The 57,671-nt window shown below is 40.1% G+C and carries 47 protein-coding genes, 8 tRNA genes and 1 pseudogene (2 of these 56 only partly in view); 19 read left to right on the top strand and 37 right to left on the bottom strand.

Annotated elements, in window-relative coordinates:
- Nucleotides 1–1,406 carry the 3' portion of a bifunctional tRNA (5-methylaminomethyl-2-thiouridine)(34)-methyltransferase MnmD/FAD-dependent 5-carboxymethylaminomethyl-2-thiouridine(34) oxidoreductase MnmC gene (mnmC, locus tag M1F26_RS07500; RefSeq protein WP_140172346.1) on the top strand. The gene continues 634 nt to the left of window position 1, outside the view, so only the last 1,406 of its 2,040 coding nucleotides appear in the window; the start codon falls outside the window, past its left edge; its stop codon occupies nucleotides 1,404–1,406.
- 18 nt (nucleotides 1,407–1,424) lie between these two features.
- On the opposite strand, the gene M1F26_RS07495 is transcribed toward mnmC, so the two are convergent.
- The 11 genes from M1F26_RS07495 to hutI all read right to left on the bottom strand — a co-directional run bounded on the left by M1F26_RS07495 (nucleotide 1,425) and on the right by hutI (nucleotide 13,482).
- Nucleotides 1,425–1,943 (bottom strand): GNAT family N-acetyltransferase, encoded by a 519-nt coding sequence (locus M1F26_RS07495; RefSeq protein WP_239354234.1) that lies wholly within the window; start codon nucleotides 1,941–1,943, stop codon nucleotides 1,425–1,427.
- 69 nt (nucleotides 1,944–2,012) lie between these two features.
- Nucleotides 2,013–2,285 carry a YfcL family protein gene (locus tag M1F26_RS07490; protein ID WP_004257217.1) on the bottom strand — a complete coding sequence of 91 codons (273 nt, stop codon included), beginning with the start codon at nucleotides 2,283–2,285 and terminating at the stop codon, nucleotides 2,013–2,015.
- 28 nt (nucleotides 2,286–2,313) lie between these two features.
- The gene (locus M1F26_RS07485; RefSeq protein WP_004257212.1) at nucleotides 2,314–2,862 is read right to left on the bottom strand and encodes an elongation factor P hydroxylase; all 549 of its coding nucleotides are present in this window, start codon (nucleotides 2,860–2,862) and stop codon (nucleotides 2,314–2,316) included.
- Nucleotides 2,863–2,879: 17 nt separating this feature from the next.
- Nucleotides 2,880–3,683, bottom strand: coding sequence for a TSUP family transporter (locus M1F26_RS07480; protein ID WP_004257209.1), 804 nt, complete (start codon nucleotides 3,681–3,683; stop codon nucleotides 2,880–2,882).
- A gap of 175 nt (nucleotides 3,684–3,858) precedes the next feature.
- Entirely contained in the window at nucleotides 3,859–4,947 is a 1,089-nt protein-coding gene (gene aroC / locus M1F26_RS07475) for a chorismate synthase (RefSeq protein ID WP_140172345.1), read from the bottom strand.
- Nucleotides 4,948–5,062: 115 nt separating this feature from the next.
- Nucleotides 5,063–5,995 carry a 50S ribosomal protein L3 N(5)-glutamine methyltransferase gene (gene prmB, locus M1F26_RS07470; RefSeq protein ID WP_004257202.1) on the bottom strand — a complete coding sequence of 311 codons (933 nt, stop codon included), beginning with the start codon at nucleotides 5,993–5,995 and terminating at the stop codon, nucleotides 5,063–5,065.
- A gap of 212 nt (nucleotides 5,996–6,207) precedes the next feature.
- Complete coding sequence (locus M1F26_RS07465; RefSeq protein ID WP_036957973.1) at nucleotides 6,208–7,599, bottom strand: amino acid permease; 1,392 nt, start codon at nucleotides 7,597–7,599, stop codon at nucleotides 6,208–6,210.
- A gap of 89 nt (nucleotides 7,600–7,688) precedes the next feature.
- Entirely contained in the window at nucleotides 7,689–9,221 is a 1,533-nt protein-coding gene (hutH, locus tag M1F26_RS07460; protein WP_140172344.1) for a histidine ammonia-lyase, read from the bottom strand.
- A gap of 12 nt (nucleotides 9,222–9,233) precedes the next feature.
- Nucleotides 9,234–10,913: a urocanate hydratase gene (gene hutU / locus M1F26_RS07455; RefSeq protein WP_140172343.1), complete on the bottom strand. Its 1,680-nt coding sequence runs from the start codon at nucleotides 10,911–10,913 to the stop codon at nucleotides 9,234–9,236.
- A 322-nt stretch (nucleotides 10,914–11,235) separates the two neighbouring features.
- Entirely contained in the window at nucleotides 11,236–11,973 is a 738-nt protein-coding gene (gene hutC, locus M1F26_RS07450) for a histidine utilization repressor (protein ID WP_036957971.1), read from the bottom strand.
- Nucleotides 11,974–12,243: 270 nt separating this feature from the next.
- Nucleotides 12,244–13,482: an imidazolonepropionase gene (gene hutI, locus M1F26_RS07445; RefSeq protein WP_140172342.1), complete on the bottom strand. Its 1,239-nt coding sequence runs from the start codon at nucleotides 13,480–13,482 to the stop codon at nucleotides 12,244–12,246.
- 239 nt (nucleotides 13,483–13,721) lie between these two features.
- On the opposite strand from hutI, the gene smrB reads away from it, so the two are divergent.
- Nucleotides 13,722–14,264 (top strand): endonuclease SmrB, encoded by a 543-nt coding sequence (smrB, locus tag M1F26_RS07440; protein ID WP_004257192.1) that lies wholly within the window; start codon nucleotides 13,722–13,724, stop codon nucleotides 14,262–14,264.
- Between the two features lie 19 nt (nucleotides 14,265–14,283).
- Here the strand turns inward: smrB and sixA are convergent, their stop codons facing one another.
- From sixA to M1F26_RS07420, 4 genes are all read right to left on the bottom strand, one after another.
- The gene (gene sixA / locus M1F26_RS07435) at nucleotides 14,284–14,766 is read right to left on the bottom strand and encodes a phosphohistidine phosphatase SixA (RefSeq protein ID WP_004257190.1); all 483 of its coding nucleotides are present in this window, start codon (nucleotides 14,764–14,766) and stop codon (nucleotides 14,284–14,286) included.
- Between the two features lie 344 nt (nucleotides 14,767–15,110).
- Nucleotides 15,111–17,333: a fatty acid oxidation complex subunit alpha FadJ gene (gene fadJ / locus M1F26_RS07430; protein WP_140172341.1), complete on the bottom strand. Its 2,223-nt coding sequence runs from the start codon at nucleotides 17,331–17,333 to the stop codon at nucleotides 15,111–15,113.
- On the bottom strand, nucleotides 17,333–18,652 hold the full coding sequence (gene fadI / locus M1F26_RS07425) for an acetyl-CoA C-acyltransferase FadI (RefSeq protein ID WP_140172340.1): 1,320 nt from the start codon (nucleotides 18,650–18,652) through the stop codon (nucleotides 17,333–17,335). Before fadI ends, fadJ begins: the two co-directional genes overlap by 1 nt.
- A 272-nt stretch (nucleotides 18,653–18,924) precedes the next feature.
- Nucleotides 18,925–19,221 (bottom strand): YfcZ/YiiS family protein, encoded by a 297-nt coding sequence (locus tag M1F26_RS07420; protein WP_004257173.1) that lies wholly within the window; start codon nucleotides 19,219–19,221, stop codon nucleotides 18,925–18,927.
- A 353-nt stretch (nucleotides 19,222–19,574) separates the two neighbouring features.
- Between M1F26_RS07420 and fadL the strand changes: the two genes are divergently transcribed.
- Nucleotides 19,575–20,879: a long-chain fatty acid transporter FadL gene (gene fadL, locus M1F26_RS07415; RefSeq protein ID WP_140172339.1), complete on the top strand. Its 1,305-nt coding sequence runs from the start codon at nucleotides 19,575–19,577 to the stop codon at nucleotides 20,877–20,879.
- Nucleotides 20,880–21,449: 570 nt separating this feature from the next.
- Here the strand turns inward: fadL and mlaA are convergent.
- The gene (gene mlaA / locus M1F26_RS07410; RefSeq protein WP_140172338.1) at nucleotides 21,450–22,202 is read right to left on the bottom strand and encodes a phospholipid-binding lipoprotein MlaA; all 753 of its coding nucleotides are present in this window, start codon (nucleotides 22,200–22,202) and stop codon (nucleotides 21,450–21,452) included.
- Nucleotides 22,203–22,557: 355 nt separating this feature from the next.
- On the opposite strand from mlaA, the gene M1F26_RS07405 reads away from it, so the two are divergent.
- Nucleotides 22,558–22,632: transfer RNA gene (locus M1F26_RS07405), tRNA-Arg, on the top strand.
- A gap of 729 nt (nucleotides 22,633–23,361) precedes the next feature.
- Here M1F26_RS07405 and M1F26_RS07400 read toward each other — a convergent pair.
- The 5 genes and pseudogenes from M1F26_RS07400 to M1F26_RS07380 all read right to left on the bottom strand — a co-directional run bounded on the left by M1F26_RS07400 (nucleotide 23,362) and on the right by M1F26_RS07380 (nucleotide 28,237).
- Nucleotides 23,362–23,868 carry an AAA family ATPase gene (locus tag M1F26_RS07400; protein WP_140172337.1) on the bottom strand — a complete coding sequence of 169 codons (507 nt, stop codon included), beginning with the start codon at nucleotides 23,866–23,868 and terminating at the stop codon, nucleotides 23,362–23,364.
- Nucleotides 23,869–23,963: 95 nt separating this feature from the next.
- Nucleotides 23,964–24,386 (bottom strand): annotated as a pseudogene (locus tag M1F26_RS07395) (GNAT family N-acetyltransferase).
- 97 nt (nucleotides 24,387–24,483) lie between these two features.
- Nucleotides 24,484–25,014 (bottom strand): MltR family transcriptional regulator, encoded by a 531-nt coding sequence (locus M1F26_RS07390; protein WP_227528924.1) that lies wholly within the window; start codon nucleotides 25,012–25,014, stop codon nucleotides 24,484–24,486.
- 101 nt (nucleotides 25,015–25,115) lie between these two features.
- A complete protein-coding gene (locus M1F26_RS07385; protein ID WP_140172335.1) occupies nucleotides 25,116–26,276 on the bottom strand; it encodes a mannitol-1-phosphate 5-dehydrogenase in 1,161 nt (386 codons plus the stop codon).
- Nucleotides 26,277–26,287: 11 nt separating this feature from the next.
- Nucleotides 26,288–28,237 (bottom strand): PTS mannitol transporter subunit IICBA, encoded by a 1,950-nt coding sequence (locus tag M1F26_RS07380; RefSeq protein WP_140172334.1) that lies wholly within the window; start codon nucleotides 28,235–28,237, stop codon nucleotides 26,288–26,290.
- A 546-nt stretch (nucleotides 28,238–28,783) separates the two neighbouring features.
- Between M1F26_RS07380 and M1F26_RS07375 the strand changes: the two genes are divergently transcribed.
- Entirely contained in the window at nucleotides 28,784–30,019 is a 1,236-nt protein-coding gene (locus M1F26_RS07375) for an SLC13 family permease (RefSeq protein WP_096864903.1), read from the top strand.
- 52 nt (nucleotides 30,020–30,071) lie between these two features.
- Here M1F26_RS07375 and M1F26_RS07370 read toward each other — a convergent pair whose 3' ends face one another.
- A complete protein-coding gene (locus M1F26_RS07370; protein WP_004264854.1) occupies nucleotides 30,072–30,809 on the bottom strand; it encodes a cyclase family protein in 738 nt (245 codons plus the stop codon).
- A 228-nt stretch (nucleotides 30,810–31,037) separates the two neighbouring features.
- A complete protein-coding gene (locus tag M1F26_RS07365; RefSeq protein ID WP_094963177.1) occupies nucleotides 31,038–31,880 on the bottom strand; it encodes a MetQ/NlpA family ABC transporter substrate-binding protein in 843 nt (280 codons plus the stop codon).
- 212 nt (nucleotides 31,881–32,092) lie between these two features.
- Here M1F26_RS07365 and M1F26_RS07360 point away from each other — a divergent pair, with 212 nt between their 5' ends.
- From M1F26_RS07360 to M1F26_RS07340, 5 genes are all read left to right on the top strand, one after another.
- Entirely contained in the window at nucleotides 32,093–33,217 is a 1,125-nt protein-coding gene (locus M1F26_RS07360; RefSeq protein WP_004264858.1) for a CMD domain-containing protein, read from the top strand.
- Between the two features lie 4 nt (nucleotides 33,218–33,221).
- Complete coding sequence (locus tag M1F26_RS07355; protein WP_004264859.1) at nucleotides 33,222–34,682, top strand: FAD/NAD(P)-binding protein; 1,461 nt, start codon at nucleotides 33,222–33,224, stop codon at nucleotides 34,680–34,682.
- A 3-nt stretch (nucleotides 34,683–34,685) separates the two neighbouring features.
- Nucleotides 34,686–35,699 (top strand): methionine ABC transporter ATP-binding protein, encoded by a 1,014-nt coding sequence (locus M1F26_RS07350; RefSeq protein ID WP_004264860.1) that lies wholly within the window; start codon nucleotides 34,686–34,688, stop codon nucleotides 35,697–35,699.
- A complete protein-coding gene (locus M1F26_RS07345; RefSeq protein ID WP_004264861.1) occupies nucleotides 35,696–36,364 on the top strand; it encodes a methionine ABC transporter permease in 669 nt (222 codons plus the stop codon). Before M1F26_RS07350 ends, M1F26_RS07345 begins: the two co-directional genes overlap by 4 nt.
- Nucleotides 36,365–36,725: 361 nt before the next feature.
- Complete coding sequence (locus M1F26_RS07340) at nucleotides 36,726–38,492, top strand: potassium/proton antiporter (protein ID WP_227528923.1); 1,767 nt, start codon at nucleotides 36,726–36,728, stop codon at nucleotides 38,490–38,492.
- Between the two features lie 247 nt (nucleotides 38,493–38,739).
- On the opposite strand, the gene M1F26_RS07335 is transcribed toward M1F26_RS07340, so the two are convergent.
- From M1F26_RS07335 to M1F26_RS07310, 6 genes are all read right to left on the bottom strand, one after another.
- Nucleotides 38,740–39,033 (bottom strand): helix-turn-helix domain-containing protein, encoded by a 294-nt coding sequence (locus tag M1F26_RS07335; RefSeq protein WP_140172333.1) that lies wholly within the window; start codon nucleotides 39,031–39,033, stop codon nucleotides 38,740–38,742.
- A 1,574-nt stretch (nucleotides 39,034–40,607) separates the two neighbouring features.
- Nucleotides 40,608–40,683, bottom strand: a tRNA-Lys gene (locus M1F26_RS07330).
- 32 nt (nucleotides 40,684–40,715) lie between these two features.
- A tRNA-Lys gene (locus M1F26_RS07325) sits at nucleotides 40,716–40,791 on the bottom strand.
- A gap of 36 nt (nucleotides 40,792–40,827) precedes the next feature.
- A tRNA-Val gene (locus M1F26_RS07320) sits at nucleotides 40,828–40,903 on the bottom strand.
- A 34-nt stretch (nucleotides 40,904–40,937) separates the two neighbouring features.
- Nucleotides 40,938–41,013, bottom strand: a tRNA-Val gene (locus M1F26_RS07315).
- Between the two features lie 26 nt (nucleotides 41,014–41,039).
- Nucleotides 41,040–41,115 (bottom strand) — tRNA-Val (locus M1F26_RS07310).
- Nucleotides 41,116–41,538: 423 nt separating this feature from the next.
- Here M1F26_RS07310 and gltX point away from each other — a divergent pair.
- The 3 genes from gltX to M1F26_RS07295 all read left to right on the top strand — a co-directional run bounded on the left by gltX (nucleotide 41,539) and on the right by M1F26_RS07295 (nucleotide 43,330).
- Complete coding sequence (gene gltX / locus M1F26_RS07305; protein ID WP_140172332.1) at nucleotides 41,539–42,960, top strand: glutamate--tRNA ligase; 1,422 nt, start codon at nucleotides 41,539–41,541, stop codon at nucleotides 42,958–42,960.
- Nucleotides 42,961–43,136: 176 nt separating this feature from the next.
- A tRNA-Ala gene (locus M1F26_RS07300) sits at nucleotides 43,137–43,212 on the top strand.
- Between the two features lie 42 nt (nucleotides 43,213–43,254).
- Nucleotides 43,255–43,330: transfer RNA gene (locus M1F26_RS07295), tRNA-Ala, on the top strand.
- Nucleotides 43,331–43,400: 70 nt separating this feature from the next.
- Here M1F26_RS07295 and M1F26_RS07290 read toward each other — a convergent pair.
- Complete coding sequence (locus M1F26_RS07290) at nucleotides 43,401–44,153, bottom strand: SDR family NAD(P)-dependent oxidoreductase (protein WP_136134211.1); 753 nt, start codon at nucleotides 44,151–44,153, stop codon at nucleotides 43,401–43,403.
- Between the two features lie 120 nt (nucleotides 44,154–44,273).
- Here M1F26_RS07290 and M1F26_RS07285 point away from each other — a divergent pair, with 120 nt between their 5' ends.
- Nucleotides 44,274–44,693 (top strand): MarR family winged helix-turn-helix transcriptional regulator, encoded by a 420-nt coding sequence (locus M1F26_RS07285; protein WP_227528922.1) that lies wholly within the window; start codon nucleotides 44,274–44,276, stop codon nucleotides 44,691–44,693.
- On the opposite strand, the gene M1F26_RS07280 is transcribed toward M1F26_RS07285, so the two are convergent.
- The 4 genes from M1F26_RS07280 to zipA all read right to left on the bottom strand — a co-directional run bounded on the left by M1F26_RS07280 (nucleotide 44,690) and on the right by zipA (nucleotide 49,505).
- Entirely contained in the window at nucleotides 44,690–44,905 is a 216-nt protein-coding gene (locus tag M1F26_RS07280) for a DUF3820 family protein (protein ID WP_004264868.1), read from the bottom strand. The genes M1F26_RS07285 and M1F26_RS07280 overlap by 4 nt on opposite strands.
- 80 nt (nucleotides 44,906–44,985) lie before the next feature.
- Nucleotides 44,986–46,170, bottom strand: coding sequence for a NupC/NupG family nucleoside CNT transporter (locus M1F26_RS07275; RefSeq protein ID WP_004264869.1), 1,185 nt, complete (start codon nucleotides 46,168–46,170; stop codon nucleotides 44,986–44,988).
- Between the two features lie 278 nt (nucleotides 46,171–46,448).
- Nucleotides 46,449–48,464: an NAD-dependent DNA ligase LigA gene (ligA, locus tag M1F26_RS07270; protein ID WP_318837666.1), complete on the bottom strand. Its 2,016-nt coding sequence runs from the start codon at nucleotides 48,462–48,464 to the stop codon at nucleotides 46,449–46,451.
- Between the two features lie 57 nt (nucleotides 48,465–48,521).
- Nucleotides 48,522–49,505, bottom strand: coding sequence for a cell division protein ZipA (gene zipA, locus M1F26_RS07265; RefSeq protein WP_140172330.1), 984 nt, complete (start codon nucleotides 49,503–49,505; stop codon nucleotides 48,522–48,524).
- A gap of 218 nt (nucleotides 49,506–49,723) precedes the next feature.
- On the opposite strand from zipA, the gene cysZ reads away from it, so the two are divergent.
- The 5 genes from cysZ (at nucleotide 49,724) to crr (ending at nucleotide 54,704) form a co-directional block, all read left to right on the top strand.
- Entirely contained in the window at nucleotides 49,724–50,488 is a 765-nt protein-coding gene (gene cysZ / locus M1F26_RS07260) for a sulfate transporter CysZ (protein WP_004264874.1), read from the top strand.
- 226 nt (nucleotides 50,489–50,714) lie between these two features.
- Complete coding sequence (gene cysK / locus M1F26_RS07255) at nucleotides 50,715–51,668, top strand: cysteine synthase A (RefSeq protein ID WP_200129237.1); 954 nt, start codon at nucleotides 50,715–50,717, stop codon at nucleotides 51,666–51,668.
- A gap of 352 nt (nucleotides 51,669–52,020) precedes the next feature.
- Nucleotides 52,021–52,278 carry a phosphocarrier protein Hpr gene (gene ptsH / locus M1F26_RS07250; RefSeq protein ID WP_004264876.1) on the top strand — a complete coding sequence of 86 codons (258 nt, stop codon included), beginning with the start codon at nucleotides 52,021–52,023 and terminating at the stop codon, nucleotides 52,276–52,278.
- Between the two features lie 140 nt (nucleotides 52,279–52,418).
- A complete protein-coding gene (gene ptsI, locus M1F26_RS07245; RefSeq protein ID WP_004264877.1) occupies nucleotides 52,419–54,146 on the top strand; it encodes a phosphoenolpyruvate-protein phosphotransferase PtsI in 1,728 nt (575 codons plus the stop codon).
- A gap of 48 nt (nucleotides 54,147–54,194) precedes the next feature.
- Entirely contained in the window at nucleotides 54,195–54,704 is a 510-nt protein-coding gene (crr, locus tag M1F26_RS07240; RefSeq protein ID WP_004264878.1) for a PTS glucose transporter subunit IIA, read from the top strand.
- Nucleotides 54,705–54,802: 98 nt separating this feature from the next.
- Here crr and cysM read toward each other — a convergent pair whose 3' ends face one another.
- The 3 genes from cysM to cysW form a co-directional block, all read right to left on the bottom strand.
- Nucleotides 54,803–55,687: a cysteine synthase CysM gene (cysM, locus tag M1F26_RS07235; RefSeq protein ID WP_140172328.1), complete on the bottom strand. Its 885-nt coding sequence runs from the start codon at nucleotides 55,685–55,687 to the stop codon at nucleotides 54,803–54,805.
- Between the two features lie 373 nt (nucleotides 55,688–56,060).
- Nucleotides 56,061–57,149 carry a sulfate/thiosulfate ABC transporter ATP-binding protein CysA gene (cysA, locus tag M1F26_RS07230; protein ID WP_094961726.1) on the bottom strand — a complete coding sequence of 363 codons (1,089 nt, stop codon included), beginning with the start codon at nucleotides 57,147–57,149 and terminating at the stop codon, nucleotides 56,061–56,063.
- A gap of 2 nt (nucleotides 57,150–57,151) precedes the next feature.
- A protein-coding gene (gene cysW / locus M1F26_RS07225; RefSeq protein ID WP_140172327.1) for a sulfate/thiosulfate ABC transporter permease CysW crosses the window boundary here: on the bottom strand, nucleotides 57,152–57,671 show its 3' portion. 341 nt of this gene lie beyond the right edge of the window; the window shows 520 of its 861 coding nt (coding positions 342–861); its start codon lies off the right edge, out of view — the gene reads right to left on this strand; the stop codon is at nucleotides 57,152–57,154.

Genomic DNA, 57,671 nt, shown 5'->3' with positions numbered 1-57,671 from the left:
TGGCAGGTTCCGTTAAACGAGGCCTTCAACAAGCTAGCTTTACCCTTAAAAAAGTCAAAGGCTTTGGTAACAAACGAGAAATGTTAACTGGGGTCTTAGCTGAAAAAGAAATTGATATCCCAACCCCTTGGTTTGCCAGAAAAAGCGCAGACAACCCAACTGATATCGCTATCATTGGTGGTGGGCTTGCCAGTTTAACAGCGGCCTACGCCCTTCATAACCGCGGTGCTAAAGTCACCTTATACTGCCAAGATACACAAGTTGCACAGAATGCTTCGGGCAATCGCCAAGGGGCTATTTACCCCTTACTCACCGGCAATAACGACCCACTCGAACGTTTTTTTGTCAGCGCTTTCCCTTTTGCTTCTCGTTTTTACCATCAATTAGCGAAGCAAGGACTCTCGTTTGAAGGGCAATGGTGTGGCGTGAGCCAATTAGCCTATAACGACAAAGTGGCTCGCAAGATAGCAGGAATGCTAGGAACCGAATGGCCAGCTGATTTTGCTATTGGTAAAAGTCGTCAGCAACTGAGTGGTATTTGCGGCGTTGATGTCAACCATGATGGCATTCATTATGCGTCTGGAGGATGGCTGTGCCCTGCCCAGCTTTGTGAGAGTTTACAACAATATTTACAACAGCTGGGTATTACCTTCTGTTTTGAACATAATGTCGTTGAATTAAAACAAACAGAACAAGATTGGCAGTTATTAATTGAAACCGCACAACACAAACAGCTAACACGTGTTCACTCAACTGTCATTATTGCTAATGGGCACAAGCTGCGCCAATTTGCTCAAACCGTTAATTTACCTATTTCGCCTGTGCGTGGGCAAGTCAGCCATATTCCAACCAATCACACCCTACAACAACTGAAAAATGTTCTGTGCTTTGAAGGCTATTTAACCCCTGCCGATGCCACGGGTACACAACATTGCTTAGGTGCTAGCTACCAACGTGAACGACTTGATTTCGATTATAGTGAAGAGGAACAGCAAGGGAACCGCCAAAAGCTGGTTGATAACCTACCCGATGTAACTTGGCCTAAGGATATCGATATTTCTCAGCAACGTTCACGCCAAGGTATTCGTTGTGTTATTCGCGACCATTTTCCGTTATTAGGCAATGTGCCTGATTTCGAACAACATGTGGCACTCTATCACAATTTGCCCACTCAAATTGCCAAAGAACAGCCTATTGCACTCGCTCCAGTGCACCCAAATTTATTTATTTTTGGTGCATTAGGGTCAAGAGGGTTATCAACCGCACCACTTTGCGCAGAATTGCTTGCGGCGCAAATTTTTGGGGAAGTACTCCCCCTAGACGATGAAACTCTTGCAGAACTCAACCCAAACCGTTTTTGGGTAAGGAAATTATTATTAGGTCGCCCTATTAAACTCCCTTATTAATACACTAATATTAATACACTAAGTTAATGAGATAGCCATTGCACAACGGTCTTTAGCATCAAACCCTGCATCGACCTCAGACTGTAAAATAGCCTGTAGTTCGGTGGTTAGCTCATTATCTTCAAGAATTTTAAAGCCCAAGCGTTGGTAATAAGGTGCATTCCAAGGCACATCGCGGCAAGTGGTCAATGTCACTACCGTGATATTCCGTGCCAAAGCAGCACCAAGTACCTGCTTAATCAGCTTTTTACCCAGCCCGCGTCCTTGCCATTGCTGGCAAACAGAAACCTCACAAATATGCAGGCTAGTATGATGATCTTCAGCATTGATAAAACCAATTGGTTCATCACAATCATTCACTGCTACCCACTCTAATTGCTCAGAAATAAAATCGAGGTGGTCTTGCTCCGTTTGCCCATCACCTTCAGCAAGCCATTTATATTTTTCAATACTCATAAATGCCTGTCCTGCGGAGGCTTCCACCGGAGGAAGATATTTGGCATCAAGGGGGGTTGCTAAACGAATATTCGCCATCATTTTTACTCGCAACAAAATTTAGCTAACAAAAAAGCGGGTTTCCCCGCTTTTCATACAGAACTCAACAAATTAAATGGCGTTATTTAATAAGTTTTTCCACATATCTAAAACCAGTACTTGGTCTGGTGGTGTCAATTCGCCAGCTTTGATGGCATTTTGAATACTGACTTCGACACGTTGATATAATGCTTCAGAACTGGTTTCGTTTTCTTCTTCCAGTTCAGCCACAGCAAGGGTTAAGTGACCACGCAAATAGCCGCCAGCGAAGAGTTCATCATCGCTCGCGTGTTCAACCATATCATCAATTTTCGTTAGTATGCGTGTTTCTAAATCCGCAAGCATGCTTAATCCTTACTTAAATGTGTGTTCATTAGGCAAAAATATCTTCCGGATAAGGAAAAGCTTCTGCACAAAGAGGTGGCGTATTGTAAAACAATTGTAACGCATTAATAAAGCGTAATGGCCGTTCAGGGATGCCATTTTCTAAATAAAGCATGACTTGTGCATGAACTTTGCGCATAAACGCAATACGATCAGGCTCAAAATCCCCCTCTAAGTTGTCACAACTGACATTAAATGGAATGCCAACGGCAACACAAAACAGCCAGTCCAACGCTTGGGGCTTGATTTCCACCACTTCAAACTCACACTGTGTTTTTTCATCTCGCCCATCTGGGCAATACCAATAACCGTAATCGACTTGCTGACGTCTTGCCTCCCCAGCAATACACCAATGTGAGATTTCATGCAGCGCACTGGTGAAAAAGCCGTGTGCAAAGACGATACGGTGATAAGGCACAGCCTCATCTGCGGGTAAATAAATGGGTTCATCATCCCCTTTTACCAGCTTCGTGTTATATGTCACACCAAAACATTCATCAAAGATATTGATTAGATCCTGATAATTATGTGTACTCATGAATAATTTAAATCATCTTAAAATAATGAGAGAAACCAAGCTTTAATCACGTCACCATGGCTATCATGGAGTAATTTAATACTCATCAGTAACGAAATCACCACGATCATCGGCCTGATCAGTTTTTGTCCTTTGGTTAAGACCAAACGCGCACCTAAACGAGCGCCAACCATTTGGCCGATTAGCATAACAAAACCTAAGGCCCAAAGAACATGACCCCCGATAATAAAGAACACTAAAGAGCCAAAATTAGAGGCAAAATTAAGTAACTTCGCATGCGCGGTAGCTTTGGCAAGATTATAACCAAGCAACAAAACATAACCCAATGCCAAAAATGAACCGGTTCCGGGACCAAAGGCACCATCATAAAAACCCAGCGTCATCCCAATTGCCACCCCGAAGAAAGGCATACTGATACGCTGTTGGCGGTCTTGTACACCAATTGATGGCGTCAATAAAAAGTATAAGCCGACACAAATCACCAAGATGGGTAATAGCTGTTTTAAGAACGCGGTATCAATCATTTGAATGACAATCGCACCCAGCATGGCACCAATCATGGTCATAATGAACGGAAACAGTTGTGCTCGTAAATCTATGGCTTTTCGCCTGACAAAATAGAGCGTTGAAGAAAACGAACCGCCAACCGCTTGCAATTTATTGGTTGCTAAAGCTTCAACTGGAGTTATTCCCACAGATAACAGGGCTGGGATCGTTAATAGCCCACCGCCACCCGCGATGGAGTCAATAAACCCTGCAAACAGCGCAACAAAGAAGAGTAAAGCATAAACTTCAGGTGCAACGGCAGTTAGCCAATCCATTTTACTATCCAAAAAGAAGTAATATCATGATGTTGATGTGAATATATCGCCAATCAGGTTTGGTGGTATCACAACCTAGATGAGGTATTTTTAGGAGGCTTCATCCGAACCTTCATCATCAACTAAGCGACCTTATAGGCCGCTCAGTTGTCACTACATAAACACAGTAAAACGGTTACTCAAACGGTTCCATTGCTGGCGTTACATCCGCACATTGGCCACGATGACGTAAATAGTGGTCCATTAGAACAATCGCCATCATCGCTTCCGCAATTGGTACCGCGCGAATGCCTACACAAGGGTCATGACGCCCTTTGGTGATCATTTCAACTTCTTCACCATCACGGTTTAGTGTTTTACCTGAAACGGTAATACTGGATGTCGGCTTTAACGCAATATGTGCAATGATAGGCTGGCTGCTGCTAATACCGCCTAAAATGCCACCTGCATGGTTTGAGGTGAAACCATTACGGGTAATTTCATCACGGTTTTCGCTGCCTTTAAGCGAAATAACACCGAAACCATCACCAATTTCCACGCCTTTTACCGCATTAATACTCATCAACGCATGAGCGAGGTCGGCATCTAAACGGTCAAATACCGGCTCACCTAAGCCCGCAGGCACATGCTCTGCAATGACGGTAATTTTAGCGCCAATCGAATCACCTTCTTTCTTTAAACCACGCAATAATTCGTCAAGTGCTTCTAACTTGCTTGGATCAGGACAGAAAAACGGGTTTTCTTCGACAATTGACCAGTCTTTAATTTCACAAGCGACTGACCCCATTTGCGTTAAACAACCATGAATTTGCACACCAAGCTTTTCTTGTAGATACTTTTTCGCAATCGCCCCTGCCGCAACACGCATAGCTGTTTCACGTGCTGATGAGCGACCACCACCACGGTAATCTCGCTGGCCATATTTTTGTTCGTAAGTGTAGTCTGCATGACCGGGCCTAAAAACATCTTTAATCGCGCCATAATCTTGCGAGCGTTGGTCGGTATTTTCAATCAGTAAACCAATACTCGTGCCCGTTGTCACACCATTAAACACACCAGATAAGATTTTGACTTGGTCGGGCTCCCGACGCGCTGTCGTATAACGAGATGTTCCTGGACGGCGACGGTCTAAATCTTTTTGTAAATCTGCTTCTGTCAGTGCTAAGCCAGGGGGAACCCCATCGACGATGCAACCTAATGCAACCCCGTGTGACTCACCAAATGTGGTTACGCGGAAAAGTTGCCCAATTGAATTTCCTGCCATCGGAGTATCCTATTCTAAGCCATTCTTGTTTTACTAAGAATTTTGGTTGTTAATTATTATATCGTTGTGTCGTTATTATTGATTACATGATCTTGGAACATCACGCAACTGTTGATTAATCGATATAAAGCTCAAAATGTGCGTGGTGCTCAACAAGTTGCTCACGTGTTAACATAAACACACCATCACCGCCGTATTCGAAGTCCAGCCAAATAAATGGAATTTCAGGGTATTGTTCAATTAAATGAACCATACTGTTACCCACTTCGCACACTAACACCCCTTCTTCCGTCAGAAAACGCGGGGCATTCGCTAAAATACGGCGTACCAGTTTCAAACCATCACTTCCAGCAGCCAGTGCTAATTCAGGCTCGACACGAAACTCTTCTGGTAAATCGTCCATATCTTCCGCATCAACATACGGTGGATTCGTCACGATCAGGTCATATTTAACCTCTGGCATATCACGGAATAAGTCAGAACGAATCGGTATCACACGGTGTTCTAAACCATGATTGGCAATATTTTGTTCAGCCACCGCCAGCACATCACTTGAAATATCAACCGCATCGACTTCTGCATCAGGGAACTCATAAGCACAAGCAATCGCAATACAACCACTTCCGGTACATAAATCAAGAATGGTTTGCGGTTCATCAGCCACTAAGCCAACAAAGTGGTTATTGATTAACTCACCAATTGGCGAGCGAGGGATAAGCACACGTTCATCAACATAAAATTCATGACCACAGAACCATGAACGATTTGTCAGGTATGCAACTGGAATACGCTCATTGATACGGCGTAAAACACGCTCAATAATACGGTGACGCTCTGTTGGCGTTAAGCGGGATGTTAATAGTTCATCGGGCAGGTCTAGAGGCAAGTAAAGTGTTGGTAACACCAATTGTAGCGCCTCATCCCATGGGTTATCTGTACCGTGGCCATAGTACACATTAGCCGCATTAAAGCGGCTCATCGTCCAACGCAAAATATCTTGAATGGTATGAAGTTCTGCAACGGCTTCATCAACGAAAATCTTTTCCAAGAAGGGGTTCTCCAGCCTGTATTTTGAAAGGGAATATATGAATAACTAAAGTTTGCCACGAAGTGAAAGACAAATCAGCAGATTAATATAATAAAATTTGCCCAAAAAGTCTGGTTATCGCGCTTATTAATGAATGCGGTGATGTAAAAACGCCCTTTATTTTAGCTAAAGGGCGTGAGAAAAATAACAAGCTCAGTAAGAAAGTAACAATATTAGCTTTCGTTTTGCAGCACGACTTCCGCCTCTTTCGTAGGTTTTTTGACCCAAAGTGCATAGGCGATAGCCAGTAATACTAACCAAACAATTCCGACATAGAGTGCAATTCGTGTTGATTCAAAATACCCCAGTACACCAAAAACAAATACCATAAATGCGATGGCTAAAATAGGAGCAACAGGCCACATAGGTACAGGAAATTTTAATTGGCTAATTTCTTCTGGCGACATTTTTTTACGCATTGCAAACTGTGACAATAAAATCATCAACCATACCCAAATGGTGGCAAATGTTGCAATTGACGCAATCACTACAAACACATCATCAGGAATGACATAATTCAATACCACTCCGACTAACAGCACCGCAACCATGACTAATACCGTCATCCAAGGCACACCATTTTTTGTCAGCTTGGTAAAGGCTTTTGGCGCTTGTCCTTCATGTGCCATGCCATACATCATACGCCCAGCACCAAAGATATCGCTGTTAATTGCCGAAATTGCCGCCGTGATCACAACAATATTTAAGATATTCGCTGCAGATTGAATACCTAAACTATCGAAAATTTGCACAAACGGGCTACCTTGCTGCCCAATTTGGTTCCACGGGTAAATGCACATTAAGACAAATAAGGTCAGGACATAAAACAGTAAGATGCGAATTGGCACGGCATTAATCGCTCTTGGGATAGTGGTTTCCGGGTTTTTCGCTTCACTCGCGGTAATACCAATAACTTCAATTCCCCCAAACGCAAACATCACCACGGCAAAGGAAGCAATCACCCCACCAATACCATTTGGCATAAACCCATCGTGAATAAATAAGTTTGATACCCCAACCGCATGGTCTGCCGCTTGGCCAAAGCCAAACATCATAATGGCTGCACCACCAACAATCATTGCAATAATCGCAATAACTTTAATGATTGAAAGCCAAAACTCCATTTCGCCGAAAGTTTTCACGTGGCATAGGTTTATTGCACCAATAAAGAAAATAATGCTCAACACCCAGATCCACTGCGCAACCTCCGGAAACCACAGTTTCATATAAACACCAAATGCTGTCACGTCCGCCAAGCAAACAATAAGCATTTCAAAAACATAGGTCCAACCCGCAAAAAAACCGGCTCTCGGCCCTAAATAATGACTAGCATACTGTGAGAACGACCCAGCAAGTGGCCGATGGACCGCCATTTCACCCAACGCTCTCATAACCATAAACACTGCGGCACCGCCGATAATATAGGCGAGTAATACCGCGGGACCAGCGGTTTCTATTGCTTTCGCTGAACCATAAAACAAACCTGTACCAATCGCAGAACCTAAAGCCATAAATCGAATGTGGCGCGCAGAAAGCCCTCGCGCAAGTTGTGATGTGCTTTGCATGATTTATCCTTCGTATTATTTTATTGTCGTGCAGATAAATACTTCAGGCGGCCAGTACATTGCCGGCCACCTTTTATTTGCTTGATAGACTAGTTAGGGAAAACAGTGCCGTCCTTAAAAAGCGCGGACAGTTTATATTGGTTAATTAAATTAATTGCCGCTTCAATATCAGGGGCAAAATAACGGTCTTTATCATAGTAAGCCACTTGGTCACGTAATGTTTTACGTGCTTTCTCCAAGGTTTCACTCGATTTCAAACCTTCGCGGAAATCCATTCCCTGACACGCTGAAAGCCATTCAATGGCTAAAATACCCGTGACATTCTTTGCCATTTCCCATAAACGACGACCCGCCGCAGGCGCCATCGATACGTGGTCTTCTTGGTTGGCTGATGTCGGCAGGCTATCAACACTCGAAGGATGGGCTAATGCTTTGTTTTCACTGGCTAATGCAGCCGCAGTGACTTGAGCTATCATAAAACCTGAGTTAACCCCCCCATTATTCACTAAGAAAGGAGGCAACTGTGACATGTGAGTATCCATCAATAATGCAATACGGCGTTCAGATAACGCACCGATTTCCGCTAACGCAAGCGCAATATTATCGGCTGCCATAGCAACAGGCTCTGCATGGAAGTTACCACCCGAAATAATATCGCCATTATCGGTAAAGACTAGCGGGTTATCCGACACGGCATTTGATTCAATTAAAATCACTTCAGCGGCTTGGCGAATTTGGGTTAAACAAGCCCCCATCACTTGTGGCTGACAACGTAGTGAATAAGGGTCTTGCACTTTCACGCAGTTCTCATGGGACTTCGCCAACTCACTGGTCGGTGATAAAACATCACGGAACATCGCCGCAACATCAATTTGCCCTTTTTGCCCTCGAACCTCTTGCACGCGTGCATCGAACGGTTTACGAGAGCCCAGTGTAGCTTCAACACTAAGCGCACCACAAACAATGCCAGATAACAGCAATTTTTCTGCTTCAAATAACCCTTTCAACGCAAAAGCCGTGGAGGTTTGCGTGCCGTTTAATAGGGCTAAACCTTCTTTAGCTTCCAATTTTAGTGGCGCTAACCCTGCTTTTTCTAACGCTTTTTTCGCTGAAATCCATTTGCCTTCATAGCGTGCTTTCCCTTCCCCTAACAGAATTAGACTCATATGTGCTAATGGCGCTAAGTCGCCAGAAGCCCCCACAGAGCCCTTCGCAGGAATAAATGGATAAACTTGCGCATTCACTAATGCAATCAAGGCATTAATGACTTCAAGACGAATACCCGAGAAACCACGAGCTAAACTATTAATTTTGAGCACCATGATTAAACGCACGAGGTCGTCATCTAACGGCTCGCCAACACCCGCAGCGTGAGACATCACGATAGAGCGTTGTAATGATTGCAGATCTTTAGTCGCAATGCGAGTATTGGCAAGTAAACCAAACCCCGTATTGATACCGTAAGCGGTTCTATCTTCTTCAATAATTTTATTGACCGTCGCCACACTTTTCTCAATAGCCGTGTGAGCGCGTTTATCCAATACCACTGTTACTGCTTGTTGGAAAACAATGCGGAGGTCTTCGAGTGTCATTTTTCCTGGGTGAATAGTTAACTTAGTCATTAATGGCACTCCTTAACGTGTTTTAATCATTGGTAAATTAAGATTTTTTTCTTGCGCACAAGCAATAGCAATATCATAGCCAGCATCAGCATGGCGCATGACACCAGTTGCCGGGTCATTGTGCAATACTCGAGCAATACGCTCTGCAGCTTCATCCGTTCCATCACACACAATCACTACCCCTGAGTGCTGAGAGAAGCCCATGCCTACGCCACCACCGTGATGTAAAGACACCCACGTCGCACCACTGGCTGTATTTAATAACGCATTGAGTAACGGCCAGTCTGAAACAGCATCAGAGCCATCTTTCATGGATTCTGTTTCTCGATTTGGGCTTGCTACTGAACCTGAGTCTAGGTGGTCACGGCCGATAACAATTGGAGCCGAAACCTCGCCGCTTCTGACCATCTCATTGAATGCTAAACCTAATTTAGCGCGATCCCCAAGCCCGACCCAACAGATACGCGCTGGCAAACCTTGAAAGCTGATACGTTCACGCGCCATATCCAACCAGCGGTGCAAGTGCTTATCATCCGGTAAAAGTTCTTTCACTTTCGCATCGGTTTTATAGATATCTTCAGGATCCCCTGATAACGCAACCCAGCGGAATGGACCAACACCGCGGCAAAATAGTGGGCGAATATAAGCAGGCACAAAACCAGGGAAATCAAACGCATTCTCTACGCCCATTTCCAACGCCATTTGGCGAATATTGTTCCCATAATCAAACGTAGGAATGCCTTGTTGTTTGAACGCTAACATGGCTTTAACATGCTCAGCCATAGATTTTTTCGCTGCCAACGCGGTGGCTTGGGGCTCTTGAACACTGCGTTCACGGTACTCTTCCCAGCTCATCCCAATTGGCAAATAACCATTTAGCGGGTCATGAGCACTTGTCTGATCGGTCACCATATCCGGTTTTACACCACGTTTGACAAGCTCAGGAAGAATTTCAGCGGCATTGGCACACAGTGCAATAGAAATGGCTTTTCCTTCCGATGTGTATTTTTTAAGACGCGCTAACGCATCATCAAGATCGGTCGCTTGTTCATCCACATAATGGGTTCTTAAGCGGAAGTCGATGCGGCTTTGTTGACATTCAATATTCAAAGAACACGCACCCGCCAGTGTCGCAGCAAGAGGTTGCGCCCCTCCCATACCACCCAAACCTGCGGTAAGTACCCAGCGCCCGGTTAAATCACCGTTAAAGTGCTGACGAGCGGCTTCAACAAAGGTTTCATAGGTTCCTTGCACAATGCCTTGGCTGCCGATGTAAATCCAGCTACCTGCCGTCATTTGCCCATACATGGCGAGGCCTTTCGCATCCAACTCATTAAAATGTTCCCAGTTTGCCCAATGTGGCACTATATTTGAGTTGGCGATTAAAACACGCGGAGCATTTTCATGGGTTTTAAAAACACCGACAGGCTTACCTGACTGTACCAACAGTGTTTCATCGCTCTCGAGCTGTTTCAGGGACTCAACAATTTGGTCATAACATTGCCAATTCCGTGCCGCACGCCCAATGCCACCATAGACCACTAATTCATGAGGGTTTTCTGCAACATCCGGGTCAAGGTTATTCATTAACATACGTAATGGGGCTTCAGTGAGCCAACTTTTGGCACTTAATGTGCTCCCCCGCGGCGCCCTAATTTCGATATTTCGATATTTATTATTCAGTCCTGTCACTTGTATACCCTCTTTTATCTGTCCATTAACGACCTTTTACTGTTCTTATAGATATAGTTGTATATACATGTACGATCAATTAATCTTTTAACATAAAGATTAAAAAAATATGATATAAAAATATTTTTAGTCAAATAAAACAATGGAATAAATAAATCACCTGATATTTTGCTGTATTTTCTTTATTCTAAATCTGCATACTAGATCACATTTGATTTACAATAAATTCACACAAAATAGGTAAAGAAGGCATGCACTCGATACGATAAGCGGAAAATATGTTGTATATCATTCCGCCCATACTTTTACGTGGAGAAATAACTTATGACGTGAAACTACCTTTAAGCTTATAGCGGTGACCAGGAAACAATAGTTTGGTACTTGTCACCGTGAAAGACTGGGACCAAGTACGCCTTGTAATTAACAAACAAGATGCGCCTGTGGTAATTTGCAATAACCTCGCTGAGCGCTCATCTGCCTCTACGGCCTCAACAATATGCTCCCCTTGTGTTAAAGGAGCGACTTGAGACAAATAATCATGCGGTGTAATCGATGAAAAATTTTGCTTTAAATAGTCAGGTGCTGCTAAGGCATTGACATATCTGTCTTCAATTTGTACAGGGACATCATTTTCTAAATGAACAATAATAGAATGAAACACGGCGCTATCTGGGCTGATATTTAATTCATTTGCGAGCGCTGGAGACGCTTGTATTTCTTCGAGCTTAATGATCCTGCAACTGTATTTATGGTTTCTTGCCAGTATTTCGGCTTCAATACTGTGTATTTCAAATAGTGCGGATTGCCCCTTTGGCTCAGCCACAAACGTTCCCACACCTTGCAAGCGAACCAATAACCCTTCAGCCGTTAATTCACGTAGTGCTCGGTTAGCGGTCATCCGGCTACATTGAAACTGTGTCACGAGCTCAGACTCAGATGGAATACGGTCATTTGCCTTCCACTCTGCCGTATGGATCTTTTCAATTATCGATTGTTTTACTTGCAAATAGAGTGGGAGCGGTGCCCCCTGTTTATCCTTTTTATCGGCTGTCACAGTCATTTCCAATTTAATGATTAAAATCTTAAGTATTAATATGCTATTCATTGCATAGCATACAACACGACCTTAGTGCTATCGGACATTTTTTATCCTGACAGTCGCGAATAAAAACATCATGCTTAATTATTAAGCACTCACATAATTAAACGATGTAATTTTAATAAAAACAAACAAAAAACAGAAAATATTTAGGGTAAATTGCGGCAAACAACATCATTTACCGCTATTAATTATTGTTATTTTCGTAGCTAGAACTGCGGGTCACATATATCACCCGTTTCGATGGGTAATTTTGCCTCCATGCACTCTGATGAACAATGGATTACTCCCTTGTTCATAAATCATTTCAACAGGCTCTTGCGCATTCCACACAACAAAATCAGCAACAAAGCCCGTTTTCAATTGCCCATGGCTATTTTCACGGCCTAACGCCTTTGCAGCGTTACGTGTCACGCCTGCCCATATCTCCTCCGGTGTCAGCTTAAATAGGACGGCCGCCATATTCATAATAATACGTAATGAGGCAAAAGGACTGGTGCCCGGATTAAAATCCGTTGAAACTGCCATAGGAACATTGTGTTCCCGCAACAGCTCAATTGGCGGTAACTTGGTTTCCCGTAAAAAATAAAATGCCCCCGGTAATAAAACTGCAACCGTTCTACTCGCTTTAAGTGCTTTAATCCCTTCTAGGTCTAGATATTCAATATGGTCAACTGACAAACCTTTGTAACGAGCAACCAACTCGCTCCCACCTAAGTTTGATAACTGCTCCACATGCCCTTTCACTGGGATCCCTAATTTCTGAGCCGCTGAAAATAATTTTTCACTTTGATAAAGGGAAAACCCCACACTTTCACAGAAAACATCTACCGCCTCAAACAGGCCTTTTTCCCATAATTCAGGCATGATTTTTTGGCAAATCAAATCAATGTATTCATCAGGTCTATCTTTATATTCAACGGGGACAGTGTGAGCGGAAAGCAGGGTTGAACTGACTGAAATAGGATATTGTGCAGATAACTGTTTCGCGACTTGTAATTGTTTTTCTTCATTTTCATAGTCAAGCCCATAACCTGATTTCATTTCAATACTTGTCACGCCTTCTCGAATTAATGCTTCGAGCCTTGGTTTAGCTCGTTCAAACAATTCGTTCTCGCTCATCTTACGAGTTTCACGCACAGTAGAATTAATTCCACCACCTTGAGAACTAATGGTTTCATAAGAAACTCCATTCATTCGCTGTTCCCATTCAGAAGCACGGTCACCACCAAAAACTAAATGTGTATGGCAATCAATTAATCCTGGGGTTATTAATTTACCTTTGACATCAATAACCTGGCAATCATTTAGTTCGACTTCCTGAGTAGGAACTATTGCAACTATTTTATTATCACGGACTACTAAATCATGGTGTTCAACAAGTCCATAAGGGACCGATAGTTCTGGGTCCATAGTGGCAATACGGCCATTACGCCAAACGATATCTTGAGAGTGTGTTTTGAATACCATCGTTTTTCCTATTGTTATTGAATTCATTGTTATTGAATTCAGTTTTAATCATTGTATTAATAAATAGTATAGATATGTATATACAATTAGACTAGCAAGTCCCCTTTTGTCAATGCTTACCTGCAAAAAGGTTATAAATATGTTACTTCACGCGAACAATCTACGATTATCACCATTCATTAAAAATGAGTTACACTAGCAACCAGAAAAATTAATCACAAAAATACATTACTAAAATTATGAAGAAAAAATTTGGTCTAGAAGATGAAGACATTCGTCTTTTCAAAGAAGCCATTAATGGAGCAAAAAAAATCCGTCAGGACCAAGTCCTGCACGCACCTGTACGTGCCAAAGTGACACAAGCATCAAATAAAAAAGTCATGCAAGAACAGGTTGACGCCTCTTTTTATTTTTCAGATGAATTCCAGCCTCAACTTGAAAATGAAGGGCCTACACGTTATTTAAGGCCAGAAGCCAACCCTTATGAATTAAAGAAACTTCGTCGGGGTGACTACGTTCCCGAGCTATTTTTAGATTTACATGGCTTAACACAAATGGAAGCAAAACAAGAAATTGGCGCGCTTATTGCGGCCTGTAAGCGTGAAAATGTCTATTGTGCCTGCATTATGCACGGCCATGGCAAGCATGTTTTAAAGCAGCAAACACCACTATGGCTTGCCCAACATCCTGATATTATTGCTTTTCACCAAGCACCTAAAGAATGGGGTGGTAATGCTGCCTTATTACTACTTATTGAAACTGCAGAGAGCGCTCGCCGTTAAGCGCTCATACTGTTCTGTATTATTTAGCAAACAGCAATTGTGATGGGCTCAACATCCATTCGAAATGACTTTTCTGATGAGCCACATCAATATCTACGCATGCAACTGTTGATGTGGTGAACATAGGTGGTTCTTTATGTGGGCACAGCTCCGATACTAAATAACCAACCAGCGGTAAATGAGATACAACTAATATCGCATTTGCACCTAGCACAGCAAGGTCTCGAATATGATCAGCCACAAATTCAGCATTCCCTCCAGGTGTTAATTGCCCTAAAATTTCCGACTTTGCTGGCAAATCAAGGTATTGACTCACAACCTGCCTAGTTTGTTCGGCTCTTAAATAAGGGCTTACTAACACCGAATCAATCTTAATACCTTGGTTCTGTAACCATTGAGCCATTAATACTGAGTCGTCTTTTCCCTTTTGAGTCAATGGGCGCTCAGCATCGCTAGGCGCTTGTATCGCTGCATCACCGTGACGCATAATGTAAACTTGCATAATCCACCATCTGAGTAACCTACCTTATTAAGGTGGTTATTCTTTTGTTGTTAAGATAATTGTTGTAAAAGTAACCATCAGTTGGGGTGAAATGTGATTCTGCATGAAATGACCAACAAAGAAAATGATTTGGGTAGATTTTTATGTATGTTTCTTTAGCTGGCTATGTTGTGGGCTAAAGTTTGCTATTTATTATCAATCAGTTAAAGATAATATAATTATTTATTCTAATCATGCGAACTTTACTTAAAAAAGCCTGATAACCAAAAATATGTTTGGTATCAGGCATTGATTGGTTTTATTAAAAAAGCAACAAACAGCTAATAGGCTAGCTTACCGCGCCATTATTGTTCATTACTTGGTTTTATTACATCAACCCCACCTTCTACATTGGTAGAAAAAAAGGTTCGATTATTCTCTGCCATGTTACATAGCAATTCACAAGGCTGGAATTTATCACCATATTTCACGGCGAGGTTATTCAGAGTTTCCACCGTTTTTGCAATCCCTAGGCTATCCATATACCTAAACGGACCACCAAAGAAGGGCGGGAAACCGATACCAAATACCGCTCCCACATCCCCATCACGCGCACTTTTAATGATGTTTTCATCAAGGCAGCGGGCAGCTTCGTTAAGCATCATCATGACACAGCGCTGTGCAATATCCGCTTTAGTCAATGTATTGTTGGGAACTACGCCAATCAGTGAATAAATGGTTTTATCGACTTGACGTTTACTGGCTTTTTTCCAAAACCACAACTTATTGGTGTGATGACCATATTCATAAAAACCTTTGCCGTTTTTCTTACCTTTACGGCCATCTTTAACGACTTTGTCGAGGATATCAGGGGCTTTGAAACGCTCACCAAAACGTTCAACTAAAATCGGTAAAATTTTTGTTCCTACATCAATGCCCACTTCATCCAACAAATTAAATGGCCCAACAGGGAAGCCAAATTCAATTAAAGCACGATCAATGTGTTCTATTGATTCACCTTCAACAAGGCATTGAGCAGCTTCACACAAGAAAGGCGCTAAAATGCGATTTACATAAAAACCGGCATCATCCCCTACGACAATGGCTGTTTTACCTTGACGTTTTGCTAAAGCAACAACGGTTGCAATCGTTGTTTCGTCTGTTTGTTGGTGAGGGATGACTTCAACCAACGGCATTTTATCGACGGGACTAAAATAGTGTAAGCCAATCACTTTTTCGGGATGAATCGCTTTCTGTGCAATTTGGTGAATAGGTAAAGATGATGTATTAGAAGCAAAAATGGCTTGTTGTTTCGACATCTGTTCAACTTCAGCAACCATTTTTTGTTTTAGAGCCAAATCTTCAAACACGGCTTCAATAACAATATCTGCGTTTTCAAGCCCTTGATAACTCAATGTGCCTGATACCTTAGCCATAATAGCGGCACGTTCTCGGGCTAATAACCGCCGCTTGATAACTCGCTGAGTCAGTAGATCCCAGCTATAACGCAAAGCTTGGGTGACACCTTTATCTGAAATATCTTTAATACGAACCGGCAATTTACCTTGAAAAGCGGTGACATAAGCAATTCCGCCCCCCATCAACCCGCCACCAAGCACACCAACTTGATTAATCTTCAAGGGTGTTGCTTGTGCCCCCGTTTCATTTTTTAACGCAGTAACCGCAAAAAATAAATTACGTAATGCAGCAGACTCTGGTGTCATCACAAGCTCACCAAAGGCTTTCGCTTCTTCTGCATAACCGGCTTGCAACCCTTCATTCATTCCTGTTTTCACAACATGAATAATTTTTTCAGGGGCTGGGTAATGGCCTTTGGTTTTGCTGAGTGCTTTTTGTTTGGCGCTATCGAACACTTTATTGCGAAGTAATTTGCTGCTTAATAAGCGCTGTTGCCAATGAATAGCAGGACGCTGAACGCCCCCTTTTTTCACCATTTTAACTGCAACGTCGAGTAAAATAGACTCAGGAACCACATCATCAACCAACCCTAATTTCAGCGCCTGTTTAGCTTTTAGCTGGCGGCCTGTCAGCATTAAATCCAATGCATGCGGAATACCAATCAACCGAGGTAAACGCTGAGTTCCCCCGGAGCCAGGTAATAGCCCCAATTGTACTTCAGGCAAGCCTAATTTCGTTTTATCATCATTGGAGCAAACCCGCGCATGACATGCCAAAGCAAGCTCTAGCCCACCACCTAAACACGCACCATGTATCGCAGCAATAATAGGCAATGGGTAGTTATCGATTTTATCAAACAGTACATGACCTGCTTTTGACAATTCACTGGCTTGGGACTTATTTTCACAGCCTGCTATCATGCTAATGTCCGCACCAGCAATAAAATTATCTTTTTTTCCTGAGGTAATAACTAACCCTTTCAGGCCAGAGGTAGACTGCGCTTGTTGTAAAATCGCAAGGAATTGCTCCGCAAACTCAGCTTTTAATGTATTGACTTTTTCATTGGGAACATCAATGAAGATCACCCCCACGTTTTCGCCATAAATATCTAAGCTAAAAGCTTGTTGTATTGTTTCTCTCGCAACTTCTGTAGCAGAATTTTGAGCCATTATTCCACCTCTAAGATCATTGCTGCACCTAAACCACCCGCAGCACAAGCTGTTGTTAAACCAAAACCACCACCCCGTCTGCGCAATTCATTTAGGGTTTGAGTCACCATTCGTGCGCCTGTGGCTGCAAATGGGTGCCCATACGCGATAGAACCACCTAAGACGTTAAATTTAGCCATATCCACTTCGCCAATTGCGTTATCCATTCCCAGTTTCTCCTGAGCGAATTTACGGCTACCAAACATGTGTAAATTAGCGAGCGTTTGCGCAGCAAAGGCCTCATGCATATCAATCAGGGATAAGTCTTGCAACGATAGCCCTGCACGTTTTAATGCAAGTGGTGTGGCATAAGAAGGCCCTAATAGCATATCTTCCCATACGTCTATCGCTGAAAACGCATAGCTTCGAATGTAGCCTAACGGTGTATAACCCAACGATTTCGCACGAGATTCTGTCATCATCAACACTGCTGCGGCGCCATCGGTCAGCGGAGTACTGTTTGCGGCGGTAACACTACCGTGTTTACGGTCAAAGGCAGGTTTTAATTTCGCATAAGATGATAATACTGAGTTTGTTCGTACATTGTTATCTTGGGAAAATTCTTGCTTAAAGGGAGGCATATACGCAGTCATAACTTCATTATTTAAAGCACCATTTTCCCACGCTTTTGTCGCTAATATATGCGAACGATGAGCAAGCTCATCTTGCTGGGCTCGGCTAATTTGATAACTTTTCGCCATTTGCTCCGCGGTATCTCCCATACGCAGCCCTGTAGAATATTCCGCAACACCGGGTGCAACTGGCGCTAAATCCTTCAAACGTAATTTCGCTAACAATGATAATTTTTGCCCAACAGACTTTGCTTTGCTTAATGCTAATAACGTCTCGGCCAATTTTTTTGATACGCCAATAGGAAGCACAGAAGATGAATCGGCCCCGCCAGCAATACCGATAGAAATATCACCTACCATCATACTTTGAGCAACGTTAACAATTGCTTGAAAACTTGTCGCACAGGCTCTTGATACACTATAGGCATCTGTTGAGACACTCATACCTGTTCCAAGAACAATTTCCCGCGCAATATTCGGCGCTTCAGGCATTTGTACTACTTGCCCAAATACCAGTTGCTCAATAAGGTTTTTGTCTAAATCACTGCGGGCTAATAATTCAGCAACGACTGCTTTACCTAAATCGACGGCTGGAATTCCTGCATATGCCGTAGATTGCTTTGCAAAAGGCAAGCGTAGACCACTGACAATGGCGATCCTTTCTTTTGTTTTATCTGTATTTTCACCATGGTGGAGATATTGATTCATGGTCGCTCCTGCTAAAAGCAAAAATGAAAATTATAGTTAACTAACTCACTAAGCGGACAAAGAGGTCTGACCTGTAATGATTGTTAACATAAAATTCACAATTATCAATGGGTATTAATAAAAAATGCGAGCAGGTACGCAACTTAGAGTAAAAACTCAGCGATTTGCAATAGAAGAAAGTGAAAGTATAAAGGAAGCCTTTTACCACTGAACGTTAATCACACCATCGTTTTAGTGATAAAAGGCAAATTAGAGTAAATTCAATCGTTTGATTAACGAAGGCCTAATTGAAAAATCAGGCTTTCAGCTTCACAGCTAAAACTAAACTCAGCCGTCAGCTCAACTCCACCCTCTACAGACTTGATAGAATGGGTTATTACACAAGGGTCTGACTCAACAGATTTTGCTTTCTCTGTGAGTGTTTTCAACATGGTTTCTGCTTCACCTTGTGTAGCAAAAACATGCTGATACGAAGCAGTACAGTCTTTATTATCCAATACTGTTCCCACATCTACACAGCAGCAGGCTGCGGTTTCATCCGCGCTACAACGGTTAATCGCATCAGTCATCTTACTCTCCAAATAAACAAACTGTTAAGCTGCTATCATAACGCTGAAAAAGTGCTAAAAACTAGTGTGTATCAAAATATATCGCTAATAATTAAACATAAGTTTGATCTTACCCCGTATTCGTATACTTATTGCTCCCAATTCGTCAGTTTATGTTGCCATTTTGTTAAATATGTCGCATTTTTGAAAACAAAGTCACAATAACTGCAAAACAAGCTTGCAACATATCAGGTGGTCAGACCTATACTCTAGTAACTGGTCTGATTTGTCATAGCGGCAAGGGACCCTACAATTCTGCGCTTCTTGCGATAGAAGTCGCTTTATTCAAAATAAAACATAAGAGGGTTTTGGTCATGAGCCAGAAAAACCTGTTCTCTAGATCAGCTTTAGCAATAGCAGTGGCAATTGTATCATCCAACGCAGGCGCGGCTGGTTTTTTGCTTAATGAATATTCTACATCCGCACTGGGACGCGCGTTTTCGGGGGCTGGTGCGATGGGCGACAACGCAAGTGAGGGAAGCCGAAACCCTGCTGCCATGATGTTGTTTGATCGCCCTTCTCTTTCTATTGGTGCTGTTTATATTGACCCAAGTGTTGATATTAAAGGGCGTGATAACGATATGTTTACTTCGAACAATATCGCACCAAATGCTCTTGTTCCTAACGCTCACTTTATCTTTCCTGTCAATGATAAATGGGCGGTTGGCACATCAATGACTACCAACTTTGGTTTAGCCACCGATTTCCCTAAAGATTATGCCGCAGGTTCAGTTGGTGGTAAAACCGACTTAAAAACCGTTAACCTAAATTTAAGTGGTGCCTATCGTTTAAATAACCATTTTAGTTTTGGTGTAGGTGCTAACGCAGTTTATGCGGATGCTGAAATAACTCGTCATGCGGGAGTGCTATCTCTACAACCACCTGTCTCAAGCCTACCCGGTATTGGCCCAAGCTCAACCATGGCAAAGCTAAAAGGTGATGACTGGGGCTATGGTTGGAATGCGGGTCTGTTGTATGAGATCAATGAAGACAACCGTTTAAGCTTAACTTACCGTTCTAAAGTTAAAGTTAAATTTGAAAATGGTAAGTACTCAAATGACCTACCAAATATGCCCCTTCCAAATGGTCTTGTAGGGACTGGTGGTGAAAAAATCAAGGGAACTTTAGACCTTAACTTACCTGATATCTGGGAATTCTCTGGTTACCATAAAGTCGCACCTAAGTGGGCACTGCATTATAGCGTTGCTTACACGGGCTGGAGTGAGTTTAAAGAATTAACCGCTTATCGTAAGAGCGATGGCCAAGAACTATTCCATAAACCAGAAAACTTTGATGATGCATGGCGTCTCGCTATCGGTACCACTTATTTCTATGATGATAATTGGACTTTCCGTACAGGTATTGCCTATGATGAAAGCCCTGTACCAGCTAAATATCGTTCAATTTCTATTCCTGACCAAGACCGTTACTGGTTAAGCGCAGGAACCACTTATGCATTTAATGAAAACGCTTCTGTTGATGTGGGTATTTCTTATATGCATGGCAAAAAAGTCAATATAAATGAAAGACTTGTAGAAAAAGACCCTAGAACTATGACGAGTTTCAAATCTGAAGGTTCTGCTTGGTTATACGGCGTAAACTTCAACTATACATTCTAATTAATTGAATTTTTAAATATCAGGGAGCTCCCTCCCTGATATTATTTTCAACTTCAACTATCTCATCCCACTAATTTTCAAAACTTAACATAAATTTTCTTGACCCTAACCCACATCATATGTAAATTAAATGTTAAGCACATGAGTTCACCTCATCATTTCTTTATAAAATACACACTATCGCATTTTTAAGATAAATCGTTTTATATTTCATTAGATTACCATTCATTCTCTGAATGTTCTTATTTGCAAGTACAACCTAATAGCATATTTTATACTGATGATATCCACTAATATGTATGGCTTTTTCATCAAACTGTATTAATCACGCTATATTCTATTATTGGCTAAAGCCGAAAGGCATGTAAAAGAGGCAACAATGACTAAAACTTAGGAGGCTTTATGGGAACACTGTTTACTGTCGGTTTTATTGGTGTATTAGGGGTAATAGCCTTAATTGACACCATCTCTCAACGAGGAAAGCGAGACAATGATTAGCTTTTTATTTATCACTCTCTAGTATCATTCGTATACAAGAGAGTGATAAACCTTCCAAAACAATTCAATTTACTAATCTATCGAATCAAGCTGGTCTTCAATTGCTGCTGCATTTGGGTTTTCCATGGCTTTTAACGCACCACCACTTGATAAGAAATCATTACGTTGAAAATAAGCTTCTCGCATCATTAAATACGGGTCTGAAGAGTTCTTCAATAATCCATCTGAATCTAATAACCTTGCTCGGGTTTCAATCCCTTCTAGTGCCCACTTACCTGCTGACATCCAAAATGTGAGATAACTTAGCATTGGATATAAATCATCAACTAAGTCCCCCCCTTGTTCCCTCGGTGTTGCACTGCCATACCCCGGTAACACCACATAAGGACCATAGCCCACATCGTAATAACCCAATGTATTACCAAAGCGTTTAGGTTCTTCTTTAACTAGCTGAGGATTAGCCATTGATGCAACATCAATGAGTCCCCCCATACCAAAGACGGTATTAAGGAAAAAGCGGTTAAAATGTTTGAAACCTTGAGTGACTTCACCCCGCAAAAAGCTATTCAACATACTTGCAGGTTCTTCAAGGTTAACAAAAAAATTGGTTAATCCATTACGGGCAGGCATCGGGACATAATCATTCCAAGCAACAGCGACTGGTCTTAATACATAAGGGTCGAGGACGTTATAGTTGAAATTAAACATTGCTCGATTGAACCCTTCTAAGGGGTCTGAACGCTCATGTGTTTCTGGGTCAATGCTACTTGCACAACCTGCAATTAGCACCCCTGCCAGAAAAACGCCCGTCATGCGAAACTTCATAACATTTCTCCATTCCCTGCACCGTTCCACTACGGTACTTTCCACTGTAATAACTGTTTTGCTTATAGTAAGGCTAAAAAAAGAATTATGTTAATCCTTTTGAGTTATTTAATTCCCTTAAGGACTAATTATACGCCATTTAATCATATTCTTATTATAAGAAAATTGAACAATTAGTACAAAGCAGAAATACTCACTTCCCTCAATTATGGAAATGATAATCACCCTATTTTCGAGTGAAAAATAGTCAAAAAAATATTTATAGAAGATAAATTGGATTATTTGCCCGTAACAACTTGATTCAATTAGACCTGAACAGTAAAATGCCTTCGCTGTCGTAATTACGACTCCAAAAGTCCCCTTAGTTAAATGGATATAACGAGCCCCTCCTAAGGGCTAGTTGCAGGTTCGATTCCTGCAGGGGACACCACAGCAAGCTAAACCCAGCTATTCCCACCTAAATAAAAATCTCATCAAGCCAATCATGTCTACTACTCATACTCAATCCCCCCTATAAAGCGAAATACAAACCAAATCGAAACAGCAAGATACAAAAAAGCATACGAATTAACCGATACTTAAGGTTTGTATCTTCATATGTCAACAACGGCCCTATGTCTTGGCTTTTAAAATACTAAATCGCCAAAAAGAAAAATTTATAACGATGAAATGCCTCCCTGTAATTAGTTACCCAACGATTAGTAGAAGGCACTTCATAGGCAAACTTCCTAATTTATTATTAATTATTCTATTGCTAGATTAATATCCTCGTCGCATTTTCCGCTCTATTTGAATATTCTGACCAGCTTTAATACTGTTTAATGTGCTATCAACGTAAGGGGCATCTTTAGGATTTTCTTTACTTAACTCATGCCCAGAAGATGCACAAGCGGAAAGCATTACTGCAAAAACTATTATAAACAGCCTCATGTCATACCTCATATTTACACTTATATTAAGTTTTAGACCTATATAAGTTTGTAAGTTCAGATCAGCAATTAAACAATATCTAAACATTAAGAAAATAAGAAGTACCATAGACGCAAAAGCTGTGTTCGCATAAGCCTCGGTTGGTAGTAACCCAAACTTAATCATCTTAAATAAAATTATCGCAAAGATTAGTTATAAAGGTAGGTGCTTGGTAGTAAACCAACTCTATTTATTTTATTTTCTCTAAATGTTTTTTTATCGTATCAATACATTGTTCGGAGTTATCTATGATGATAACTTTAGATGCAAATAAAGGATTTTTAGCAAAGAAATCATCAAGTCTCTTATCAAATTGCTTTGTAAAGCGTAGCAGCTCAATCATATTAAAAAGAGTTTCTTTAGGCCCCATTGTTGTAAATTTCGATGAAAGGTATCGTTTTACAATTCTAAAGACACAAATACGATAAGGTATAATTAAGCGAATAATCAGCGTACAATCGTTAAAAAATGGTATTAAACGCCTATCGTAAGCACCTTCAACTATCCATTCCGTTTTAGACGTTATCGCTGAAACTAAGGCGTTAATAATAGGTTGAGGATTTTTGATATATTCCTGCTGAGTTTTATCCCAATAAATCTCATCATAACCATACACGGGCGTGTTAAATTCATCAGATAACTTGGCAGATAACGTCGTCTTCCCTGCTCCAGATGTTCCTATAATACAAACTTTCATATCTTCTCTTCGTGTATCAAATGCTAGCCGCACAAAATAAATTTAAATGATAACAACAATGTCAACTTACAGCAGATTAAATGCAGTAAATATGATTATGATAATTCAGTTTTAGTGAGATAATGCCTTTCCATGCCTGTCTCTGGGAAATCAGGCAAGGACATTTGTTTTACATATCCTAATTTTTCATAAAAGGGTAAGGCTTGAAAACTGAATGTATCGACTAAACTATGAATACACCCTAATTTTATTGCTTCTCGTTCAGCGGTATACATCAATTTACTGCCTAACCCCATTTTTCTGGCGTCCTCACTTACCCATAAAAAATCGATACAAAGCCAATTTGCCTTTACAGAAGCCAGTAATCCACCAAGCATAACACCAGAGTCATTTTAAAAATAAACGCCTAACTCACTAAAACGTTCTGCATTCAAATATTGGATATTAAAACTACGTAACCCTGCAAGTAGTTCTTCTTTATCTTCAGTGGTGATTTCATGTGCAACAATAATATTCATTCTATATTCTATTGATAGTCGGATAATAAAGCATTATTTCATACATATTTACTTTGATAAGTAAACAATAAAATATCAGAGAATTGAGTTTACAATTTTAAAATACATCGGTTTCTATAATTTGGGTAATTAAAGCAGTTACAGATAATACTAACGATGATTTTATCATTTGTTGAAAACGGTGTTTTTGCAATTCAATTAATTGGTTATCGACAAGATCCTCTGGTTGATTGAATCTCATCATTTCTGGTAAAGGTTCCATACAATGAAGCATTTTAACACTGCCTAAAATTTCATCATCCGTAAAATTTATATTTAAATTTTCTGCTGATAACGATTCATTCAAAGCAAGAAATAATTCTATATCTTCATAGGTTTCACGAGAAATCGCCCCTAATGCAAATAGAAGTTTCAAACGAACCGATAATTCTCCTAATGGCCCATTTCCAGTTAAAAGTGGTTCAACTGCATATTTTACCGCATAATCATCCTTTCTAAAAACTTTTAACATTAATTTATCAATAGCTTGTGAAATTAAAAGAACGACCTCTTGAACAAATAAATTTACTTCCGGCCGTTGATTTAACCGCTCAAGAATCTGATTTTCAATGTTTTGTTTATTTTCCATATTAGCTTCTTTTATCACTTTATAGCTATACTACTTACTATCATACTGTAGATAGCCATAAAGTGACTGAACCTCAATTAATCAATCTATTATCCGTAATATTACTTGTTACTCAATATCAATAACTGGTATTGGGAATAGATTCTATCAACAACCTCGGGATATTGCTCTAACCCACAAAGCTCAACAACCGCTTGATATATACCTTTGTCAGCAATTAACTTTGCCATTTCATTTGCTTGAGGATCAGCTTCACATCTGAAATGCAATGCGGCAGCAATTCCTATGATCAGATTTTCATTTGGTAATTGGTATTCAAATGTGCCTAACAACGGCTTAATTAAGCGATCATTAGAACTTAACTTTCTCATAGGCTGTCGCCCTACTCGACTAACATCATCTTTTAAATATGGGTTTGCAAAGCGACTTAGTATTTTATCTATGTATTGATTATGTATTTGTGAATCAAAGCCATAACGTTGAATTAAAACTTGTCCACTTTCTTGCATAGCCGATTTAACAACAGTATGGATCCTCAAATCCCCAATTGACTCACTAATTGTTTGGTATCCATATAATTGTCCCAAATACGCTGTCATCGCATGGCCTGTATTTAACGTAAATAGTTTGCGTTCAACAAATGCCATTAGGTTATCCGTTAATTCCATTCCATTGATAATAGGAATATCACCAACAAATTGTGTCTGATCAACAATCCACTCACTAAAGGATTCGACAGTAACGTCAAGCGGGTCATCATTCGCTGCATCCATTGGAGGAACAATACGGTCAACTGCGGAGTCTACAAAGCCAATATGCTGCTCAACCCATTGATGCAACTCTTCAGGCAATTGAGCCAATACATGTTGCTTTAGTTGGCTAGTTCCTCTTACCATATTTTCACATGCAATAATATTGAGCGGCTGGTTATTTCCCAACGATTTTCTATGAATAATGCCTTTAGCTATCGTTGAGGCAATTTTTTCCAGCACCTGTGGCCCGACTGCTGTTGTAAGCATATCTGCTGTTGCAATAAACTCTATCGTTTTAGGGTCATTACTATTAACAGCGTGAATGTGTTGGACTTTCTCAATACGATTTTCCTGACCAACAACATGAACATTATAAGATTGTTGATGTGCTAATTGGTCAATTAATGGCTGATTGACATCAGTAAAAGTTACTTGTGAATTTGCATCTGCTAATAATTTACCAATAAAACCGCGGCCTATATTTCCTGCACCAAAATGAATGACTTTCATTATTATTCTCCTCATGCTGCACTTTGAGACGCTAAAATTTCGAGTACTTCCTGAACATCTTGGGTTTCACATAAACGCTCAATAACCCCATCTTCATCTAAAGCGGAAGTAATTCGTGTGATAACTTCAATGTGCTCATTATTTTGTGCTGCAATACCAATAACTAAGCGGGCAATTTCATCAGGTTCTTCACCAAATTGTACGCCTTCAGGGTATTGGCAAACAACAATGCCGGTTTTTAATACTCGATCTTTTGCTTCTATGGTGCCATGAGGAACAGCAATAGATTCACCTAGATAGGTTGAAGTCAGTTTTTCGCGAGCTAACATCGCCTCAATATAGTCAGGCTCAACATAGCCACCCTCAACTAATTTTTGCCCCGCAAATTGAATGGCTTGCATTTTATTCTGTGCAGATAGGTTTAAATGAATATGCTTTGCACTCAATGTAAATATCGCATCATCATGATCTTCCATTTCATAGGATTCATCATTTGCTGCAATAATCGTTTGTTTAATCAGTCGTCCATCATTTGCTGCTTTAGGATTTTTTTTAGCTATTAAGTTTGTTACAAGATCATTATACGTTTGGCTATCTAGGAAATTAGTCAACGATATATGCATTGCATTTGGTGCAAATGTTTTCGCTCTTTGTGTTAAATCTTTATGCGTTATCACAATATCAACGTTATCCGGCAGGTCGTTAATTGCCATGTTCGAAACAGAAATTCCTAATAAGCCCGCATCACGCACCTTTTTAGCTAATACTCCTGCTCCCATGGCACTAGAACCCATTCCTGCATCACAAGCTACAATAATGTTGCGTACTTCGGCTAAATTAACAGAGGTATTTTGATTGATTTCTACTGCTGCCGATGATTTTGATTGCGATTTCATATTACGCATTTTTTTCGTAGCATTTTCGAGCTCATCATCATCACCTATGCGAGTTTTCTTTAATAAAATCGCGGAAACAATAAAGGAAACTAACGTCGCACTGGTGACTGATAAAATCACACCGACCAATGATGACTTAGGCGTCATCAACAGAACTGCAAATATTGAACCCGGTGATGCAGGAGAGACTAACCCAGCATGAAAAAGGTTCATAACAAACACTCCTGTCATCCCACCCAGAATAACTGCAAGAATTAACCGAGGATTCATTAAGACATAGGGGAAATAAATCTCATGTATCCCACCAAAAAAGTGAATAATTGCGGCTCCTGGTGCAGATTGCTTCGCATTTCCTTTACCAAAAAACATGTAAGCAAGTAAAACACCTAAACCCGGTCCAGGGTTGGCTTCAATAAGAAAGAAAATAGATGCGCCAGTTTCAGTCGCTTGTTGAATACCTAAGGGTGAGAAAATACCGTGGTTAATCGCGTTATTTAGAAATAATATCTTGGCGGGCTCAACAAAAATAGACGTGAGTGGAAGTAAATTATTCTCCACCATCACATTCACGCCTGCTGCCAATATTTTGGATAGCCCTGCAACAAGAGGCCCAATAGCTAAATAAGCCAAAATGGCTAATAACATGCCGATAATGCCGGAGGAAAAATTATTCACCAACATTTCAAAACCTGTTTTAACTTTGCCTTCTATCCACAAATCAAAACGTTTTATTGCATATCCGCCTAATGGGCCAGCAATCATTGCCCCCATAAACATTGGCATGTCAGCACCAACAATTACCCCCATTGTTGTTATTGCGCCGACTATTCCGCCCCGCTCTCCACCAACTAAACGGCCACCAGTATAACCGATTAATAGTGGTAATAAATAAGTGATCATAGGGCCAACAAGTTGAGCTAATGTCTCATTAGGCCACCAGCCAGTTGGGATGAATAACGCCGTTATTAATCCCCAAGCGATAAAGGCACCGATATTAGGCATAACCATATTACTGAGGAAACGCCCAAAATTCTGTACCTTTAATTTGATATTTGATGTTACCATGACAGAACCCCGTGGTACGAAAATGATAAAGTTGTAACGTTATCGCCAAATAACGTCTGTGATTTTTTCAACACATTCACTCTAGCATGAGCTTGATCAGATTCGCACCACGCGGGCCTTTTTGTGACCATCATCACCATCCAACCCCTACTTACCCCATCTTTATATTGACAAAGATCACAAAAAAATCGTGTCACTAAATTACATTGCTCTTTTTTTGCACTAAAAAACTATTTTTCGTGATTTAAATCACAAAATAAAAATCGCAATTTATCTTAAATTAGTGACAATAATCACAATTTATTTTCTATTTATCTTTTTCTACCCAGTGAACTGCCAACATTTTTTCATCTGCACAGATCATTTCTCAATTTTGTAATAAAATTACTAAACGTATTTTCTATTTCATTATAGCCACTGTCTTTTTGAGATAGTCTTAAATAGAATCAACAGCAACGCATTATTATCAATACATTATTTAGCCTTGCTTCGTCAGGTGTTCACCGATAAATTACCTCTAATTTTCTTAATTAAAATGTGAACATCATGACGTTAACCGTTATTGTTTTTCTTTTGGTTTATATTGCGATGGGCTTTGGTAAGCTACCTGGCTTCAAAGTTGATAGAACTGGCGCTGCGGTTATTGGTGCCTTAGCTATGATGGCTATCGATAGTATTACCCCTCCCCATGCATGGAATGCTATTGATTACCGAACTATTGGTATGTTATTTGGGCTTATGGTCGTTTCTGCTTCTTTTGTTGTTTCTGGTTTTTATAGCTGGACCGCAAACCGGGTGGCGATGCTAAAAGTTTCACCACCAATATTACTGGCTGTTTTAATTCTTGTCGGCGGCTTTCTTTCTGCATTGCTCACGAATGATGTTGTTGTTGTCGCCATGACACCATTATTAGTATCAATTAGTTTATCTCGCGGTTTAAACCCAATTCCTTTTTTGCTTGGCTTTTGTTTCGCAGCTAATAACGGAGCGGCGGGCTCATTAATTGGTAGCCCACAGAATATGATCGCAGCGCAAGGACTCGATATCTCGTTTGTTGGCTTATTACAGGCGTCTGCAATACCAGCCCTGCTTTCCTTACCATTAACATGGTTGGTACTTGTTTGGTTATATCGTAATCGTTGGTATTTGACTAAAGAAAATACATTAGCAACGCCCCCTAAAACCACCCAAGAAACATTAAATGTATGGGAAACAGCAAAAGCTGGCGTTATTACTTTCGCAGTTATCATTACCTTTATTGTGACAGATATTCCTAAAGAACTTATAGCGTTAACGGCTGCTGGATTTTTATTATTAAATAGATCCATTGCCTCGAGTGATATGCTTAAACTCGTCGATGGCAATCTTTTATTACTCATCATGGGATTATTTGTCGTCAATGCCGCTTTTGCCGCCACAGGTCTTCCTCAGCAATTATTAACTGATTTGCGAAGCTATGGTGTGGATCTCAACAATCCATTAGCCCTATTTTTAGTTACTGGTGTTCTAAGTACTATCGTTGGAAACAACCCTTCAGTCATGTTACTCGTTCCCTTCTTAACACCTGAAGGTAATGCCGATTCGTTAGGCGCAGCTCTCGTTTTGGGTTCTGGTTTTTCAAGCAACTTACTGGTTTTCGGTAGTCTTGCTGGCATTATTGTGGTCGAACAATCAGCGGCATATGGCGTGAAAATTTCTTTTGGTGAGTTTTCTAAATCAGGGGGAGTTGTAGCACTATTGTGCATGTTATTAGCTGCTGCATGGATTTTATTTGCTTTATAGGCTTTTTAGCCAATCTGCTATTACATAAGCAGATTGGCTATAATTATAAATCCTATGGCAGTATTGCAAAAGAACGAACAGGAAAACCACTAGCATTGTTTGGTTTAGCAACAATATTAAAAATTACAGCACCACGCGTGGGGACTTGGTCCAAATTAGCAAGTAATTCAACTTGGTATGTATCTTGTTCTAATACATAATACTCACCAAGTAACGCATTATTTTTTCGAAAATCTTTTGCTGCATCAGTATCAAATGTTTCATGGCCAATCGCTTTTATTCCGCGTTCTTCAAATAAAAATTTAAGTGCATCCATTCCCCAACCCGGTATTTGGTTATTGCCCTCGTCATCTTTATTATCCATCAGCTCTTGTGATGGCCAACGTTTACTCCAGTCAGTACGTAATGCAACAAAACTCCCTGATTCAATTCGGCCATTTTTCGCTTCAAAATTAAGGACATCATCAAGAGAAAATGCAAAATTAGGATCTTCTTTTGCCCTTTCAGACTGGTCAATAACAATCAATGGCAGAACAAGTTCTTTTAATTCAAGCTCATGTAAATAACGTTTCCCTTCAACGAAATGACAGGGAGCATCAATATGGGTGCCATATTGTCCTGGAAATGTAAATTGCTGTGCAAAGAAACCTTCTGGATAGCCAAATAATGTTTTAAACTCAGCAGAGTCAAACATAAAAAAATGCGGTGAGTCTTTATCGAAGCTATGTGTCAAATCAACCCATTTTTTAGATTTTATTACATTAAATGCATCAATTAATTCATTGCTCATATTTTCCCCTGTCAGTTCTATTTTCTAAATAAAATTATCTACAGACTATTTTTATAATGCCTTTCCTAACCTATTAAATAACGAAAAAACATCCTGTTGTCTACAAATTCAACACGAATCTTTTTCATATTAAATCAGTAAGATATTTATCTTTTATCGCAAAAAACCACTAATTAATAAAAATTAGTGGTTAACATAATATTAATAATAAAAAAATAGACTAGGATTTTATTTAGGGTATTTGTTCCAGCTGTCAGGTTCAATAAAACCATCATAAATACGCTGAGAACGAATATAATCTGCATACTCTTTAGATTCAAAAGCTTCTTTCAAATCTTTTGCCCACTGAGCATCTAGGTCTTTTTGCATGACAGTCACAATAACGCGATGCTCTAGCGGTGAGTTTTCTACAACTAAACCATCTGCAATACGTTGGCCGGCACTTGCCACATAGTTACCATTCACAACGACAAAATCAACATCATCTAATAATCGCAACCCTTGAGCCGCATCGGTTTCTCGAATATCTAAGTTATATTCATTTGGGGAGATATCATTAACACTAAAACTTAATGTACTCACATCAGGCTTAATTGTAATCCAACCTAACTTTTCCAGGATCCTAGCGCCACGCTCTGCATTAACGGGGTCATTAGATAATGCAACAATCATACCATCTTTCACATCATCCAGCGTTTTATGTTTATTTGACCGCAGGCTTTGAGGCGCACTCGGTGAGTCTGTCAATGCCACCATGTTAATATTATTTTTTTTGTTATAAGCCTCCATATAGGCACGGCTTTGATTTACAGAAGCATCAATAGAACCTTCTTCAAAAGCAGGATTTATTTGCCTATTCTGTGAAAATTGGCGCAAATTAACGGTATAACCTTTTTTTTCTAAAATCGGTACAATACCTTTATCCACTTGGTCAATATAATTGCCAACACCAAAGCCTATTGTAATTTGTTTTTTATTAGGATTATCTTTTTCACTATTATCGCCACACCCTGCCAACACAACTAAAGCAGTAGTAATTAAAGATAAACCTATTATTTTTTGTTTTAACATATGTAACAACCCTGTAAAGATATTTTGGGCAGTATAATCATAATTAAAGAGCACAACTTAGACTATATCGTTATAACTTAATACAAAAGTAATATAAGAGTCACTTGTAATTCTTTTTGGTTATAAATATATAACAAATAGATCGTTCGATTAGTGATGTGATTGATATGTAATGAAGGAGATAAAAACGTTTAAAAAAAGTGAGTTGCTTTATGACTATTTCCTATAATGATGTAATTAATTATTTAACTAATTTAACACCAGATTCCAATCTAGCTAAAATTCGCCATGAACGCTCAGTCGCGACTGAAAATACTCAAGCCGTATTTGAAGCTATTTTTTCTACGCCATCGACACTTCTCACAAATGATGTGAAATATTATTTTGCTCATGAAGTCGCGAAAATAACGGGAAGTCCCCGTCTCGCTGAATTTTATTTGCAATTAATAGACTCAATTCCTGATGAACCTCTTACCCAACCACTTTCCACAGCAAAAGAATATCTGCAAATTTTAACGCAATCACCTAAAGACACCCATTACCAATTAATTGCTGCATTAACTGAACAAGGTTGGCAAGAGAGTGACATCATTTTACTTGCCCAATTAATAACTTATGTCACCTATCAAGCTCGGCTAATCGAAGGGATCCTTTTACTGACAGATAATAGCAGCCTTACAAGTAATTCGTCCAAAGTTGTGGCTGGTAAATGGAACCATCAACTATTAACCCGAAAAGGGAACTCTTCTCCAACCTCTTTTACACAAGATAACTTAGGATGGGAAGCTTGGATTTCAGCAAGGGATGCGAAGACATTGTCTGTTGAAGAAGCTCAGGTTATGAAAAAATTTGGCCAATTAAACTCTGAATATTTTTTACTACTCGCACATCAAAGCAAAATTTTAGAATTACGAACTTTAGTTGACCGAGGCGTGTTTTATACCTCAGAAGGGTTACCCCGCTGGGAACGTGAATTTGCTGCGGCGGTAACGAGTAAAGTTAATGGCTGCATATACTGCGCTTCTGTACATGCTAGAAAAGCCAGTCAGTATGCAAAAGAACGACGTGCTGATGTTGATAAATTACTAGCAACTGCGACGGGTTCAGTACTTGCTGAAGGTTTTGATGACAGACTCCTAGCCATCACAGATTTAGTCGCCTCTTTATCTGCAACCCCCATCCAAGCCACACCATCACAAATTGAAGAGTTACAAAACTTGGGTTTATCTGAACTTGAATTACTTGATTTAGTTCAATCAACGGCCTTCTTTTCATGGGCGAACCGCTTAATGTTATCACTGGGTGAGCCCTTTGAAATAGTAGAGGATAAGGAGTAATTCAATGGAACTGATTATGGGTTTAGAGGCATTAGAAGCGCAAATAAAACAAGATTTGCAGTATTTAAATTTACCAATAACGTCTTGGTCATTATCAAAAAATAACCCTGAAAACCAAATTATTGATGTCGCTATCATTGGTGCGGGTATGTCAGGTATTACAGCCGCATTCGCTCTGAAATTACGTGGTATCAATGCAATTGTTTTCGACCAAGCCCCTGCTGGCAAAGAAGGCCCATGGCAAAGCCCTGCATTAATGGAAACATTGCGTTCCCCAAAACATGTGGTTGGCCCTGCGCTTGCATCCCCCTCTTTAACTTTTCAAGCTTGGTTTAAAGCCCAGTTTGGCATTCAAAAATGGGATGAACTCGATAAAATTCCACGTTTGCAGTGGGGAGAATATCTGCAATGGTATAAAACCATGACAGAACCCTATGTGCTTAATCAATATCGGTTAGTGGATGTGCAATTAAATGATAACTACCGTGAATTAATTTTTGATACCCCAGAAGGAACGGTCAGTTATCAAGCGCAACATGTAATTTTAGCGACTGGTATGGAGTCTTTTAGTGAAGCTAATATCCCTAGCTTTATGAATGACATCCCAACGAATTATTGGGAACATTCATATGCAGGTACTGACTATCGTCGCTTTAAAGGTTTAGACATTGGTGTTGTTGGCTATAGTGCAGGTGCTATGGATAGTTCAGCAACGGCATTAGAAAATGGTGCTAATTCGGTTGAAATTTTAATTCGTGCTAGCGATATGCCTCGTGTAAACCGAGGGAAAGTTGCTGGAAGCGCAGGTTTTACCAATGCATATGCCTATTTTACCGATGCTCAAAAATGGCATTACACGGACTATGTAGCCAAAGCCAAAACACCAGCGCCCCACGGAAGCACACTAAGAGTATCTCGTCATGAGAATGCTTATTTCAATTTCAATACTCAAGTTAAATTTATTGAATTAAAAAACAAAAAGTTACATGTCACGACAACGACAGGTAAATTTATATTAGATTATTTGATCTTGGCAACTGGTTATCGGATTAATTGGGCCAAGCACAGCGCCTTTCATCGGTTATCACCGCTAGTTAAAACATGGGGAGATGCATACACGCCATCCATTCATGAAGAAAATACAGAGTTAGCTTCACATCCTTATTTAGGTAATCACTTTGAATTTCAAGCGAAACACAAGCAAGACACACTAAAAATCAATCAGTTATATTGTTTTAACTTAAGTGCATCGCTCAGTATGGGGCCTGTTATAGGGTTAATCCCCGGAACTAATGTTGGGGCAGAACGATTGGCTGACCATATTGCAGCTCAATTGTACTTGAGTCATCAAGAACAACACCTTGAGCAAGTCAAAAATAGCCAAGAAGCTGAATTATTAGGTGATGAGTGGCAACCCGCTGCACCACCTTCAGAACGCGTGCAATTAACTGATAATGTAGAGTAAATTATGATTACCTTTCAAAATATTCAAAAAGTCTATGAAAAAGATGGGCAGTCTTTAGTTGCATTGCAAGACATTAATTTGCATATCAATAAAGGTGATATCTTTGGATTTATTGGTTATAGCGGAGCGGGTAAAAGTTCACTTATCCGCTTAGTGAATCAATTAGAAAAACCAACCAGTGGGGCAGTTATTATTAATGGCCAAAATATTGCTGAACATACCCCTGCAGAAACTCGTTCACATAAAAAAAGCATTGGTATGATTTTCCAGCATTTCAATTTGCTAGAAACTAAAACTGTTGCTCAAAATATTGCGATGCCTTTATTACTTTCAGGTGTCGATAAACAAGAAATCACTCGGCGAGTTGATAGCATTCTTGAATATGTCGAACTTAGCGATAAAAAACACCAATACCCTGGGCAGCTATCCGGTGGGCAAAAGCAGCGTGTTGGTATTGCTCGTGCTTTGATCAATAACCCACAAATTTTGTTATGTGATGAAGCCACTTCAGCCCTTGACCCGCAAACAACTCGCTCAATTTTGCAATTATTAAAAAAAATCAATCAAGAGCAAAATATTACTATCTTGCTCGTAACTCATGAAATGGAAGTCATTGAAGAAATCTGTAACCGTGTAGCCGTTATGGAATCAGGAAAAATTGTCGAAGAGGGAACTGTACTTGATATTTTTGCAAATCCACATCAAGACACAACCAGAAAATTTGTAGGAACAGTGTTAAATGAAGAAATTCCAGAACGCGTTCTACATAATTTAGAACACCAACAAGATGTTTATCGTCTTGAATTTTTAGGGTCCTCTGCGCAACAACCTGTTGTTAATGAGTTAATACTGAAAGAAATTGTCAAAATAAATATTTTGTTTGCCAATATGAAAGAAATTAGTGGTGTCGTGCTAGGCAGTATGTTTGTCCAATTTATTGGTGATAAAGAAAAAATTGAAGATGCAGTTTCTTTTCTTCGCCAACGTGGAGTTGCAGTTAATAAGGGGGCACTATGACACAATTATTCGAAACCGCTTTAACAACTAAACAGTTTTTATTAGCGATGTCAGAAACTTTTACGATGGTTAGCGTTGCGCTCGTATTAGGTTCTATATTTGGGATCTTATTAGGTATCGTACTTGTTGTAACGAGACCAGACGGTATTTGGGAAAATAAATGTATTTATCGTATAGTGAACCCGATTATTAATATTATTCGCTCACTGCCTTTTATCATCTTATTAGTTGCTATGATCCCTCTCACACGCTTTATGGTGGGAACTTCAATAGGAACAACTGCAGCAATAGTGCCATTAGTCATTTTTATTGCGCCCTATACCGCACGCTTAGTTGAAAATTCATTACTCAGTGTACATTCGGGTATTATTGAAGCGGCTGATTCTATGGGAGCGACTAATTGGCAAATTGTTTGGCATTTTATTTTACCAGAAGCAAAGTCATCATTAATTTTAAGTTTAACCGCTGCAAGTATTACTTTAGTCGGTGCAACCGCGATGGCAGGAGCCGTTGGTGGTGGTGGCGTTGGTGACTTAGCTCTAAACTACGGCTACCAACGTTTTGATAATGTCGCAATGGCTATTACCGTTGTTACATTGGTAATTATAGTACAAGGCATGCAATTTATTGGTGACTATTTAGCTAAAAAAGCGCGCTACCATTAATTAGATGGTGAAGGTCGAAAGAATATTCGGCCTTCTCTCTTTTACCTTACTTTATAAGTGCCTATTTTCCCCCTCAATGCTTATGTCCCCCATTTCAAAATTACCTTTAATTAAAAAATTAAAAATAAAGTGGACTACGGTGCCTACTTATTCAAATTTATCGTTTTTTTACGTGATTTAACTCACTTTAATAATAAAAAATGCGATAAATAATCAAATTATTTAAATTTATTTATATTATAATCATGTAGATATACTTTTTAATGGATATTATCAGCTTTTCGCTAAAATAATCTATTCTCTATGTATATTTAGTCGTCTTGCTGTTTTTTCGTTTTTTGCTTTCTACGCGCGCTTTACGATGCATCGTCAGCGTTTTATTCACTTACAGATTAAACTGATTATGCCAACTATTGAACAACTCATTTTATTGATTTCTATACTCATTCTTTTGGGAATTTTCTCTAGCAAATTGTCTGCTAGGCTCGGTTTACCTATGCTAGTCATGTTTTTGTTTATTGGCATGTTAGCAGGCGAAGACGGGATAGGTAAGATTACATTTGATAACGTGAATGTTTCCTATGCCGTTGGTTCTCTCGCCCTTGCTTTAATTTTATTTGATGGGGGTCTACAAACATCAGTAAAATCAATTCGTCTAGTTTGGAAACCATCTTTTACACTAGCAACATTAGGCGTTCTTGTCACCGCAGGTGTGACAGGTCTCGCTGCTGCCTATATTCTCGGCGTTCCTCTGCTTGAAGGGCTATTACTTGGCGCTATAGTAGGTTCTACCGATGCCGCCGCCGTTTTTTCCTTACTACGCAACGCGGGGATCTATTTAAATGAACGATTGCAATCCACTTTAGAAATAGAAAGTGCAACAAATGACCCTACGGCCATATTTTTAACTGTTGGTTTATTACAACTTTTAATGAACCCACAAGCTTCAGGTAGTGAATTAATTCTGCTGTTTTTTAGCCAAATGGGAATAGGTACTGTTGTTGGCTTGAGCGTTGGCTGGGTTTCAGTCAAAATTATCAATAAGATTAAGCTATTAGCTACTGGTTTGTATCCTGTGCTTGTCGCTGCATGTGGACTACTATCTTTCGGTCTCGCCAGTAATTTAGAAGGCAGTGGGTTTTTATCTATTTTTGTCACTGGTGTTGTGATTGGTAATCATCGGTTTGTTTTTCAACGCAATACATTTTTGTTCCATGATGGATTAGCATGGCTAAGCCAAATTATCATGTTCGTTATGCTAGGGTTACTTGTCAACCCAAGTTCTCTTATTGAAGTCTGGCTTGAAGGCTTAATTATTGCTCTGGTCTTAACGTTTATCGCGAGGCCATTGGCTGTAATTCCTGTTCTAAAATTATTTGGTTTCCCTAAACCTGAAATAACATTAATTTCTTGGGTAGGGTTACGTGGCTCTGTTCCTATTATTCTTGCTATTTTCCCGTTTATCTACGGGCTACCTAATGCCCATTTAATTTTTGACGTGGTTTTCTTTGTGGTATTAATTTCAGCAACCTTACAAGGCTCAACCTTGCCTTACGTTGCACGTAAATTAAATTTAATGCAGCCACCTCCATTGATCCCTGCGGCCACTTTAGATATTACCGCAGTAGAACAAATAGACGCAGATTTAGTGGAATATACATTAGGAGAGGATTGCTCTGCAGTGGGTCGCCGATTATCGCAGCTTGCATTACCTGACCAAACTGTCATTGCAATGATCACGCGTGAAAAAAGTGTTTTACCTCCAAGGGGTTCAACTACCTTTCATGCTGAAGACCATTTATTCGTTGTTCTTAAACCTGAAAATCGTATTTTTCTTGAACGCCTTTTTTCAGAAAAAAACATCTCTGAACACACTCCTATTGAACTTCCCGATACAGGGCTAAGTCTAAAAGGAACGACTCGATTAAATGAGATCTACTCATCTTATGGTATCCAAATTGATAATAGTGATGAAAGGACTCTTAACCAATTTATTTACGCTTCTATATCGGAACCTTTGCAAGATACCATCATAAAATTAGATCAACTGCAATTAAGAATTGGAGAGATGATAGGCACACGTATCGTAACCGTAATATTAGAGCCAATCAAAGAGCAGGAAGGTTAACGGAGCATAAATATCTTACCCAATATTTTTCTTAGATATTGAGTAAAATCTTAAGTAATAATTATTTTAAGATACAAAAATAAAAGCCCTTTCGGGCTTTTATTTGTTCTTTAATGAAACATAAGATAAAAACAGCTATTGTCATTTTAAGCTATAAATAGCAGGTATATTTAATTTATGTTCCTAATTGAAACAATTAAGAATTAAAGCGAATTACGTTTCATTCTAAAACAATATAGATATTTAGTTACACCAGAGTATATGCAGAGCTTTCAAACCCCTTATTACCCGTGTTCTCATCTACTTGAGTATCCTCTTGCAGGACTTCACTAAAAAACTCACCCATGTTAACGTCTAAAACTTTTAATACTCGAACTAGACAATCTATATCGATACGATTCACACCACGCTCGTAACGAAATAGCTGCTGTTCACTTATATCTATCTCTTTAGCTAACTGAAAAACAGTAAAGCCTTGAGCTCTTCTAAGGGCTTTTATTTTTTGTCCAACTGCACAAGCGACAGGATATTTCGTGTTCATAAACATTCTCGCTTCAATTTATATTTAAGGAAATAAAAATTAGCAGATAATTATCTACATATTTTATTTTTTATATTTATGTGTATAACATTGATAATGCTACAGACGATTCAGCATATATCTAACAGAATGATATACTACCCTTATAATTAGTTTCAACTAGTCCTAAATTGACATTGCAACTATGTAACAAAGTATTTCACGCTATACATTTCCGTATTAAAATCAAAATAATACTTTAATATCACAAAGTTACACGCAACATGTGTATCACTGCATAGTAATATCCCAGAGGATATGCCTAAACTCTTGGAATATTCATCTAAAAAAGACCTATATAGCCGATGCATAACCTAAAAATAAAGGAAATAAATAGAATTATTTAACACTGTAACAATATTAATGTTATTGATACAATTAAACTCGATGAAAAGTGATAAACCCAGTATAAATGATACTTTTATGTAAAAAATGGTAAAAACAGTCAATTTTATCTCTAAAACTCTCTAATTCGACAAAATATCAGTACGTTAAAAAGCCAGTTAAACTGTTACAATTAGTAAATTACTAAATTTTTAAAGTAGCAAGAAATGGATTTATTATCTACAAGTACCAAACATAACAAAACCATAACGTTAAGAAAGCTTATTATTCATTTTACTAGATGAATATCACAAAATTATGAAAAATAACTTTCATCGACAGTCTGTTTTTGATTCCACTTGTTTCTGTTTTTTTAGGATGAAAGATAATACAAAATTTTAAAAATAAACACAATTCAAGCATTTATAGCTAAATTACAGATTTTTATATTTACGATATAATGAAAGCTATTTATAAAAAATGATAATTACTCGTCCATTCTATGGAAGAGTAATTAGCCATTCATTTATGCTTAAATGACGTCATTATATTTTAAAATATATCCTGCTAATGCCATATTAGAATATAGACATAAAAACTAAGTGGTTTTCAAAGTACATCTTGAATTATTTTACATATTAGGCGGGCTGTGTAGCCGATAATTCTCTAAGTTCTTATCATATTACTTAGAAAATGCAACTTACAAAATAGGTGTATTATTTAGTGAGTAAGTGTTTACTGAGCTAAGTATTAGTTTGGATTATTTGCTTGATAATGGCTTGAGATGGTGGGTCGTGCAGGATTGAAATCCTTCGGATTTGCCCTGCGGGCTAAACCTGCAACCAGCTTGTCGAGGTATGGCTTAACGACTGAGTGTTTACTTAGGTGATTGTTAAATTGGATTATTTGCTTAGGAATGGCTTGAGATGGTGGGTCGTGCAGGATTGAAATCCTTCGGATTTACCCTACGGGCTGAACCTGCAACCAGCTTGTCGAGGTATGGCTTAACGACTGAGTGTTTACTTAGGTGATTGTTAAATTGGATTATTTGCTTAGGAATGGCTTGAGATGGTGGGTCGTGCAGGATTGAAATCCTTCGGATTTACCCTACGGGCTGAACCTGCAACCAGCTTGTCGAGGTATGGCTTAACGACTGAGTGTTTACTTAGGTGATTGTTAAATTGGATTATTTGCTTAGGAATGGCTTGAGATGGTGGGTCGTGCAGGATTCGAACCTGCGACCAATTGATTAAAAGTCAACTGCTCTACCGACTGAGCTAACGACCCATCTTGGAAGATCTGATTTTTTACTGCTTAGATGGTGGGTCGTGCAGGATTCGAACCTGCGACCAATTGATTAAAAGTCAACTGCTCTACCGACTGAGCTAACGACCCATCTAAATTGTGTTTCAATGCAAATAACTGATGAAGTGGTGGGCGATAGCGGGCTCGAACCACTGACCCCCTCCTTGTAAGGGAGGTGCTCTACCAACTGAGCTAATCGCCCACTTCATGACTTATACTACATTATAATAAATAATTGGTGGGCGATAGCGGGCTCGAACCACTGACCCCCTCCTTGTAAGGGAGGTGCTCTACCAACTGAGCTAATCGCCCAATTATTTATTTTTCATCGTCAACGGTGGTGGGCGATAGCGGGCTCGAACCACTGACCCCCTCCTTGTAAGGGAGGTGCTCTACCAACTGAGCTAATCGCCCCGTCGTCGATGGAGGTGCATTATAGGGATACTGAGTTCTGAGTCAACGCTTTTTCAATAGATTTTTTTCGTTCGTTGCAAAAATAATCAAGATGTTTCAATATTCACCAGAAAAGCTGCCTTTTTAATCAATTACCTATCATTTTCTCTTTATTCTTTTAAGAAAAAAACAGAAACTATTTTTAAAGCGCATTTATTTATGTCAAATTTGGCGAAACAAACTAATTTCTTGTCTTCTATCCTGATAACTTGATTGAGGAATCATTGTAGGATGATAGAATAGATATACATTTTAGCAATGCTTAGACATTTCACTGCTTAGAACATCAAACTCGCCATCAAGTTAATTGTGCCTGTTTTTAGTCTTCTAAACAGTAAACAGATAAGCGCTTCAAAAACATGTTTTGCAATTAAGGCAATCTCGATGAGTAAAATCAAAACCCGTTTTGCACCAAGCCCAACTGGCTATTTACACGTTGGTGGTGCACGTACCGCTCTGTATTCCTGGTTATTTAGTCGCCACAATCAGGGCGAATTTGTCCTGCGTATTGAAGATACTGACTTAGAACGCTCAACTCAGGAAGCTATCGACGCCATTATGGACGGTATGAACTGGTTGAATTTAAATTGGGATGAAGGCCCTTACTATCAAACTAAACGCTTTGACCGTTATAATGATGTCATTGACCAAATGTTAGATGCGGGTACCGCTTATCGTTGTTATTGTTCGAAAGAGCGCTTAGAGGCGTTACGTGAAGAGCAAATGGCAAATAATGAAAAGCCTCGTTATGATGGCTGCTGCCGTGACCATGCACACAACCATACACCTGATGAGCCGCACGTTGTTCGTTTCCGTAACCCACAAGAAGGTTCTGTTATTTTTGACGACAAAATTCGTGGGCCAATTGAATTTAGTAACCAAGAGCTGGACGATTTAATTATTCGTCGTACTGATGGTTCACCAACTTACAACTTCTGTGTGGTTATTGATGACTGGGATATGGAAATTACCCACGTTATCCGTGGTGAAGACCATATCAACAACACGCCTCGCCAAATCAACATTCTAAAAGCATTAGGGGCACCAGTACCTGTGTATGCTCACGTTTCGATGATCCTAGGTGATGACGGTAAAAAACTATCAAAACGTCATGGTGCGGTTAGTGTTATGCAATATCGTGATGACGGTTATTTGCCGCAAGCACTTCTTAACTACCTTGTGCGTTTAGGTTGGTCTCATGGCGACCAAGAGATTTTCACTGTTGACGAAATGAAAGAATATTTCAGCCTCGACGCTATCAGTAAATCAGCAAGCGCATTTAATACTGAAAAACTGCAGTGGTTAAACCACCACTATATCAATACATTACCAGCAGAAGAAGTTGCAACCTATCTTGCATGGCATATTGAACAACAGAATATTGATACCAGCACAGGGCCTCAATTAGTTGATCTAATCAAATTACTTGGTGAACGTTGTAAAACATTGAAAGAAATGGCGGAATCTTGCCACTATTTCTACCAAGATTTCGAAGAATTTGACGCTGATGCGGCGAAAAAACACTTGCGACCAGTTGCTCGTCAGCCTTTAGAAGTCGTAAAAGATAAATTAGCTGCGATAACTGATTGGACGGCTGAAAATGTTCACCAAGCCATCGAAGCAACTGCCGCTGAATTAGAAGTGGGTATGGGTAAAGTGGGTATGCCTTTACGTGTTGCTGTGACAGGTGCTGGCCAGTCTCCAGGCCTTGATGTGACCGTTCACGCTATCGGTCAAGCTCGCTCTATCACTCGTATTGAGAAAGCCTTAGCGTTTATCGCTGAACGTGAAGCTTCTGCTCAATAATTTAATATTATTGGCCCTCAATTTATTGGGGGCCAATTCTCTGATTCATCCTCCCTTCTCCACTCAACTGATTGCAAAATGTTCTATATTTCAGCAATTAAACCTAAAACCCTATTATTTTATTGACACTCTAACTTAGCTTGAATATGATGCATCCCGTCCAAAAGATTTTGTTTGGGGCTATAGCTCAGCTGGGAGAGCGCTTGCATGGCATGCAAGAGGTCAGCGGTTCGATCCCGCTTAGCTCCACCATCTAATTCCCTGTTAGGTGGCACAATACAAAACATTTCGATTGGGGCTATAGCTCAGCTGGGAGAGCGCTTGCATGGCATGCAAGAGGTCAGCGGTTCGATCCCGCTTAGCTCCACCAATCATTTAAATACTAAAAGTCACTATTCACCTCTTCCATTTTAAATCAATAATATCTTTTAGATTATGAATTACTGCGCGGTATAACCACCATCAATAGGAATAAATGCACCGGTTATAAAGCTACTTTCTTCTGATAACAAAAAGGCCACCACATTAGCAATTTCTAGCCGAGTAGCCATTCTGCCCATTGGGTGAGTAGAAGCCATCCATTGCTGCGTTTCCTGTGGTAATGCACTAATATTCGGTGTTTCTATATAGCCAGGGCCAACAGCATTGATACGGATACCTTTTTGAGCGTTTTCTAAGGCAGCGGAACGTGTTAATCCAAGTACCGCATGCTTTGCTGCAGTGTAAGGTGCTATACCCGCTATCCCTGTTACCCCATTGCAAGCTGATAAATTTACGATAGCTCCCCCACCACTACGCAAAATCATAGGAATACTGTACTTCATACCGTGAAATGTCCCTGTTATATCGGTTTCAATCACCTCATGCCAAGCCTCTAAAGGATAATCCTCAATATTGACGCCATGAGGTCCAGTGATCCCCGCATTATTCACCAAATAGTGCAAAACACCGTATTGTTGCTCAATTTTTTCGACTGTTGTTTTAAAGTCTTGTGCATTTGCGACATTCATTTTTATAGCATAGACACGTTGTCCTGTTGGGTCTATCTCTCTAGCGGCTTGTTGTAAAGCGACCTCATTGCGCCCCGTAATTACCGTTATCGCGCCAAGTGAATACAGCTTTTGTGCAATAGTAAAACCGACACCTGTCGATGCCCCTGTAACCAATGCCACTCGCTGATTAAACTTCCCCATAGCTCACCTCAATTATGATTAACTTTAGTTAACTATAATTAATTAACCAAAGTTAATCAACTGGTCGTCTTATTATTAAAATCAATATATACTCAATAGATTGAATGTTACGGAGTTTTCATGATGCCAAATTCTCTTGAAGATGCGCTTTCCCTGCTGCAATGTACGCTAGTTGCGCGCAGAGTTAGCTTTACCCCAGAGCAAATAACTTGGGGTCAATATGATGTGCTAGAGATATTGAGATTAAAAGGGGATTTAACACCAAGCCAGTTAAGCCAATCACTTGGCCTCTCTCGCCAAAATTTATCGAAATTTCTTCGAGCTCTGAAATCTTATGAATTTGTCGAGCAATATCAATCTGAAGAAGATGGACGGGAACTGATCACCCGTTTAACCGACAAAGGGCATCATTTTTTGCAGCGTGCAGCCACAGGACGTGCTGAAAATGCAGCTAAGGTCAAAGCAGCATTAACGCCCCAAGAACAAAAACTATTTATTACTTTAAGTCAGAAAATTACTCACGCACTAGGCCACGATTAACCCCGTTTTAAAGGCTTTACCAGCCCTTCTAAGCCTTCTATTTTTATTCCTAGGGTCATTTCCATTAACTGCCCTAAGCGTCCAGCAGGGAACTCTCCTTTCTTATAGAACCATAATAAATATTCTTCGGGTAAATCAATTAAGACACAGCCTTTATATTTACCAAATGGCATATACGTATTGGCCATATCAATGAGATCTTGTTTTTCCATTGTTATTTCTCTTTCGTATCAAAGCATAAAAAACGGCGCTCATTTGAACGCCGTTTCTTAATCTAACATGTTTTAGTGGATTACAAAACTAACCCAACAACCGCTGCGGATAAGAAGCTAACTAAGGTTGAACCATACAGTAATTTTAAACCGAAACGAGCCACGGTATTACCTTGTTTCTCATCTAAGCCTTTAATCGCACCTGCAATAATACCGATGGATGAGAAGTTAGCGAAAGAAACTAAGAATACGGATAAGATACCAACAGAACGCTCAGATAACCCACCAGCAATCGCTTGTAAGCCATCCATCGCAACGAATTCATTCGTTACCATTTTCACTGCCATAATTCCGCCAACCTGTAAGGCTTCATCGGCAGGAATGCCGAGCATCCATGCAAATGGATAGAATACGTAACCTAACATGGTTTGGAAGTCGATACCGAATACAGCTGAGAAAATACCGTTAATCATCGCAATGAGGGCAATAAAACCAATCAACATCGCTGAAACGATAATCGCTACTTTAAACCCTGCAAGAATATATTCACCTAACATTTCAAAGAAGCTTTGCCCTTCGTGCAGGTTGCTCATTTGAATATCTTCTTCACCTTCAGGTGGATACGGGTTAATCAGTGATAGTACGACGAAAGTACCAAACATATTTAGAACCAATGCAGCGACCACAAAACGCGGCTCTAACATGGTCATGTATGCCCCAACGATAGACATAGATACCGTTGACATGGCAGTTGCCGCCATGGTGTACATTCTGCGGTCTGACATCCGGTTCAATTGGTCTTTATACGCAATAAAGTTTTCTGACTGACCCAGTAACAATGAACTGACTGCGTTAAAAGACTCTAACTTACCCATACCATTCACTTTCGATAACACGGTACCGATGATACGGATCACGATAGGGAGAATTTTGACGTGCTGTAAGATCCCGATCAACGCAGAAATAAAGATGATTGGGCATAACACTTGTAAGAAGAAGAATGCTAAGTTCCCTTCAATCATGCCACCAAAAATAAATTTAGTCCCTTCTGCTGCATAGCCTAGCAAGTGAGTAAATACCCCTGCCACACCAAGAACAAAAGATTCGCCAATATTCGATTTTAAGAACAAATACGCTAATGCAATTTGAATAACCAGTAGTTGAACAACATAGCGAGGACGGATCCCTCTACGGTTACTACTGGCTAAAATGGCAAGAGCGGCAATTACTACTAAAGATAAAACGAAATGCAGGATCGAGGTCATATGCGACTCCAACAAATTTAAGAATCAGTCTATGTGCATATTCTATGTAATAGACAACATTTAAATGAGACGGGTGTCACATTAATATGAAAGCTTACTAGGTGTATTTTGCAAAAAGAAGAAGGGGATCACGTTTCAACCATAACAATTCCTAGCATTCGCTTTTTTTGCACAGAAATTTTACTGAGAATTTAAGTTAAGACTTACAACAACCTGCGTATAAAATTGTTGCCTACAGAGATCGTAGGCAACTAAGTCAAATTGAATATAGTTCACTATTAAATATTCAGCAAACGAACCAATTCATTTTCATCAATAACGCGTATGCCAAGTTCATTTGCTTTGGCTAATTTAGAACCAGCGGCCTCACCTGCAATGACTAAATCCGTTTTCTTCGAGACACTTCCTGAGAATTTTGCACCTAAAGCCACTAACTTGTCTTTGGCTTCATCACGCGTCAATACGCTCATTGACCCTGTTAGTACCACTGTTTTACCTGCAAATGGGCTATCGATTTCTGCACTATTCACGACTTTTACTTCAGGCCAATGAATATTTGCCTTCGTCAGTAAATCTTCAATCACCGCTTGGTTATGAGGTTCACGGAAAAAATTGACCACATGTTTCGCAACTACATGACCAATATCTTGAACGGTTTTTAGTGACTCTTCATCCGCCGCCATCACAGCCTCAAGTGTGGTGTAATGCGCTGCTAAGTTTGCCGCCGTTGCTTCGCCAACCTCACGAATTCCAAGGGCATAAATAAAGCGAGCCAATGTTGTTTGCTTAGACTTATTGAGTGCATCAACCAGATTCTGTGCCGACTTCGGCCCCATTCTATCCAAGCCTGTTAAGATACCCGCACTTAATTGATATAAATCTGCCGGCGTTTTGACATACTCTTTTTCGACTAACTGGTCGATAATTTTATCGCCCATGCCATCCACATCCATTGCTCGGCGTGAGACAAAATGTTTCAGTGCTTCTTTGCGTTGTGCCCCACAAATAAGCCCACCAGTACAGCGTGCCACCGCTTCACCTTCAACTCGTTCGATATCAGAACCGCATACAGGGCAATGGGTCGGGAAGACAATTTCACGGCTATCTGTTGGTCGCTTGTCAACCACAACACTGACGATTTGTGGAATAACATCCCCTGCTCGACGAATAATGACCGTATCACCGATATGCACGCCAAGGCGTTCAATTTCATCTGCATTGTGTAACGTCGCATTACTGACCACCACACCTGCGACTTGCACGGGTTCTAAACGCGCCACAGGCGTGATAGCACCTGTACGCCCAACTTGAAATTCAACATCTTTTAATAATGTGACTTGTTCTTGAGCTGGGAATTTAAACGCTGTCGCCCAGCGAGGTGCTCGAGAAACAAAACCTAATTCTTCTTGAATCGCGATTGAGTTAACTTTAATGACTACCCCATCGATATCAAAGCCAAGATCAGGTCGAACTTGCTCAATTTCATGGTAAAAATCTAATACGGCCTGATGACCAACACGTAATTGAACATAATCACTAACCGGTAAACCCCATGCTTTAAATTGCATCAAACGGTCATAATGAGTGTCCGGTAACGAGCCACCTTCCACAAGCCCAACACCATAACAATAAAAAGTGAGTGGCCTTTTAGCGGTAATACGTGGGTCTAATTGACGCAACGAACCCGCAGCCGCATTACGCGGGTTTGCAAAGACTTTGCCATCCGTTTTACGTGCCTGCTCATTGAGTGCTTCAAAACCTTTTTGGGGCATGAAGACTTCGCCACGGATCTCAACGCGATCAGGAATATTTCTTCCCCTTAAACGCAATGGGATAGCGCGGATGGTTCGTACATTCGCGGTAATATTCTCACCTACGGTCCCATCACCACGAGTCGCCGCTTGTACTAATTCACCATTTTCATACAACAAACTTACCGCTAACCCATCGAGCTTGAGCTCACAACAGAAAGTCAGTTCTTGATGATTTTTCAAACGATCTCTTACCCGCTTATCAAACGCAAGGTAACTTTCTTCATCAAAAACATTATCTAGGGATAACATAGGTATTTCATGGCGTACGGTATCAAACGCAGCCAATGGTGCGGCACCAACACGTTGAGTCGGTGAATCACTTGTGACAAGTTCAGGATGCTGTGCCTCTATCTCTTTTAGACGTTGCATTAACTTGTCATATTCTACGTCTGGAATTTCGGGCGCATCTAATACATGGTATTGATATTCATGATGACGTAACTGTTTTTTTAATTCGTCTATTTCTTGTTTGGTAGTCATGATTCACTCATACAGATAAAAAACCCCCAATTAATGGGGGTTTTGTTCAACGTTTATTTAACTTAATGTGTTTCTAATTCGAGCATGATACACCTCTATTTTTTGAGGTGTCAGCATTTTGCGTTCGTCATCAAGAACAACCCCTCCCGCATCTGATGCGATACGTTGAGCAGCTTGCAACATCAATTTGAAGTTTTGCCCTGCATCACCGTAAGACGGGACCATCATAAACATGGAAACCCCTGGGGTGGTAAAATCAGCCATTGTCTCTGGGTCGAATGAGCCCGGTTTCACCATGTTGGCTAAGCTAAACAAAACAGGCCCCGTACCAGACGGGTTTACATGGCGGTGGAATATTTTCATTTCCCCAAATTGGAAACCGGCTTGTAAAATACTTTGCAGTAATAATTCACCTTGAAGTTCCTGCCCTTGCAAAGCGGCTACGTGAAGTACCAGGACTGTCTCCTTGCTACTTGTTGTAGCAGAATTTTCCTGCGGCTCAGCTTTCTTCTCAATATGCTGCGTCTCTTGTTCATAGGTGCTCGGCTGAGGCTCTTCTCTCAATTTGGTTGAATCAATATGTGGTTCAGCGACAGTTTCAGTGGCTGGCTCAACAATCACTTCCTCACTCATATTAATGGTGAGTTGTTCGGGTACATGAACGGGTTCAGTACGTTGATGCATCGTAGGCTCATTATGAACCGGCGATTTAGCCTCAGGCTCCTTGTTCATAATAATGTCAGGTTCAACCGATGCTTTTGGCTGTATATTAGGCTCAACTGGAGACTCATTTTTTACCGGATATACAGGCTCAGTCGCAGCGGGATGAACAGGCGCCTGCTGAGTCGGTTGATTTTCAGTAAATAATGCAGAATCATCATATTCTGATGAATTCTCCTGCATATTGTTTTTTCTACGTTTTACGGGTCTGTCGCGAAATAACTTTGAGCGCTCTTTACGGCTGGTCCATAAACCATGCAGTAATAAAGCGACAATCGCTATCGCACCTACGACCACTAATATCAGACGCAAATCCTGCATCGCTGCTATCTCTAGTTGATGAATGATAATGCCAACACGGCGGAAACTTCCTTAAGATTATTTCTCAATTGCTCTAAGTGCAACCCCCAGAACGATTTTCTTACAAGAAAGAGAATATTCCGCTTTCATTTGCTGCTTTTTTAAGCGAATAATGGCTAGTCAGCCTAATTTCATATCTATATGATACATGGTCAACCGAAAAGGAGAGAACAAGAAGTATGACCCAATCGACATTTTCGACACAAAAAGACCATTCTGGTTTTTATTATTTTACACAAGGCTGGAGATTAATCACTCGGCCCGGTATTAAACGTTTTGTTATTTTGCCCCTATTAGCCAATATTTTATTCTTAGGCGGCGCATTTTGGTGGTTATATACAAAGCTTGGCGGCTGGATAGCCCAAGTGATGAGTTACGTTCCTGACTGGCTACAATGGCTCGATTATGTTATTTGGCCAATCGCTGTTATCTCTATTTTGCTCGTGTTTACCTATTTTTTTAGTACGGTTGCTAATATTATCGCTGCACCTTTTAACGGTTGGTTATCAGAAAAACTCGAAGCCGAGTTAACGGGTAAACCATCACCAGATACCGGTGTTGCTGAGTTATTAAAAGATGTTCCTCGTATGATAAAGCGCGAGTTTGTCCGAATCGGTTACTACTTACCTCGCGCTATTGGGTTATTAATCCTATTTTTCATACCCGGTATTGGCCAAACAGTCGCCCCCGTACTGTGGTTTTTATTTGGTGCTTGGATGATGTCAATCCAATATTGCGATTACCCGTTTGATAACCACCGTGTTGGCTTTAACGAAATGAAGCAGGCGCTTGCCAAAGAGCGGATGAGAAACGTTCAATTTGGTGGCGTCATTAGCTTGTTAATGATGGTGCCTTTTGTCAACTTAGTGATCATGCCTGTTGCAGTTTGTGGTGCAACATTGATGTGGGTTGACAGGTATCGTGAGCGTTACGCACGCTACTAATCTATTAAATCATTGCGCAGGTTTATCGCCTGCGCTCTTTTATTTACTTATTATTGTTACACTATAATTATTCCTTAGAACTATTAGATCTAAAATAACATTTCGTTATAAGCTTATGCTCAAATCATATTTGCATTAATTTGTTCTTAACGTATGTTGAATCCATCTCATTATTTTTAATTAATACCGATTACATTACTGGCTAACCGATTTTTAAGGATATCCCATGAGCAAAATTTATGATGATAACTCGTTGACCATTGGCCACACCCCACTTGTTCGCCTAAAACATTTTGGTAATGGCAATATTTTAGCAAAAGTGGAATCTCGCAACCCAAGCTTCAGTGTTAAGTGCCGTATTGGTGCTAACATGATTTGGGATGCAGAGAAAAAAGGTATCCTAAACAAAGACAAAGAATTAGTTGAACCAACTAGTGGAAATACGGGTATCGCTTTAGCCTATGTCGCTGCGGCGAGAGGTTATAAATTGACGTTAACCATGCCTGAAACCATGAGTATTGAGCGCCGTAAACTACTCAAAGCATTAGGTGCCAACCTCGTTTTAACTGAGGGGGCAAAAGGCATGAAAGGTGCAATAGCTAAAGCTGAAGAAATAGTGAATAGCAACCCTAAAAAATACTTATTACTTCAACAGTTTAATAACCCAGCAAACCCTGAAATCCATGAAAAAACCACTGGGCCTGAAATTTGGGAAGATACTGACGGCAATGTCGATGTTGTAGTCGCAGGTGTTGGTACGGGCGGGACGATTACAGGGATTGCAAAATACCTGAAAAACACCAAAGGCAAAGTTGTGACTATCGTGGCTGTTGAACCAGAAACATCCCCTGTCATTACCCAAGCTTTAGCGGGCGAAGAAATTAAACCGGGTCCTCACAAAATACAAGGGATCGGCGCTGGTTTTATTCCGGGTAACTTAGATTTAAAATTACTCGATAAGGTCATTCAAATCAGCGATGACGAAGCCATCAAAACGGCTCGTGAGCTGATGGAAAAAGAAGGTATTCTTGCGGGTATCTCATCAGGCGCTGCTATTGCTGCTGCCACTAAAATTGCCGCAGACCCTGCCTATAAAGGTAAAAATATCGTCGTTATTTTACCTTCTTCAGGTGAGCGTTATTTGTCTACAGCCCTGTTTGCTGACATCTCGGCTGAGTAGCATAACTTCGTTACAATATCGTTAAAAAAGCACCTAAATGGTGCTTTTTTTGTGGCATAGATCAAACTTTAGCACGGATGGAGATGATTTATAATTCGGGGTTTAGTATTAAACATAGTAATTATTTTGCACCTCGAAATTAATCACTTTTTAGCCAACCTCTAGGGCGAGTAAAATAATTTGCCAATGAGAAAAAAGTATCGAGTTCGCAAGAAAAACAGAAAAAGGGTTGATACCGCACAAAGTAGGAAACCTTTTTTCAAGTTAATAATCTAACTTATACGCAAACCTAGTCTATTTCATCTACAATTGGCTGGGTAATTAAAAAAACGAAAGTTATTGAGGAAATACTATGTTTCAGCAAGAAGTTACTATTACGGCACCAAATGGTCTACATACTCGTCCTGCAGCTCAATTCGTAAAAGAAGCAAAAGCATTCTCTTCCGACATTTCTTTAATTTCTGGCGGCAAATCCGCTAGCGCAAAAAGTTTGTTTAAATTACAAACCTTAGGCCTAACGCAAGGCACAGTTGTGACAATTTCTGCTGAAGGCGAAGACGAAAAAGAAGCCGTTGAGCATTTAGTTAAACTGATGGGCGAATTAGAATAATTTCGCACGAAAATAGCATTTACTGATTTCATTCAATGTCCCTGAGTGATGTCATTCGGGGACATTTGTATAATCGGCTATATTCATTGTCGTCTCTGCAACATCAGAACTCCCAGCACTAGCAGCAGTAAGGTAATATTATGATTTCAGGAATTTTAGTATCCCCGGGTTTTGCTTTTGGTCAGGCTTTAATCCTCAAAGAAGATCCTATCGTTGTTAGCACAAAAAAAATTGCTGACGATCAGGTTGATAAAGAAATTGCTCGCTTTATTGAGGGTCGTAACAAATCAGCCGAACAACTCAATTTGATTAAAGAGAAAGCCGAAAAAAATCTTGGAGCTGAAAAAGCTGAGATTTTTGAAGGTCATATCATGCTGCTAGAAGATGAAGAGTTGGAACAAGAAATTGTCTCTTTAATCAAAGGCGATAAAAAAACGGCAGATGCCGCTGCGTATTCGGTTATTGAAGATCAAGCTCAAGCGCTTGAATCCCTTGATGATGAATATCTTAAAGAACGCGCCGCTGACGTGCGTGATATTGGCAAACGTCTATTAAAAAACATATTAAATATTCCTATCGTTGATTTAAGTGCAATCAGCGAAGAAGTTATTTTAGTGGCTGCGGATTTAACCCCTTCAGAAACCGCACAGCTAAATTTAGATAAAGTATTAGGGTTTATTACTGATTTAGGTGGCCGTACATCACATACCTCAATTATGGCGCGTTCTCTTGAGTTACCTGCCATTGTTGGAACTAGTGATGCCACCAGCAAAATTAAAAATGGCGATTTCATTGTATTAGATGGTGTCAACAACACCATCCACTTGAACCCATCTGAAGCCGAAATCGACAAACTGAAAGCTTTCCGTGATGAATATCTACAAGAAAAAGAAGAGCTCGCAAAATTAAAAGATTTGCCTGCCATCACCCTTGATGGTCATCAAGTTGAAGTTTGTGCGAATATCGGTACTGTACGTGATGTCGCTGGTGCAGAGCGCAATGGCGCAGAAGGCGTTGGGCTCTACCGTACTGAGTTTTTATTCATGGATAGAGACTCTCTTCCTACCGAAGAAGAACAGTTTCAAGCTTATAAAGCTGTTGCAGAAGCAATGGGCAGCCAAGCCGTTATTGTCCGTACAATGGATATCGGCGGTGATAAAGACCTGCCATATATGAATTTACCAAAAGAAGAGAACCCATTTCTCGGCTGGCGTGCAATTCGTATTTGTCTTGATCGCAAAGAAATCTTACACTCACAATTAAGAGCTATTTTAAGAGCCTCTAAATTTGGTAAACTGCGTATTATGTTCCCAATGGTTATTTCCGTTGAAGAAGTTCGTGAACTAAAAGCAGAGCTAGAAATGCTTAAAGCTCAGTTACGTGAAGAAGGTAAAGCTTTTGACGAGTCAATTGAAGTCGGTGTGATGGTTGAAACACCAGCCGCAGCTGTTATTGCTCGCCACTTGGCAAAAGAAGTTGATTTCTTTAGTATTGGGACGAACGATCTCACTCAATACACTTTAGCGGTCGACCGTGGTAATGAACTGATTTCTCATCTTTACAACCCGATGTCACCTGCTGTCCTAAACTTAATTAAGCAAGTGATCGATGCATCACACGCTGAAGGTAAATGGACTGGGATGTGTGGGGAGTTAGCTGGAGATGAGCGTGCAACCTTATTGCTACTTGGCATGGGGCTGGATGAATTTAGTATGAGCGCGATTTCAATTCCGCGTATCAAAAAGTTAATTCGCAATGCGAGCTTTACTGATACCCAAGCTTTGGCTGAACAAGCACTTGCTCAACCCACAGCGGATGAATTGATGAAACTTGTAGATACCTTTATCCAAGAAAAAACGTTATGCTAAGAACAGCACATTAGTTCGGTCCCATATAAAACGATTAGGAGAAGGTCCATGGGTCTGTTTGACAAACTGAAATCACTCGTTTCGGAAGACAAAAGTAGCAGTGGCAGTATTGAAATTATCGCACCTTTATCGGGTGAGATTGTCAATATTGAAGATGTTCCAGACGTTGTGTTCGCAGAAAAAATTGTTGGTGATGGTATTGCGATTAAACCCGCAGGTAACAAAATCGTTGCCCCTGTAGACGGTACAATTGGTAAAATATTTGAAACTAACCATGCGTTTTCTATTGAATCAGATGATGGTATAGAACTATTTGTTCACTTCGGTATTGATACCGTTGAACTTAAAGGTGAAGGCTTTAAACGCATCGCTGAAGAAGGCCAAACTGTGAAGAAAGGCGACTTAATCATCGAGTTTGATTTAGCGCTGTTAGAAGAGAAAGCAAAATCTGTTCTAACGCCAGTTGTCATTTCTAATATGGACGAAATCAAAGAACTAAACAAACTGACAGGCTCAGTGACAGTCGGTGAAACTGTCATCATGCGTATTAAGAAATAACTTAACTGCCAATATTTAGTTAAAACCATCAGGCCTTGCCTGATGGTTTTTCATTTATGGGGATTTTTTATTGAGCACAGATTTGTCATTAAATTATCTCACTCATTAAATACACCTGTTGATAAATAACGGTCTCCTCGGTCACAAATTACTGCCACAATGACCGCTCCCGGGTTAGCTTTCGCCACTTTTAACGCACCAGCAACCGCCCCACCCGAGCTCACTCCACAAAAGATACCTTCAACTTTAGCTAAAGCTCTCATAGTCTCTTCAGCTTCTTGCTGGTTTATATCCAGTACACTATCAACTAATGAGTCATCAAAAATACCGGGTAAGTAACCTGGTGACCAACGCCTAATACCCGGAATTTGGCTTTTTTCCGCAGGTTGTAACCCAACAATATGGACATCATCTGACTGGGATTTTAAATAGCGGCTTACCCCGGTAATGGTCCCCGTGGTTCCCATACTCGATACAAAATGGGTAATGCGACCATTGGTTTGCTGCCATATTTCAGGGCCTGTTGTTTTAAAATGAGCTAATGGGTTATCAGGGTTGTTAAATTGGTCTAAAACTTTCCCCTCACCTCTTTGTTCCATTTCCTTAGCCAAATCACGGGCACCTTCCATACCAACAGCAGTACTCACTAAAATGAGTTCTGCACCATAGGCTTGCATTGAAGCTTGCCGCTCTTTGCTCATGTTATCTGGCATGAGTAATTTCAGTTTGTAGCCTTTTACTGCGGCTATCATCGCGAGCGCGATACCTGTATTTCCACTAGTTGCTTCAATTAGCGTATCACCTGGCTTAATTTCACCCCGTAATTGCGCTTCATTAATCATTGAAAATGCCGCGCGATCTTTCACTGAACCTGCGGGGTTATTACCTTCAAGTTTCACCCAAATTTCAGCTTCAATCCCTTGTGTTAAACGCTGAAGCTTTACTAATGGGGTATTACCGATAAATTGTTCCAGAGCCGACACTTTACCATCCTTATAATTTTTATATATAAATAAGAAATAATAGAGATAAGATATTACCCCAATATTGATATGTGAAAATTGAAATCTCTTCACATTAATATTAGAAAAATAGATTATCTTAATTACTATTTCTGATATAGCTAATTGATATATTATATTACAATAAGTTTATAGAATTACCAGTTATATTTCATATAAAAATATGAAAAATAAATCTTTTATATCAATTAGTTATGATGAATTTAATCATAATGGGAAATAGACTAAATATTTTTAATATAAAGTCTAATCATCGGTCATATACCTAGAAAGTAATAGAAAAGATAACACCAATAATATATTTATTAGTGTTATAAGTTATTGAGTTTTATATTCATGCACTTTCAGCAAGTTGTGGGAAAATTAACGCCTGATCTCCTTGATAGATCTTTGCCTGCTGGCTACCTAAAAAGTAACGTTCACCTCGCGTTGGTATCGTTTTTTCGGACTGCCAAATCACTGACAAAGGCTCTTTCCCCCAACCTAATGGTTGAACGGTTAATTGCCAAAAATGCCCTCTTGGCCCCGATTCCGTAATTCTAACAGGTAAACGGTGCTGTTCATCCACTTCAGCTTGTAATGAGATATCCCAAGGACGTAAAAATACGTCGACTTCACCTTGTTGAACACTGGTATGGTTAAGGGGGAATTCATAGCCATCTATATTTAATGTTGAACCTTTGATGTGGGCAGAAATTTGGTTCACTTCCCCCATAAATTCAAGCACAAAACGGGTTTCTGGGCGCTGCCAAATATCGCTCGGTGTGCCAACTTGCTCAATATGACCTTGGCTCATCACCACCACTCTGTCTGCAACTTCCATGGCTTCTTCTTGGTCATGAGTCACAAAAACACTGGTAAATTTTAATTCATCATGTAATTGACGTAACCAACGGCGTAATTCAATACGCACTTGTGCGTCAAGCGCACCAAAAGGTTCATCTAATAATAAAATTTGTGGATCAACGGCTAAAGCCCTTGCCAGTGCCACACGCTGTTTTTGCCCCCCTGAAAGTTGCGCGGGGTAACGTGAAGCCAGATGGGCGAGTTGAACCATTTCCAACAATTTTGTTACTTTATCTTTAATAGCCTGAGCTGATGGGCGCTGCTTTCTGGGTAAAACCGTTAAACCAAATGCCACATTATCAAACACTGTCATGTGGCGAAATAGTGCATAGTGTTGAAATACAAAGCCAACATGCCTATCTTTCGCATGGATTTTACTAACATCGTGACCATGAAAGCGCAATAACCCCTGACTTTGTTGTTCAAGCCCAGCAATAATCCGCAATAAGGTTGTTTTTCCTGAACCGGAAGGCCCTAATAAGGCAACCATTTCACCCGATGCAATATCCAGTGAAATATCGCTGAGTACTTGGGTTTTACCAAATAACTTACCGATTTTTTCAATTTCAATACTCATGATTAATGGACTCCTGATTCAGATTGCTGGCGACTTAAATGCCACTGCAATGCGCTTTTAAGTATTAAGGTGATAATTGCCAGCAGTGCTAAGATCCCTGCGGCCGTAAACGCCCCTACTGTATTATAATCCTGATGCAATAATTCAACTTGCAACGGTAAGGTGTATGTTTCACCACGAATAGCTCCTGAAACCACCGAAACCGCACCAAATTCACCGATTGCACGGGCGTTAGTTAAAACCACGCCATACAATAATGCCCAGCGGATATTGGGCAATGTCACACGCCAAAACATCTTCCATCCTGACGCTCCCAGTAACACCGCGGCTTCATCTTCTTGGCTACCTTGGCTTAACATCAAGGGCACTAACTCACGTACGACAAATGGACACGTTACAAAAATGGTCACTAACGCCATACCTGGCCATGAAAACATTAGCTGGATATCAAAACCTTCAAGCCACCCACCAAACCAGCTGTTCGAGCCATAAAAAAGTAAGTACAGCAAACCCGCAACAACA

The sequence above is a fragment of the Providencia sp. PROV048 genome (assembly GCF_033688165.1).
GTDB classification, from domain to species: Bacteria; Pseudomonadota; Gammaproteobacteria; order Enterobacterales; family Enterobacteriaceae; genus Providencia; species Providencia hangzhouensis.
The sequence above is the reverse complement of the archived record's forward strand: the minus strand, read 5'-3'. Positions and strand labels throughout refer to the sequence as shown.

What these genes read in the sequence shown, in the direction of transcription:
- aroC (WP_140172345.1), bottom strand. Translation starts at nt 4,947, where the DNA reads ATGGCAGGAAATTCAATTGGGCAACTTTTCCGCGTAACCACATTTGGT.
- fadJ (WP_140172341.1), bottom strand. Translation starts at nt 17,333, where the DNA reads ATGGCTCAAAATTCTGCTACAGAAGTTGCGAGAGAAACAATACAACAA.
- cysK (WP_200129237.1), top strand. Translation starts at nt 50,715, where the DNA reads ATGAGCAAAATTTATGATGATAACTCGTTGACCATTGGCCACACCCCA.
- ptsI (WP_004264877.1), top strand. Translation starts at nt 52,419, where the DNA reads ATGATTTCAGGAATTTTAGTATCCCCGGGTTTTGCTTTTGGTCAGGCT.
- hutI (WP_140172342.1), bottom strand. Translation starts at nt 13,482, where the DNA reads ATGGTATTCAAAACACACTCTCAAGATATCGTTTGGCGTAATGGCCGT.
- zipA (WP_140172330.1), bottom strand. Translation starts at nt 49,505, where the DNA reads ATGCAGGATTTGCGTCTGATATTAGTGGTCGTAGGTGCGATAGCGATT.
- M1F26_RS07495 (WP_239354234.1), bottom strand. Translation starts at nt 1,943, where the DNA reads ATGATGGCGAATATTCGTTTAGCAACCCCCCTTGATGCCAAATATCTT.
- M1F26_RS07370 (WP_004264854.1), bottom strand. Translation starts at nt 30,809, where the DNA reads ATGAGCAATGAATTAATTGATGCATTTAATGTAATAAAATCTAAAAAA.
- M1F26_RS07290 (WP_136134211.1), bottom strand. Translation starts at nt 44,153, where the DNA reads ATGGGGAAGTTTAATCAGCGAGTGGCATTGGTTACAGGGGCATCGACA.
- M1F26_RS07340 (WP_227528923.1), top strand. Translation starts at nt 36,726, where the DNA reads ATGCATCGTCAGCGTTTTATTCACTTACAGATTAAACTGATTATGCCA.
- M1F26_RS07280 (WP_004264868.1), bottom strand. Translation starts at nt 44,905, where the DNA reads ATGGAAAAACAAGATCTCATTGATATGGCCAATACGTATATGCCATTT.
- hutH (WP_140172344.1), bottom strand. Translation starts at nt 9,221, where the DNA reads ATGACTAAGTTAACTATTCACCCAGGAAAAATGACACTCGAAGACCTC.
- crr (WP_004264878.1), top strand. Translation starts at nt 54,195, where the DNA reads ATGGGTCTGTTTGACAAACTGAAATCACTCGTTTCGGAAGACAAAAGT.
- hutC (WP_036957971.1), bottom strand. Translation starts at nt 11,973, where the DNA reads ATGACTGTGACAGCCGATAAAAAGGATAAACAGGGGGCACCGCTCCCA.
- M1F26_RS07335 (WP_140172333.1), bottom strand. Translation starts at nt 39,033, where the DNA reads ATGAACACGAAATATCCTGTCGCTTGTGCAGTTGGACAAAAAATAAAA.
- M1F26_RS07390 (WP_227528924.1), bottom strand. Translation starts at nt 25,014, where the DNA reads ATGGAAAATAAACAAAACATTGAAAATCAGATTCTTGAGCGGTTAAAT.
- M1F26_RS07380 (WP_140172334.1), bottom strand. Translation starts at nt 28,237, where the DNA reads ATGGTAACATCAAATATCAAATTAAAGGTACAGAATTTTGGGCGTTTC.
- ligA (WP_318837666.1), bottom strand. Translation starts at nt 48,464, where the DNA reads ATGACTACCAAACAAGAAATAGACGAATTAAAAAAACAGTTACGTCAT.
- M1F26_RS07420 (WP_004257173.1), bottom strand. Translation starts at nt 19,221, where the DNA reads ATGACTGATGCGATTAACCGTTGTAGCGCGGATGAAACCGCAGCCTGC.
- M1F26_RS07345 (WP_004264861.1), top strand. Translation starts at nt 35,696, where the DNA reads ATGACACAATTATTCGAAACCGCTTTAACAACTAAACAGTTTTTATTA.
- M1F26_RS07480 (WP_004257209.1), bottom strand. Translation starts at nt 3,683, where the DNA reads ATGGATTGGCTAACTGCCGTTGCACCTGAAGTTTATGCTTTACTCTTC.
- M1F26_RS07355 (WP_004264859.1), top strand. Translation starts at nt 33,222, where the DNA reads ATGGAACTGATTATGGGTTTAGAGGCATTAGAAGCGCAAATAAAACAA.
- M1F26_RS07285 (WP_227528922.1), top strand. Translation starts at nt 44,274, where the DNA reads ATGATGCCAAATTCTCTTGAAGATGCGCTTTCCCTGCTGCAATGTACG.
- cysA (WP_094961726.1), bottom strand. Translation starts at nt 57,149, where the DNA reads ATGAGTATTGAAATTGAAAAAATCGGTAAGTTATTTGGTAAAACCCAA.
- fadI (WP_140172340.1), bottom strand. Translation starts at nt 18,652, where the DNA reads ATGAATCAATATCTCCACCATGGTGAAAATACAGATAAAACAAAAGAA.
- sixA (WP_004257190.1), bottom strand. Translation starts at nt 14,766, where the DNA reads ATGCAAGTTTACATTATGCGTCACGGTGATGCAGCGATACAAGCGCCT.
- gltX (WP_140172332.1), top strand. Translation starts at nt 41,539, where the DNA reads ATGAGTAAAATCAAAACCCGTTTTGCACCAAGCCCAACTGGCTATTTA.
- M1F26_RS07490 (WP_004257217.1), bottom strand. Translation starts at nt 2,285, where the DNA reads ATGCTTGCGGATTTAGAAACACGCATACTAACGAAAATTGATGATATG.
- M1F26_RS07365 (WP_094963177.1), bottom strand. Translation starts at nt 31,880, where the DNA reads ATGTTAAAACAAAAAATAATAGGTTTATCTTTAATTACTACTGCTTTA.
- M1F26_RS07400 (WP_140172337.1), bottom strand. Translation starts at nt 23,868, where the DNA reads ATGAAAGTTTGTATTATAGGAACATCTGGAGCAGGGAAGACGACGTTA.
- smrB (WP_004257192.1), top strand. Translation starts at nt 13,722, where the DNA reads ATGAAGAAAAAATTTGGTCTAGAAGATGAAGACATTCGTCTTTTCAAA.
- cysZ (WP_004264874.1), top strand. Translation starts at nt 49,724, where the DNA reads ATGACCCAATCGACATTTTCGACACAAAAAGACCATTCTGGTTTTTAT.
- M1F26_RS07385 (WP_140172335.1), bottom strand. Translation starts at nt 26,276, where the DNA reads ATGAAAGTCATTCATTTTGGTGCAGGAAATATAGGCCGCGGTTTTATT.
- M1F26_RS07275 (WP_004264869.1), bottom strand. Translation starts at nt 46,170, where the DNA reads ATGACCTCGATCCTGCATTTCGTTTTATCTTTAGTAGTAATTGCCGCT.
- fadL (WP_140172339.1), top strand. Translation starts at nt 19,575, where the DNA reads ATGAGCCAGAAAAACCTGTTCTCTAGATCAGCTTTAGCAATAGCAGTG.
- M1F26_RS07485 (WP_004257212.1), bottom strand. Translation starts at nt 2,862, where the DNA reads ATGAGTACACATAATTATCAGGATCTAATCAATATCTTTGATGAATGT.
- M1F26_RS07465 (WP_036957973.1), bottom strand. Translation starts at nt 7,599, where the DNA reads ATGCAAAGCACATCACAACTTGCGCGAGGGCTTTCTGCGCGCCACATT.
- M1F26_RS07360 (WP_004264858.1), top strand. Translation starts at nt 32,093, where the DNA reads ATGACTATTTCCTATAATGATGTAATTAATTATTTAACTAATTTAACA.
- ptsH (WP_004264876.1), top strand. Translation starts at nt 52,021, where the DNA reads ATGTTTCAGCAAGAAGTTACTATTACGGCACCAAATGGTCTACATACT.
- M1F26_RS07350 (WP_004264860.1), top strand. Translation starts at nt 34,686, where the DNA reads ATGATTACCTTTCAAAATATTCAAAAAGTCTATGAAAAAGATGGGCAG.
- M1F26_RS07375 (WP_096864903.1), top strand. Translation starts at nt 28,784, where the DNA reads ATGACGTTAACCGTTATTGTTTTTCTTTTGGTTTATATTGCGATGGGC.
- mlaA (WP_140172338.1), bottom strand. Translation starts at nt 22,202, where the DNA reads ATGAAGTTTCGCATGACGGGCGTTTTTCTGGCAGGGGTGCTAATTGCA.